50 protein-coding genes and 1 tRNA gene (1 of these 51 running past the window's edge) are annotated in these 57,671 nt (G+C 43.2%); 21 read left to right on the plus strand and 30 right to left on the minus strand.

What is annotated here, in order from left to right; translation table 11 throughout:
* Positions 1-163 precede the first annotated feature (163 nt).
* The 16 genes from H6A61_RS06850 to H6A61_RS06920 all read right to left on the minus strand — a co-directional run bounded on the left by H6A61_RS06850 (position 164) and on the right by H6A61_RS06920 (position 11,181).
* Positions 164-748: a hypothetical protein gene (locus H6A61_RS06850; RefSeq protein ID WP_013616532.1), complete on the minus strand. Its 585-nt coding sequence runs from the start codon at positions 746-748 to the stop codon at positions 164-166.
* A 70-nt stretch (positions 749-818) separates the two neighbouring features.
* On the minus strand, positions 819-1,250 hold the full coding sequence (locus tag H6A61_RS06855) for a hypothetical protein (RefSeq protein ID WP_204392318.1): 432 nt from the start codon (positions 1,248-1,250) through the stop codon (positions 819-821).
* Between the two features lie 93 nt (positions 1,251-1,343).
* A complete protein-coding gene (locus H6A61_RS06860; protein ID WP_239469133.1) occupies positions 1,344-2,108 on the minus strand; it encodes a hypothetical protein in 765 nt (254 codons plus the stop codon).
* Positions 2,109-2,161: 53 nt separating this feature from the next.
* Entirely contained in the window at positions 2,162-2,818 is a 657-nt protein-coding gene (locus H6A61_RS06865) for a hypothetical protein (RefSeq protein WP_204392320.1), read from the minus strand.
* 76 nt (positions 2,819-2,894) lie between these two features.
* Complete coding sequence (locus H6A61_RS06870; protein ID WP_204392322.1) at positions 2,895-3,614, minus strand: Imm43 family immunity protein; 720 nt, start codon at positions 3,612-3,614, stop codon at positions 2,895-2,897.
* Positions 3,615-4,642: 1,028 nt separating this feature from the next.
* Entirely contained in the window at positions 4,643-5,137 is a 495-nt protein-coding gene (locus H6A61_RS06875; RefSeq protein WP_013619113.1) for a DUF2004 domain-containing protein, read from the minus strand.
* 83 nt (positions 5,138-5,220) lie between these two features.
* On the minus strand, positions 5,221-5,631 hold the full coding sequence (locus H6A61_RS06880; protein ID WP_239469134.1) for a hypothetical protein: 411 nt from the start codon (positions 5,629-5,631) through the stop codon (positions 5,221-5,223).
* A gap of 77 nt (positions 5,632-5,708) precedes the next feature.
* A complete protein-coding gene (locus H6A61_RS06885; protein ID WP_204392326.1) occupies positions 5,709-6,290 on the minus strand; it encodes a DUF4274 domain-containing protein in 582 nt (193 codons plus the stop codon).
* A 46-nt stretch (positions 6,291-6,336) separates the two neighbouring features.
* Entirely contained in the window at positions 6,337-6,804 is a 468-nt protein-coding gene (locus H6A61_RS16180; RefSeq protein WP_346342331.1) for a hypothetical protein, read from the minus strand.
* A 67-nt stretch (positions 6,805-6,871) separates the two neighbouring features.
* Positions 6,872-7,306: a hypothetical protein gene (locus tag H6A61_RS06890; protein WP_005650150.1), complete on the minus strand. Its 435-nt coding sequence runs from the start codon at positions 7,304-7,306 to the stop codon at positions 6,872-6,874.
* Between the two features lie 110 nt (positions 7,307-7,416).
* Entirely contained in the window at positions 7,417-8,523 is a 1,107-nt protein-coding gene (locus tag H6A61_RS06895) for a tyrosine-type recombinase/integrase (RefSeq protein WP_204392328.1), read from the minus strand.
* Positions 8,524-8,619: 96 nt separating this feature from the next.
* The gene (locus tag H6A61_RS06900; RefSeq protein ID WP_055096353.1) at positions 8,620-9,231 is read right to left on the minus strand and encodes a TetR/AcrR family transcriptional regulator; all 612 of its coding nucleotides are present in this window, start codon (positions 9,229-9,231) and stop codon (positions 8,620-8,622) included.
* Between the two features lie 96 nt (positions 9,232-9,327).
* Positions 9,328-9,711: a hypothetical protein gene (locus H6A61_RS06905; protein WP_204392330.1), complete on the minus strand. Its 384-nt coding sequence runs from the start codon at positions 9,709-9,711 to the stop codon at positions 9,328-9,330.
* Between the two features lie 209 nt (positions 9,712-9,920).
* Complete coding sequence (locus H6A61_RS06910; RefSeq protein WP_204392332.1) at positions 9,921-10,109, minus strand: hypothetical protein; 189 nt, start codon at positions 10,107-10,109, stop codon at positions 9,921-9,923.
* 78 nt (positions 10,110-10,187) lie between these two features.
* Positions 10,188-10,739, minus strand: a complete 552-nt coding sequence (locus H6A61_RS06915; protein WP_204392334.1) for a hypothetical protein — start codon at positions 10,737-10,739, stop codon at positions 10,188-10,190.
* A gap of 31 nt (positions 10,740-10,770) precedes the next feature.
* The gene (locus tag H6A61_RS06920) at positions 10,771-11,181 is read right to left on the minus strand and encodes a hypothetical protein (RefSeq protein WP_204392336.1); all 411 of its coding nucleotides are present in this window, start codon (positions 11,179-11,181) and stop codon (positions 10,771-10,773) included.
* Positions 11,182-11,412: 231 nt separating this feature from the next.
* Here H6A61_RS06920 and H6A61_RS06925 point away from each other — a divergent pair, with 231 nt between their 5' ends.
* The 4 genes from H6A61_RS06925 to H6A61_RS06940 all read left to right on the plus strand — a co-directional run bounded on the left by H6A61_RS06925 (position 11,413) and on the right by H6A61_RS06940 (position 21,164).
* Positions 11,413-12,753: a DUF3945 domain-containing protein gene (locus H6A61_RS06925; RefSeq protein WP_204392338.1), complete on the plus strand. Its 1,341-nt coding sequence runs from the start codon at positions 11,413-11,415 to the stop codon at positions 12,751-12,753.
* Between the two features lie 27 nt (positions 12,754-12,780).
* On the plus strand, positions 12,781-14,886 hold the full coding sequence (gene topB / locus H6A61_RS06930) for a type IA DNA topoisomerase (protein ID WP_204392340.1): 2,106 nt from the start codon (positions 12,781-12,783) through the stop codon (positions 14,884-14,886).
* A gap of 121 nt (positions 14,887-15,007) precedes the next feature.
* Positions 15,008-15,472 carry a DUF1896 domain-containing protein gene (locus H6A61_RS06935; RefSeq protein WP_204392342.1) on the plus strand — a complete coding sequence of 155 codons (465 nt, stop codon included), beginning with the start codon at positions 15,008-15,010 and terminating at the stop codon, positions 15,470-15,472.
* The gene (locus H6A61_RS06940) at positions 15,462-21,164 is read left to right on the plus strand and encodes an N-6 DNA methylase (RefSeq protein ID WP_204392344.1); all 5,703 of its coding nucleotides are present in this window, start codon (positions 15,462-15,464) and stop codon (positions 21,162-21,164) included. The genes H6A61_RS06935 and H6A61_RS06940 overlap by 11 nt, the downstream gene beginning before the upstream one ends.
* A 98-nt stretch (positions 21,165-21,262) precedes the next feature.
* Here the strand turns inward: H6A61_RS06940 and H6A61_RS06945 are convergent, their stop codons facing one another.
* From H6A61_RS06945 to H6A61_RS06970, 6 genes are all read right to left on the minus strand, one after another.
* Positions 21,263-21,418, minus strand: a complete 156-nt coding sequence (locus H6A61_RS06945; RefSeq protein ID WP_162841934.1) for a hypothetical protein — start codon at positions 21,416-21,418, stop codon at positions 21,263-21,265.
* A gap of 20 nt (positions 21,419-21,438) precedes the next feature.
* The gene (locus tag H6A61_RS06950) at positions 21,439-22,398 is read right to left on the minus strand and encodes a nucleotidyl transferase AbiEii/AbiGii toxin family protein (RefSeq protein WP_204392345.1); all 960 of its coding nucleotides are present in this window, start codon (positions 22,396-22,398) and stop codon (positions 21,439-21,441) included.
* Complete coding sequence (locus H6A61_RS06955; protein ID WP_072545381.1) at positions 22,395-23,120, minus strand: DUF6088 family protein; 726 nt, start codon at positions 23,118-23,120, stop codon at positions 22,395-22,397. Before H6A61_RS06955 ends, H6A61_RS06950 begins: the two co-directional genes overlap by 4 nt.
* Positions 23,121-23,314: 194 nt before the next feature.
* Positions 23,315-23,728 carry a helix-turn-helix domain-containing protein gene (locus H6A61_RS06960; protein ID WP_072545382.1) on the minus strand — a complete coding sequence of 138 codons (414 nt, stop codon included), beginning with the start codon at positions 23,726-23,728 and terminating at the stop codon, positions 23,315-23,317.
* 19 nt (positions 23,729-23,747) lie between these two features.
* Positions 23,748-25,790: a bifunctional DNA primase/helicase gene (locus H6A61_RS06965; RefSeq protein ID WP_204392347.1), complete on the minus strand. Its 2,043-nt coding sequence runs from the start codon at positions 25,788-25,790 to the stop codon at positions 23,748-23,750.
* Positions 25,783-26,142 carry a helix-turn-helix domain-containing protein gene (locus H6A61_RS06970; protein WP_072545384.1) on the minus strand — a complete coding sequence of 120 codons (360 nt, stop codon included), beginning with the start codon at positions 26,140-26,142 and terminating at the stop codon, positions 25,783-25,785. The genes H6A61_RS06965 and H6A61_RS06970 overlap by 8 nt, the downstream gene beginning before the upstream one ends.
* A 470-nt stretch (positions 26,143-26,612) precedes the next feature.
* Here H6A61_RS06970 and H6A61_RS06975 point away from each other — a divergent pair.
* Together H6A61_RS06975 and H6A61_RS06980 are read left to right on the plus strand one after the other, a co-directional pair.
* Positions 26,613-26,686, plus strand: a tRNA-Asp gene (locus tag H6A61_RS06975).
* A 239-nt stretch (positions 26,687-26,925) separates the two neighbouring features.
* Positions 26,926-28,161 carry a site-specific integrase gene (locus H6A61_RS06980; protein ID WP_204392349.1) on the plus strand — a complete coding sequence of 412 codons (1,236 nt, stop codon included), beginning with the start codon at positions 26,926-26,928 and terminating at the stop codon, positions 28,159-28,161.
* 97 nt (positions 28,162-28,258) lie between these two features.
* On the opposite strand, the gene H6A61_RS06985 is transcribed toward H6A61_RS06980, so the two are convergent.
* On the minus strand, positions 28,259-28,537 hold the full coding sequence (locus H6A61_RS06985; RefSeq protein ID WP_204392351.1) for a helix-turn-helix domain-containing protein: 279 nt from the start codon (positions 28,535-28,537) through the stop codon (positions 28,259-28,261).
* A 260-nt stretch (positions 28,538-28,797) separates the two neighbouring features.
* Between H6A61_RS06985 and H6A61_RS06990 the strand changes: the two genes are divergently transcribed.
* A complete protein-coding gene (locus H6A61_RS06990) occupies positions 28,798-29,994 on the plus strand; it encodes a site-specific integrase (RefSeq protein ID WP_204392353.1) in 1,197 nt (398 codons plus the stop codon).
* A gap of 98 nt (positions 29,995-30,092) precedes the next feature.
* Here H6A61_RS06990 and H6A61_RS06995 read toward each other — a convergent pair whose 3' ends face one another.
* From H6A61_RS06995 to H6A61_RS07005, 3 genes are all read right to left on the minus strand, one after another.
* Positions 30,093-30,329 (minus strand): helix-turn-helix domain-containing protein, encoded by a 237-nt coding sequence (locus tag H6A61_RS06995; RefSeq protein WP_374937699.1) that lies wholly within the window; start codon positions 30,327-30,329, stop codon positions 30,093-30,095.
* A gap of 141 nt (positions 30,330-30,470) precedes the next feature.
* Positions 30,471-31,715 (minus strand): site-specific integrase, encoded by a 1,245-nt coding sequence (locus tag H6A61_RS07000; protein WP_204392357.1) that lies wholly within the window; start codon positions 31,713-31,715, stop codon positions 30,471-30,473.
* A 479-nt stretch (positions 31,716-32,194) separates the two neighbouring features.
* Complete coding sequence (locus H6A61_RS07005) at positions 32,195-32,377, minus strand: hypothetical protein (RefSeq protein ID WP_204392359.1); 183 nt, start codon at positions 32,375-32,377, stop codon at positions 32,195-32,197.
* A 507-nt stretch (positions 32,378-32,884) separates the two neighbouring features.
* Here H6A61_RS07005 and H6A61_RS07010 point away from each other — a divergent pair.
* Genes H6A61_RS07010 through H6A61_RS07035 form a run of 6 tightly spaced genes read left to right on the plus strand, consistent with a single transcriptional unit; the run spans position 32,885 to position 39,799 of the window.
* Positions 32,885-34,186: an AAA family ATPase gene (locus H6A61_RS07010; RefSeq protein WP_204392361.1), complete on the plus strand. Its 1,302-nt coding sequence runs from the start codon at positions 32,885-32,887 to the stop codon at positions 34,184-34,186.
* Complete coding sequence (locus H6A61_RS07015; RefSeq protein WP_204392363.1) at positions 34,186-35,028, plus strand: hypothetical protein; 843 nt, start codon at positions 34,186-34,188, stop codon at positions 35,026-35,028. Before H6A61_RS07010 ends, H6A61_RS07015 begins: the two co-directional genes overlap by 1 nt.
* Positions 35,029-35,031: 3 nt before the next feature.
* Complete coding sequence (locus H6A61_RS07020) at positions 35,032-35,943, plus strand: phosphoribosyltransferase-like protein (RefSeq protein ID WP_204392365.1); 912 nt, start codon at positions 35,032-35,034, stop codon at positions 35,941-35,943.
* A gap of 11 nt (positions 35,944-35,954) precedes the next feature.
* Complete coding sequence (locus H6A61_RS07025; protein ID WP_204392367.1) at positions 35,955-37,817, plus strand: hypothetical protein; 1,863 nt, start codon at positions 35,955-35,957, stop codon at positions 37,815-37,817.
* Position 37,818: 1 nt separating this feature from the next.
* A complete protein-coding gene (locus tag H6A61_RS07030; RefSeq protein WP_204392369.1) occupies positions 37,819-38,751 on the plus strand; it encodes a hypothetical protein in 933 nt (310 codons plus the stop codon).
* Between the two features lies 1 nt (position 38,752).
* Positions 38,753-39,799, plus strand: coding sequence for a class I SAM-dependent methyltransferase (locus H6A61_RS07035; protein ID WP_262897244.1), 1,047 nt, complete (start codon positions 38,753-38,755; stop codon positions 39,797-39,799).
* Between the two features lie 405 nt (positions 39,800-40,204).
* Here H6A61_RS07035 and H6A61_RS07040 read toward each other — a convergent pair whose 3' ends face one another.
* On the minus strand, positions 40,205-41,107 hold the full coding sequence (locus tag H6A61_RS07040) for a helix-turn-helix domain-containing protein (protein WP_204392373.1): 903 nt from the start codon (positions 41,105-41,107) through the stop codon (positions 40,205-40,207).
* A 203-nt stretch (positions 41,108-41,310) separates the two neighbouring features.
* Between H6A61_RS07040 and H6A61_RS16290 the strand changes: the two genes are divergently transcribed.
* From H6A61_RS16290 to H6A61_RS07060, 4 genes are all read left to right on the plus strand, one after another.
* Entirely contained in the window at positions 41,311-41,520 is a 210-nt protein-coding gene (locus tag H6A61_RS16290) for a winged helix-turn-helix domain-containing protein (protein WP_204392375.1), read from the plus strand.
* Between the two features lie 40 nt (positions 41,521-41,560).
* Positions 41,561-42,199 (plus strand): porin family protein, encoded by a 639-nt coding sequence (locus H6A61_RS07050; RefSeq protein ID WP_262897245.1) that lies wholly within the window; start codon positions 41,561-41,563, stop codon positions 42,197-42,199.
* Positions 42,200-42,227: 28 nt separating this feature from the next.
* On the plus strand, positions 42,228-44,786 hold the full coding sequence (gene glgP, locus H6A61_RS07055; RefSeq protein ID WP_204392379.1) for an alpha-glucan family phosphorylase: 2,559 nt from the start codon (positions 42,228-42,230) through the stop codon (positions 44,784-44,786).
* Between the two features lie 142 nt (positions 44,787-44,928).
* On the plus strand, positions 44,929-45,675 hold the full coding sequence (locus H6A61_RS07060; RefSeq protein ID WP_204392381.1) for a NigD-like protein: 747 nt from the start codon (positions 44,929-44,931) through the stop codon (positions 45,673-45,675).
* Here H6A61_RS07060 and mutS read toward each other — a convergent pair.
* A complete protein-coding gene (gene mutS / locus H6A61_RS07065; RefSeq protein ID WP_204392403.1) occupies positions 45,668-48,292 on the minus strand; it encodes a DNA mismatch repair protein MutS in 2,625 nt (874 codons plus the stop codon). The two genes, H6A61_RS07060 and mutS, sit on opposite strands and share 8 nt — an antisense overlap.
* A 100-nt stretch (positions 48,293-48,392) precedes the next feature.
* On the minus strand, positions 48,393-49,205 hold the full coding sequence (locus H6A61_RS07070) for a CPBP family intramembrane glutamic endopeptidase (protein ID WP_204392384.1): 813 nt from the start codon (positions 49,203-49,205) through the stop codon (positions 48,393-48,395).
* A 284-nt stretch (positions 49,206-49,489) separates the two neighbouring features.
* Here H6A61_RS07070 and H6A61_RS07075 point away from each other — a divergent pair, with 284 nt between their 5' ends.
* The 4 genes from H6A61_RS07075 to H6A61_RS07090 all read left to right on the plus strand — a co-directional run bounded on the left by H6A61_RS07075 (position 49,490) and on the right by H6A61_RS07090 (position 55,651).
* Positions 49,490-49,996, plus strand: coding sequence for a flavin reductase family protein (locus H6A61_RS07075; protein ID WP_204392386.1), 507 nt, complete (start codon positions 49,490-49,492; stop codon positions 49,994-49,996).
* 380 nt (positions 49,997-50,376) lie between these two features.
* Entirely contained in the window at positions 50,377-53,490 is a 3,114-nt protein-coding gene (locus tag H6A61_RS07080) for a SusC/RagA family TonB-linked outer membrane protein (RefSeq protein WP_204392387.1), read from the plus strand.
* Between the two features lie 31 nt (positions 53,491-53,521).
* Complete coding sequence (locus H6A61_RS07085; protein ID WP_204392389.1) at positions 53,522-55,057, plus strand: RagB/SusD family nutrient uptake outer membrane protein; 1,536 nt, start codon at positions 53,522-53,524, stop codon at positions 55,055-55,057.
* Positions 55,058-55,216: 159 nt separating this feature from the next.
* Positions 55,217-55,651 (plus strand): DUF2007 domain-containing protein, encoded by a 435-nt coding sequence (locus H6A61_RS07090; protein ID WP_204392391.1) that lies wholly within the window; start codon positions 55,217-55,219, stop codon positions 55,649-55,651.
* A 78-nt stretch (positions 55,652-55,729) separates the two neighbouring features.
* Here H6A61_RS07090 and H6A61_RS07095 read toward each other — a convergent pair whose 3' ends face one another.
* Positions 55,730-57,671: the 3' portion of a glycoside hydrolase family 3 N-terminal domain-containing protein gene (locus H6A61_RS07095; RefSeq protein WP_204392393.1), read on the minus strand. It continues 887 nt past the right edge of the window; the window shows 1,942 of its 2,829 coding nt (coding positions 888-2,829); its start codon lies off the right edge, out of view — the gene reads right to left on this strand; the stop codon is at positions 55,730-55,732.

Consider the following 57,671-nt stretch of genomic DNA (forward strand, 5'->3'; position numbering starts at 1 on the left):
GTTTTATCATTAACTATTCTTTCTTTGAACGAAGTCAATATATAGGAAGAAGAATAGAAAAAGCGAATATGTTCTTTGTTATCTGTCATTGTAAAAATTGCTTATAATGGTTTGCAGCTTGCCGCCGTTAGGTGGCACAGGTGCTTGTTAGGCGATTTTTTAATCACAATTTACCAAACTCATACTTTTTAGGATTATGAATTGAATTAACAAGCAAAGAGGCACTTTGGGCAATACTGCTATTCGGTGATTTTGTCAAATCCTCAAACAATGAAATATGTTGTTGGATTAAATCCATTATACTTATCTGCATAAAATTTCGGTCTATGGATTTGAATGTTTTTATATAATCAGCATCCATTATTCCATCAAAATTTTCGTCAAATAATTTCGACTTAATTTTCTCATATTTCATCAGATTACCTTTAGTTGGTTTATAATTGGTTGAATGATCAACCTGTACATTAAAATTTGCAGCTTCAAAAAGTTCATTTATGTTTTGTAATAATATGGCTTGATTCGATTTGCCTTCCATCAGCAAACAGATATAGAATTTCAATCCCCAAGGGGTAATCCTATATAGCGTTTCCTGACATTCAAGTCTATCTATCACATATTGATAATCCGACACTTCAGCAAGATTGTTGAACATCTTTATAAAGATACCTTTTAAGCCGGTTGAATTAGTTTCATATACCGTAGCAAATCTATTCCACGGAAAATTGTTCATGCACTTTAAGAAATCCATAATATTTATATTTTAATTTTTTGCGCCTAATGGTTTGACAAGGAGCTGCGTTAGCGGCTATCTTGGCTCGTTAGTAGCTTAGTTTACCTTTATCCTCATTGCGATATAAAAGGTTCATCAGCTTATTATAATTTCTCCCGTATAACAATATTTCATCATCATACACTCCATATATATTCTCATTTTCATCTGAGACTAATACCATGTGACCTGTATATATTTCGGCAAATGGAACAATGGAAGTAAGCGATAGCTTTTTCGTTAATACAGGATGCAGATATTTATATGGATAATCCTTTAACACCTTCTCCACTTGGAAATCAACATCTGATTGTGGGAAGGTAATTTTGTATCCATAAAAATAGCATAGGAAGTCTATTAGTTTATCTGTTGGGTAATAATTTGCCCGGAAATATAAATCTAATAGATAATCTGCATCAATTATCGGCTGCCCTTTCCATTGATACCGAATATGCAAATATTGTTTTACTTCTTCTTCCATATTTTGACTTTTATAATCGCACTATTGCTACTAATGGTTTGGTGAGGAACAGCGTTAAGCTGTTGGCTCGACCTTGTTAGTTGCTTACTATATTTACTTAATGATTTCAATGTCTTGAATAGGTACATAACCTATATGGGCATTAAAAATGGAATTTATTCTACACCAGGTATTTACTATTTTACTTATAACAACAGGCATTCCAAAACTAACTGCTATGCCATCTTCCCCTTCGGTAATTTTTTCTCCATCAGGTAAAGAATAAATGTAGGGACTGCATAGTATGGCACTATCTCCAACTTGTGGCGTAAAATTCGTCCTTTTAGCATTCGGGGGGCTCTGTAATATTATATTATACTGAGCTTCCATACATTTCGTAGATAAGAATAGGTATGCTTCAAAACAGTCATTACATTCATTCTCTTCAGGAAAATGCTCTATATGAAAACCCGGAGTGTCAGCATACAACTTTCCGTGAGTTTCATCTCCTCTATTATATACCCCATATATCAATCGCCCATTAGAATCATAATATGCGATACTGTGCAATGCACCCCCGTCAGCCCATCGCTTAAACACTTTCCTGATTTTGTTATCGCTATCGAAATACATAGTAAACAATATATTTGCATTCTTTATCTGACCATCATCTAAGATTTTGTATGAATGGATTTGATCAAATTCCATATATTCATTCTCTATTACTTTTCCTAAACTATCTAAAGGAACAAGGTATGCAATTCTCAAAGTCATTTTGTTTATTGCATCAATCTCTGTTTGAATAGTTTCCTTATAGTTTTGTGCAAAAGTAAAAGGTGAAAGCAAGAATAAAATATAAAGTATAATTACTCTTTTCATATTGCAACTAATGGTTTGGTGAGGAACAGCGTTAAGCTGTTGACTCGACCTTGTTATAAGCTACATTGTTCTGTTATTATATTCTTTATTATTTTAGAATCTGTGCCATTCAGCTTGTAAACGCTGCATAGTTTACTAAGAGCTTGCTGAATATCCACATCCGTTATCCCTAAATTGAACATTATACCTAAAGGTAAAAACCAAGAATCAGGAACTTGCTCATCTTCAATATTTACCATTGGGATATGACTTTCTGCATCATTTTCACAACTCAATACACACCCTCTGTCTTCTTCTTGTAGATTTCCTGTAGCATCTAATTCGGCACAATAGAAACGCTTTTCTTGGCTTTCATCATAATAGCCATAGGCGCAACGATATTCCCATAAATCTATCGAGAAGTAATAGACACCGCATTTTGCCGAAAGTCTTTTACACAATGTTTCGTAAATATATCGCAAACATTTTCCTTCAATGATATAATATCCGTTAATTAATGACGAAATCAATATCTTATCCACTCTCGGTAAAAGGTCATCAAAATAATTGTCTGCATTTTTATAAGTAGTACAAAGTATAGGGTTGTTATCCCACTGCTCATTTTCAGACAAAAGGGTTAGTCCTAATATATCTGCAACATCTTTTCTGACGTATGCAGGTATTAGGAGCCAATCAGCACAGCTAAAATATTCTTGTAATTGTTCGTTCATGATTCGGTGTATTATTGCTTATAATGGTTTGACAAGGAGCTGCGTTTAGCAGCTATCTTGGCTTGTTATCAATATATTAGAACCACTTCTTATCTCTATCCTTCATTTCCTCTAAAGTAGGATATGGATGCGTATCTCTAAATGTATATTCATCTACAAAATCCTTTAATTCAACCATTCTAAAGCCACTGAAACCATTCCCATTGATTAAGTCGGCAACCGAATCTTTTGCGACCAATACATTTTTCATCCAAAAAATATCAGGATATGCCGTTTGTTCTCTAAGTTGGAAATCAAGATACAAATATGAAGTTATAACTTTATTCATTCTCTTAATCCTGTTCGAGTTCTCCAAATCAATGAATAGGTTATATGCCAAATGCTTGAATCTTATAAAGTAATACTTTTTATCGCTTATATGAGCTAATTTTCTGGATAGCGGTGTTACTTCGCATATATCATATTCATCATAACACTTAAACTGTTTCAGAAACTCGAAAAGACAGGAAGATAATATGACCCCTTTGGAATGTGAATAATAATCGGTTTCCAACCTTTTCACATTCGAGCATATCCAATAAAAGTGGGTAGGCAATTTATAATTGTCCGTTAAGGGGACAAGCTTTCCGGCTCTCATGGGTGAATAGTTAAACCAATCGTTGCTATAAACAGGATTGTTATAAGGATTTTTAGATTTTATTTCCTCTGTAAAAGTAGAGTCAATATATGGCGGTGCTATTGGAGTACCATGCCAAGGAGTTAATAAAATTTTGAAATTTGCCATATCTTCTGTCATTGCATTCTCTTTTAATTATTGATAATGGTTAGAAAGGAGCATCGTTAGATGCTATCTTTCGTTGTTACTAACTTTATTATTTATAAGACTAATCGAATTTTTCTGCCGATTTATCAAGCTATAAACAGTTTACGAAATATTAAAATTCCTATGATTGCGATATAAATCGGAATGCAGAATATCATCCAATTAGAAATTAGCTTGTTTCTTGTGCAACCTTGATACTTCTTTTTTAATTCCAGAATTTTCTTTTTCCTGTATCGAACACAGCAATATATGATTAACAGGCATAAAGGAACGAGTAAGAAGCATAAGCTATAAAGCCCCTCTAAGAACCACGCATATTTATGTTGCATGTCATACCATTCCTTAATAGCGAAAAAGGCTATAATGAGTGATATGCCCAAGCTATAACATAAGTGGATGACAGCACTAAGGTATGGTGGGTCGCCATGCTTTTCATACATTCGATATAGTCTATAAAATATATAATCCATATTTGTTAGTAATGGTTTGGTGAGGAACAGCGTTCAGCGGTTCCCTCGACCTCGTTATAAACAATCATAATACGGTAAAAATTTATCTCCCCAAAATGCCAATATAACCATAAAGATATATGGTAATAGCAAAAATAGGATAGCCCAAATGGAGGAACATTTTTCATACGACTTATCCTGCCGGATTTTCAAATATCGCCGTTTGTAGAGATAATAAGCATACAAAACAATAAACTGAATAACAAATATGCCTGATAACCATGCAAAACCTTCTCCAAAACTATCGAAATAAGAGCACGGAGATATTCCTACGATACCCGTGTGTACCAAAAAAATATCAACCTCGTATGAAAACAAAACGAAACTAAGTATCGTTGGAGCATGCTCCGGATATATACTTGTATCCATAAAGCGAGTCATTACCTGGATTTTGTAAAATAAATATCCTAATATCCTATGTATCATCATTGTTTATAATGGGATGCAGCTTGCCGCCGTTATAGGCGGCACAGGTGCATGTTAGTCGCATATTTAACTTTCCCAAGTAATATCTAATATTTTTCCTTTATTGTCTGTATGTACTACGACTATTTCATCGGAATTTTCACTATCAATCATGTAATCCCAAACAGCATAGTGATTATCGCCGGGATAAAAACTAATTCTCTCCACCCTCTGTAGCAACAAGGATAGAAACTGTTCTTCCCTTGTTTTTGTGGAATCAGCATTTGGCAATAAATCATCAACATTATCACCCCATTCGTCAAGATGCCAACGGACATATTCATTCGTTGTGCCACCATCTTCATAATCCTTTAATATGGATTTATCTATTTCTGTCTTGTATTTAAGAAGGTTGGAAAGATAGCCTTCCAGTTCTGCCGACCAATCCTTGGGGTTGCCTTCATAATTGCAGAAGTCCAAATCCAATTCGGCATCCTTGTTACAAATCATTACATGACCTTCAAAATAGTCCTCTTCCTTATTATCTACTTCACCGAAATAAGTAATATTCTTCTTGCTCATATTCTTTTGTTTTTAATTAATTGCGACTAATGGCTTGACAAGGAGCTGCGTTTAGCAGCTAACTTGGCTTGTTAATGATATTTTCACTTTTCCAAAGATTTGAACCATTCTTCAACAAATCTCTCTTGTTCAAGTGTATTTGGAAATTCTTTAATATCAGCATAATCATATATAATGGCAGTGTCTTTTAGCAAAGCGGGCTTTCCCAATGTTAAAAGATATACCTTACTACAGGTTGCCATCATGCCAGATTGATGTGCATTTATCATTGCTCCACAACATTTTAATCCTATCCCTTTATCCAAAAGCATATCACGCAACTTTTGAAATGCGGGAAACTCGTTATCCGCACTTGCTTTATATAGGTGACTGTCTAACGATACTGATATGGTAACCATATCTTCAGTATCTACGATTGTAATAGGCAACTCAAATTCCGTATTTTCTGCCAATCTGATTGCCACAACATTTTCATTTTCAATGTATTCTTCCATAACTTCTTTTGTTTTAATTATCATTAATGGGTCGCAGCTTGCCGCCGTTAGGTGGCACAGGTGCTTGTTATCAACAATTATTCGTCCACTAAGTCAGCCAAACGATCCATTGCAGGTTGCAAATCTTCAGGAATGCCTTCTTCCCAAGAAGGAACATCTAATGCAATGCCCTCCAAAGGCGTGAACATATCTTGAGGAATGGGAACCTTAAATTCTGAAGGATTTAAGCTTGCAGTCCAGTTGTATCCATCTTGATATGAATCATAGTGGGGATTGAAAGCGTAGTGTTGGTTCTTGTAAAAGCCCGCCGTGTAATTCCGTTCAAGTGTTTGTATGATGTCATAATCTTCAAGATACCAACTGTGAGTATTTTCACATTCCTTTCGGTTTACAAACTGTTTGCTGAAATCTGGAGCCATTCGCCAATAAAGTAGCAGACATGTCCCTTTGTCTGTATCGGGTTGCTCGACAATCCATTGGATGACTTTCTTGGGATTATCAAAATTCCAACTTAAAGCCAGCATTTGGCGAATTTCCGGGTCATGTTTCTTCAAGTAATCAATGATGAGTTCTGCACTCAGTTCATCGTAAACGTCTTCATCAATACGTTCATCGCCCCAATCGTAATTTTCGTCTAAAAGTTTGTTTATAAAGTCCATAATTGTAATTTATTAATTTGTTGATAATGGTTAGAAAGGAGCATCGTCAGATGCTATCTTTCGTTGTTACTAACTTATTTATAAATCTCAATCCGGTGAATAAACACCCAATCCACAAAAGAGGATAAATAATGCCGCATAAGACTGCGAGCATATTCAATCCTCGTTCATCTCCCGTGAAGCCGTCTAAGTTGACAGCTTGCAATATGAAGTTTGTAATTTGCCAATCTAATAGACTTTGGTCTATACAGATAAAGGCAAGCAACAAAATGACAGAGCAACATTCCAATCCCAACAATAACATTATCGCTTTAGGATGCATTACATATAGTTTATAGACCTTGTTGATTAGCAATACATCTGTAATAATAAGTAAACCTAAAAAGCAATACTCCATAATGCCATATATCCCTAACAGATGACTAAAACCTAAACCACCACAAAATAATGTTATGGCTATCAGCAAAGCACTGAATGCAGTCAATGATACTATGGATTGGATAGTTTTATTCATTGTACTATTGTTAGTAATGGTTTGGTGAGAAACAACGTTAAGTTGTTTTCTCGACCTTGTTATAAACTTATCTTATTCCTTTCAACTCCTCTTTCATTTTCTCTTTTAGGTAAAAGAACAACAAAACATGCCAACACAAGTCAAAGGAGAATACGGCTTCTTCCTTTCTCCCTAATGCCTGATAGAACTTACATACATTCCGATATGCCATAAAAACAAATACAAGATAGATAGGCACCAGCATACAAAGACTTAATACCAAGACACAGACAGCTATCAGTGAATTTCTACAATAAGCTTTGTATTGTATCAATGCTTCTTCGTAATCGGAATTTTCCCAATAACCGAATGTTTTCAAATCCTCAACGCTCCAGCCTCTTTCTTTCAATAAATTAATAGCATAATCACGAATTTCATCATCATAGCCGTAACGCTTATAATTTTTTACAACATCTATTAGCTTATCATTGTCAAATCTCTTTAGAATATCAGAATCTTCCATAAAAAATTGTTTTATTGTTTATAATTTGTTTATAAATACACCTGTAGGTATAGGATATTTCGATAACCGACACCTGGCAGGTGTGTTTCCTAATCTCTAATAGCCGCACCCTACGAATCATCCAGCGAATCAAGCGGATTTGGGATTTTAGCTTTGTGTGCATTCGATGTATGAAGATATATGGCTGTAGTCTTTATGTCGTTGTGTCCCAACAGTTCCTGTATCGTGTGCAAGTCTGTCCCTTGTTCCAAAAGGTGGGTGGCAAACGAGTGGCGGAGCATGTGTACATGCACCCGGTGTTTGATGCCCGCACGTTGTGCGGCTTCTTTCAGCACTTTCACCAATGCGCTTGCCGAGTACGGTTGTCCGGGCGTTTCGCCCTCAAACAGCCATTTCTTCGGTCGGTATTCACGGAAGTACCGCCGCAGCTCTTCCAGCAGCTTGGGCGAAAGCAGCGAGTAGCGGCATTTCTTGCCCTTGCCCATGATACGCACGGACATCATTTCGCTGTTGATGTCTTTTGGTGTGAGGTTCAGCAATTCACTACGCCGCAATCCGGCTGAATAAACCAAGGAAATCATGCAGTGATGCTTGATGTTAGACAGTTGGTCGAGGATGCGTTTTATCTCGTTCTTGCTCAATACTTCCGGGACGGTCTTGTATTCTTTGGCTCGTGTGATGCCGCCGTAATACTGCCGTTTCCCGCCTTTCACCTGCTCGTAGTAGAACTTGATGGCGTTGATGCGCATATTCTGCTGTGAAACAGAAATTTTCTTTTCGTTTACAAGATAAAGAATGTACCTGTTGATGTCCGCCACTTTCAGGCGGTCGATGTTGCGCCCTTTGTGGTACTCCACGAAGTCGCTGAAATAAGCCCGGTAGGTCTTTATGGTGGATGGGCTGTAGCGTTTCTGTTCCAGCAGTTCCAGATAGCCTTCCGGCAGCGTGTATTCCCTCTTGGGTCTGGGATGCCGCACATATACCCGGCTGTAATCAATATAGGCATGGGGAGAATAGCGGTCGTAGAAATCCGACAGCTTGAAAACAGCAGCCGCCATGCAAGCGGAATCCTTGCCGGTCATTTCCACGCCTGTATCCTGGGCGAGCAGCAGGGGGATTGCCCCGTTTCCTGCATACTCTATCCGGACATAATCCACACCATCCTTTTCTTCCTTGTGAAGAACGATGCTTCCTCTTTGCCTCTGAGCCTTGTCCATGTCGTCGAATTTTGCTTCATGGCTTCAAAGGTAGTGAAAAAACGGTATATTTTGAACAATCGTTCAAAATATGGAAGTTAAAAAGACTAAACGGCGTCAGGCTTTAAGCAGGGAATAGATATAGCGGAAGTTTTTCTCCAGTTCGTCCACGTCCAGACCGTTCAGGAACGCCTGTTCGTAGGACAGTCCGAGAAACATCTGCCGGAACAGGGCTGCTGCTTTCTTCACGTCCGTGTCGCTCCCGATTTCTCCGCTTTCCTTCGCTTTCTGTATGACTTTCTCCCAAAGTTCATAGTCCAGTTGGAAAATCCGCTCGATTTTTTGCTTGATGTCCGGATAGTACATGCGCACTTGCGAGAGAAAATGGAAATAATAGGAATTAAGGCTGCAATCATGCGGGCTGTGGTTATCGCCAATCAGTTCGAGAATCCTTTTCATGGAAGCGGCTACTCCCGCCACGTATTGCCCGATAAATTCCGCCAACGTATCGGCGGGAGCGGCAAACTTGTTGTCCGGCTTGTGTATTTGCAGCACATACTTGTCCACCACAGCCATGAACAAGTCCAGCTTGTGCGGAAAATAATAGACGATGCCCGTCTTGGTCAGTCCGCAGGCTCTGGCAAGCGTGATGATGCTTGCCTTCTCATAATTCATTCGGACAAATACCCCGAATGCCCTGTCAATGATTTCTTCCCGGTTGGTTATCATGCTGATGCGTAGGTTTATGTTTTTTGGTCAGCGAAGATAAGGAAAATCGGCGAGAATCCGATGCGGTAGGGGCAAGTTTCTTGTTTATCGTACCTGTTATAAATTAAAGATTGCCAAAGCCAACAGCCCCACAAAAGGAGTGAGCATAAACAGGTAAGCCCACAGACTTGTGGTATGCTCATAAGTCTTCTTCTGCATAATTCGATAATCTCTACTCTTGTATCGGTAGTAGAAGTATAGGCTGAGCCATATTGCCAAGCCGCCTCCATAAACAACCAAAAGTACGGCCCCCATATCCTTATACGGAGGATAGCCCATAATGATATAATGGTATAGAATCCAGAAATCTACGATATAAAAGAAGATAACTCCTGTCATTACGAAAGGGACATGTACGTTCAGGCTACTCGTGTCTGAATAACGGGTAATCCTCTGAATCTTGTAGTACAAGTATTCCATTATCTGATGAAAGGTTTTCATGCGAAGTATCTGCTTGCGATTACGTATTCCTTTATATTTTCAGTGGTCGTTATCCTAATCCCGCCGCTCCAAAGATACAAAAAGAATCAGAGAAACAGACCGGGCGGTTAGAAAAAGTCGCTGATTATCCATTCCGATTTGCCAAATATCCGCAAATGGACAGATATATTCCATAAATCACAATAGACAACCCCATATAAACGAATGCTCTATGCGGGAATATATCCAGATGATTGCTCCACAGCAGCACGGGCATTATTACCGGGAGGACAATCAGGAGTTTTTTTCGGGTAAGCCGCAGGATGAACATGCCTGCCAGCAAGGTCAAGAACAGGATGACAATGCTGAACCGGAAAAGGATGCCTATCGAAACGTCCATGTGCACAATCGGTTTGCATACATTGATTTGATTGAGGCATACGCAATATGTCGCACAGCAGATTATATTCAATATGACAGGGACAAGTATTTTCATGTTATTCAATACCGTACAGCTTCTTTTTGGCGCAGACAAAAGAATTCCAATCCTGGAAAAGTTCTTTGATGCGGTTCACATATTTGTTGCCTTTCTTGTAGTCCCAATCCCAATGTACCCAAACCGTGTGGTATTTCTGGTTCGTGTCCACCGAATAGTGGTGCGTTTCCATTAGGATATCGTCAATGTGGTTCCTGAAATCTTGGATATTGTCCCAAGTGGAGAACACCGGGTCGTATTCCTCGCCCTCCTTGAAATCCTTCGTCATATACTTTGTTTCTTTGTAATAGGTGCGGGATATGGATTCGTATTTCACCAAAGTGTCCAGCGGCAATGTCTCAATGTCGTATTTCTCCACCATCTTGCGCAATTCGCAGGTGTCGCAGGGTGCATTGCTTACTACAAAGGCTTCGTGTTTCATGCCATCGTTCAGTCTTGTGAGAATCGGATAAAACTCCGTCGGCTTGTCGGGATTGTACCCACAAGCCAGCCATTTCCACATCAGCAGACCGACTGCGAGAATGGTCAGGATAAGTATTGTTCGCTTTTTCATGGGCAACTTGGATTTAGAAAAAAATATCAACTTATTTATCAGTCTTTGATTGTAAGATATACCGTAAGCCCCAACAGTATTCCGTCTTGCTGTGGCTCTGGTAGCAATTATTCTCGTCCAAATAAATATCCAGCTTCCAAAAGTCCAAATCCTCTTTGCGAATGACATCACCGTAGTTATCTATGAAAACAGCCGCCTCGTCATCCTCGTTCCAACTCCAAAGGTAGGGCAACCTGTAGCGGACAGTATGATTTTCGATATACAGTTTCTCCAAATCCCCATCTGCCGTGCAAACTATCTTTCCCAAATACTTGCTTTCTTGTGGGGTATGGAAGATAATGGTCGGATGAAACTCACGATATAGCCACCCCGACAGCACGAGGGCTGCTATAACGGCTATTGTCTTCATCAATCCTTTATGTTGTTTCAATCGGACAGTCATATTTCCTGCGATTTGTAATACTAATGTTCAATTGCGATTCCCAAAGATATGAAAAGAATCGGAAGCACAGACCGGACGGTCGGATATTTTTGCAAAAGAAGCGGGCGGACACTTCACGCCACCCCATAGCCACTTGCCTCCCGTCCGCCGATTTCCCATTGCCCGGCAAGGCAGCCCGTTTACTTTCGTGCCGCAATCAATTTATTGTTTCACGATTTAATTCATTTGTATATGGACAACCTCAAGGACATGAAAGACGAAGTGCTGGTAATGACCAACGCTTCCGACGGTAACAAGCCCCATGTGGTAGAGCGCATCGAACAGGACGGCTCATTGAAGACCCAGCCGCTGGCAAAGGCCAAGCCCGACGGCGATTTCCTGAAAATCGGCCGCAGCGAATCCATCCTCGAAGCCTTCTTCTCCAATTTCAAACGGCAGTTTGACAACCCGTCCGACTTCCGTTTCTACCACATCCCGGCGGAACTGCTTGCTGCCGCCAAGGATATGGCGGACTTGTTCCGCAAGCCGGAAGAGAACGCGGCCATGATTGACGGGTACAGGTTAGACCCGGAACAGCACGTACAGAAACAGGACTTGCGGCAGGCTCCCGCCACCGAAGAACCCGCCCCGCAGCAATCCACGAAGTGGAGCATGGAGCAGGTGGACTGGCAGCAGCTCGCACGCATGGGCATCACGCCCGAATCGTTGGGCGAAATCGGTACGGCACGGTTGCTCAACGGGCATGAATCCGCCGTACTGGACATCAAGACCAGTTTCGAGGGCATCAGCCTCGAAACGCCTGCCTGCATCCGGCTGGTGGAATCGCCCGACGGGAAACCCGTGCTCAACATCGAGTGCTGCAGGCAACGCCCGGAACTGGGCGAATACATGGGCACTGAACTTCCTCAGGAGGTGCAGGACAGCTTGCTCAAAACACACAATGCCGGACGTCCTATCGACATCCGCCAGCCCGATGGCACGGTAGAAACCTGCCTTCTTTCCTTCAACCCCAAGACCAACCGCCTGCACCACCTTCCCATTCAGGATATGAAGCAGGTGCGCGAAATCAACGGGGTCGCGCTGACCGAAGACCAGGGACTACGGCTGATGAACGGCGAGTCCGTACTGGTCGAGGGCATGTGGTCTGAGCGAAGGCAGAAACATTACGACGCACGCCTCCAGTACAACGTCTGCAAGGGCGGCTTCGATTACGACTTCCGGGGGCTGAACCGCAAGGTGGAGCAGGGGCAGAGCCAGAGCGGACAGCGCGAAATCATCATCCCGCAGAAGCTGAAAGGGGTGGAACTGAGCCAGGAACAGAAAGATGCGTTGAAAGCGGGCAAAGCTGCCTATGTCAAGGGCATGTCCGACGGCGTCGGAGGCACGTTCAACGCCTATGTACGCCCCAACTACGAGAAGATGAAGTTCGACTTCTTCCGCTGGAATCCCGACAAGAGCAAGAAGCAGTCGCAAGGTCAGGCAGAAACACAGGCACAAAAGCCTGCACAGGCCGCCACGCAGAACCGCCGTATCCGGAAGTCGGAGAAAAAGGGAGTCGGTGCATCACTCTAATTACTTACCTATAATATATAAGTGTATATGAAGAATGTTATCATCGCAGAAAAGCCGTCGGTGGCGCAAAGCATCGCGGCGATTGTAGGAGCCGAACAGCGGAAGGACGGCTATCTGGAAGGCAACGGCTGTGCCGTAACATGGGCTTTCGGGCATCTGGTCGGGCTGGCCATGCCCGAAGCCTACGGGTTTGCCGGTTTCCGGCAGGAGAACCTGCCCATACTGCCAGCCCAATTCACGCTCATCCCCCGCCAGAAGCGTGAGGGGAAGGAATACAAGGACGACCCCGGCGTAGTGCGCCAGTTGAACATCATCAAAGGACTGTTTGAGGGTGGCGACCGCATCATCGTGGCGACTGATGCCGGACGCGAAGGGGAGCTGATATTCAGATATATCTACCATTATTTAGGCTGCACCAAACCGTTTGTCCGCCTGTGGATAAGCAGCCTGACCGACAAGGCCATCCGCGAAGGGATGGAACGGTTGCTGCCGGGCAGCAATTATGATAATCTCTACCTTTCCGCCAAGGCACGCAGCGAAGCGGACTGGCTCATCGGCATCAACGGCTCGCAGGCGCTCAGCCTTGCCGCCGGGCGGGGCGTGTTCTCGCTCGGACGGGTACAGACACCCACATTGGCCATGATTTGCTCCCGTTATCTGGAGAACAAGTCGTTTGCCCCGAAGAAGTACATGCAGATACGCATCACGGTGGAGAAGGATGGCATTGCGTTCCATGCCACAGCGGAACAGCGTTACGAGAACAAAGCCGCCGCAGACAGTGCGTTGGGCGAAATGAAAGCGTGCGGCACGCTCCGCATAACGGCACTTGCCCGGCGGGAGGTCAAAGAAGAACCTCCGCTGCTCTATGACCTGACCGCCCTTCAGCGGGATGCCAACACCCGGCTGGACTTCTCCGCCGACCGCACGCTCTCCCTTGCGCAAAGCCTGTACGAGAAAAAGGTGCTGAGCTATCCGCGCACCGGCAGCCGGTACATTTCCGAAGACGTGTTCGACGAAATCCCCTCGCGCATCGCCCTCTTGCGGCAACATCCGCGTTTCGGGCAGTATGCCGCGTCGCTTTCCGGAGCACCGCTCAACCGCCGCAGCGTGGACGGAGGGAAAGTGACCGACCACCATGCGCTGATTGTAACCGAAAACCTGCCCTCCGGCCTTTCCAAAGACGAACAGGCTATCTACGACATGGTAGCCGCCCGCCTGCTCGAAGCCTTTTCCGCCCCCTGCATCAAGGAGGTAACGGAAATCCATGCGGCGGTGGGCAGCAGCGAAGCGCAGGCCAAAGGCACGGTGGTCAAGTCCGCCGGATGGCGTGCCGTGCGCGGCGAAAAGGAAGAGGACGACGGCGGGGGTATGGCACTCCCAAATCTGGAACAGGACGAGACGCTCCCGGTAAAGGCACTCGAAGCGGTAGAGCGGCAGACCAAACCCAAGCCGCTGCACACCGAAAGCTCGCTGCTCTCGGCGATGGAGCATTGCGGCCGGGAGATTGACGACGAGCAGCTACGGGCGAGCATCCGCGAGACGGGCATCGGAACCCCTGCCACCCGTGCTGCCGTCATCGAAACGCTGTTCGCACGCGGTTATATCCAGAGGGAGAAGAAAAGCCTCGTGCCCACGGACAAGGGCATGGCGGTCTATGAAACGGTGAAGGACAAGAAGATTGCCAACGTGGAAATGACCGCCGCATGGGAGGACACGCTGGCACGCATCGAATCGGGCGAGGCCGATGCTGCCGCCTTCCGGCGCGACATCGAGGCTTACACCGCGCAGATTGTTACCGAGTTGCTGGAAAGCAAAGTGTCCGTTGCTGCCCCGGAGGGGGAATACCCGTGCCCCAAATGCCGGAACAGCCGGGTGCTGTTCTTCCCCAAGGTCGTCAAATGCGCCGATGTGGACTGTGGCTTTACCCTCTTCCGTAACAAGGGCGGCAAGGAACTGTCGGACAAACAGCTTGCCGAACTCCTGACCAAAGGCAGAACCGGTGTTATCAAAGGCTTCAAAAGCAGGGAGGGCAAGGCTTTCGACGCTTCATTGGTATTGCGTCCCGACTTCTCCGTGGGCTACGAGTTTGCCGACAAGAAACCATCCAAAGGCAAATCTGCCAAGCGGAAATAACCATCCGGATATCAACCCGGACTTGATGCAGGATAAGTCCGTACCTCATGTACCATCAGTCCGGAACTTATCCTGTATGCCAATTACTATTGTTTCGTTTAACTTGTAAAGAAGAAAAATCATGAATCCGAACAAACCGAACATCCCGGCTCCGGCAGTTGAGCCGGACGAACTTTCCTATTACCGCCTTACCCTGTTGTCCTACCTCCGCGAATCGCATCCCGAACGGGCTGCCGACGATGCTTTTATCCGCGCGCGTGCCGACCTTGCCGCCGAAGCGTTCAGCAATGCCGTCAGGTCGGGCATGAATTATGACGAAGCTGTCAGGCAGGCGGACGAGGTGCTGTTCCAGGGTCTGCACTTTTCCCGGCTCGACACGCTCATCACCGTGCTGTGGAACGAGTTCGCCGATGAGGTACCCGCAGGCCGCGCCCGCGAGGTGGCACTCCAGCTCCTGCCCGAATGCGGCAGGGTGTTCAGCGGTTACGACCTGAGCGACGGTTTTGAGTTTACCCCCGACTTCGACCGGCTGTGCGGGGAACTGGCCGGTGTAATCTCAATCTGGCTCGAAGAAAATGGCATATAACAAGAAGGCACATCTTAGGGACAACATCGAGGCCATCCGCCTGATGTTCCGTCTGGAACAGGAGAGGCGTGCCGCCACACCGGAGGAGCAGACGGTATTGGCCGCCTATTCCGGTTTCGGGGGCATCAAGGCGGTGCTGTCCCCTTTCGGCAAGCTCACCGACATCCTCCGCTGGACGCAGAGCGACCGCGAACTCTTTCCCCTTGTGTCGGAACTGCATGGCGTGCTCCGCGAGGGGGCGACGGATGAACGGGAATACAAACGGCTGGTGGACAGTGTGAAGGCATCCACCTTTACCGCGTTCTATACACCGCCGGAAATCATCGGTGCACTGGCATCCTCATTAAGTGAGCATGGCGTGTCGCCGCACCGCTTCCTTGACCCGTCATCGGGCACGGGTAACTTCATTACCGCTTTCCAATCGCATCTTTTCACGGCCACCGCCCAGCCCGAAATGGCGGCATACGAAAAGGATTTGCTGACCGGGCGTATCCTCCGGCAGCTTCAGCCCGGTACGGATGTCCGTGTGCAAGGCTTCGAGGAGCTTCCCCCGCAGGACAACGGGCGGTTCGACGTGGCGGCGAGCAACATCCCCTTCGGCGACATCCGCGTATTTGACCCGTTGATGGACGATGGTACGGCACGGCGTTTCGCGCTCGGTTCCCTGCACAACTATTTCTTCGTCAAGGGGCTGGATGCCGTGCGCGAGGGCGGCATCGTGGCTTTCATCACCTCACAAGGGGTGATGAACTCCGCGATGGGCACGCCCGTGCGCCAGTACCTCATGCAGCGGGCACGGCTTTTGTCCGCCGTTCGCCTGCCCAACAATCTCTTTACCGACTATGCCGGTACGGAGGTGGGCAGCGACCTCATTGTGTTGCAGAAGGACACGGCATCCGGAAGGGAATACACCGGCCTTGAAAAAGCCTTCGTGGAAGTCAGCACGCAGGCCGACGGCACAACCCAGAATGAATACTTCGAGCGTACCGCCGCCATTGTCCATACGCGCGGCCATGTGGGAACCGACCCTTACGGCAAACCGGCACGCGTCTTCCTGCATGACGGGGGCATGGATGCCATCGCCGCAGACCTGAAATGGATGCTGGACAAGAACCTGTCGGAAAACCTCGACCTTGACCTTTATCTCCGCTTCTCGCCGGTGCGCGAGTTGCGCGAACTGGCGGAAGTACGGGCGGAAAGTCTTCAGGAACGCATTGCACAGGTGCGGGCGTTATCCAAGCCGGAACAGCAGCGTGTCACGACGGAAACGCCGGAGGCGGTTGTGGAAGAACCGCCCATTGTCCGCTCTGAACCGGAGAAACCCGTCACGCAGGAGCCACTGATGTCCCTGTATGACCTTTTCGGCTTCACACAGGAGGAACGGCAGGCGTTCAGCACCGGACGGAAGCCCAAGCGGAAGAAGAAGCAGGACACCCCGCAGCTCTCCCTGTTCGACATTGTGGAACCGCTCAGCGGCCAGTCCGTACCCGGCAAAGGGGATGCCATTGCCGCATCGCCCGCAGAAAAGCCGGCCCGGACTGCACAGCCCGAACCGGCAGCCGCACCCCAAGCCCCGTCGGAAGAAGAACTTCGGGAACGGGAGCGCCGCCGGGCGGAGGAAGAGGCCGCACGGCAGGAGCGCATGAAGCCACGCCCCTTCACCGGTGAAAGGCTGGAACATTACCGGAACGGCTCACTGGTGAATATGGACGGACAGATTGGCTACCTCTCCGACATGGATAGAATCCCCGTGTTCCAGCCGCTGGAACTGCCTGCCCGCCAGCAGCAGCGTGCCGCATCCTACATTGAACTTCGCGACACTTACCACCGCCTGTACAACGACGAAGCGGAACACCGGCAGGAGAACGGGGAACTGCGTGCGGGCCTGAACGGGCTGTACGAAGGCTTTGTCCGTCAGTTCGGCAACCTGAACGACAAGAAGAACATCGACCTGTTCCGCATGGATGCCGATAACCGGGAAATCCTCGCCTTGGAGCGTTACACCGACGGCAAGGCGGTCAAGGCCGACATCTTTGACCATCCCGTGTCGTACAACGTGAACGAGATTACCCACACCGACGATGTGCACGAGGCATTGGCGGCCTCGCTCAACAAATATGGCGAGGCAGACATGGAATATATGGAATCGCTCACCGACAAGCCGCAGGCACAATTGCTGGATGAACTGCGCGGCAGGGTGTTCTACAACCCGCTGGCGAAGCGTTTCGAGATTGCCGACCGCTTCATCGCGGGCAATGTCGTGGCAAAGGCGGAGTATATCGGGGAATACTTGCAGACACATCCCGACGATGCCGAATCGCGCGTTTCGCTTGAAGCATTGCGTAAGGCGGCACCGGTACCCATTCCTTTTGAGGAACTGGACTTCAACTTCGGCGAACGCTGGATACCGGCTGCCGTGTACAGCCGCTATGCCTCATGGCTGTTCGACACCGACGTGTCCGTCCGCTACAACGCCAGCGCGGACGAGTACAATATCCGTGCCTCCGAACTCAGCCCGCGTATCTATAACCAGTATGCAGTCCGTTCCGAAACGCGCCTGTTCAACGGCGTGGCCCTCATGCGCCACGCCATCCACAACACCACGCCCAACATCACCAAGACCGTCACGGACAAGGACGGCAAGGACATCAAGGTGCGCGACCCCGAAGCCACGCAACTGGCCAACAGCAAGATTGACGAGATACGTGAAGGCTTCTCCGACTGGCTTATGGAGCAGTCGCCGGAGTTCAAGAAGAAGCTGGAGGACATGTACAACCGCAAGTTCAACTGTTTCGTGCGCCCCAAGTTCGACGGCAGCCACCAGACCTTTCCAGACCTTGACTTGAAAGGGCTGGGCATCAAGGATTTGTATCCATCTCAGAAAGACTGTATCTGGATGCTGAAGATGAACGGCGGCGGCATCGCTGACCATGAGGTGGGTGGCGGCAAGACGCTGATAATGTGCGTCGCCGCCTACGAGATGAAGCGGCTCGGATTGGCGCACAAGCCGCTCATTACCGGCCTGAAGGCGAACATCCACGAGATTGCGCAGACCTTCCGCACCGCCTATCCCCATGCCAAGATACTCTATCCGGGCAAGGAGGACTTCACGCCCGACCGCCGCGTGGAAATCTTCAACCAGATGAAGAACAACGACTGGGATGCCATCATCCTCTCGCACGAGCAGTTCGGCATGATACCGCAGTCGCCCGAAATCCAGCGCGACATCTTGCAGCAGGAACTGGACAGCGTGGAGGAAAACTTGGAAGTCTTGCACCAGTTAGGCAGCGAGGTAACCAATGCCCAACTCAAGGGCGCGGAAAAGCGCAAGATGAACTTGGAAGTCAAGCTCAAGGAGCTGACGCACGAGATAGAAACCCGCAAGGATGATGTGGCGGACTTCAAGCGCATGGGCATCGACCACATCTTTGTCGATGAGAGCCACCGCTTTAAGAACCTCATGTTCACCACGCGCCACGACCGTGTGGCGGGGCTGGGCAACTCGGAGGGCAGCCAGCGTGCGCTCAACATGCTCTTTGCCATCCGCACCATCCAGCAGCGCACCGGCAAGGACTTGGGAGCCACATTCCTGTCGGGTACGACCATCAGCAACTCACTGACCGAGCTGTACCTCCTGTTCAAATACCTGCGCCCCAACGAACTGGAGCGGCAGGGCATCCGCTCCTTCGACGCATGGGCGGCGGTGTTCGCACGCAAGTCCATTGACTATGAGTTTTCCGTGACCAACGAGATTGTGCAGAAGGAACGCTTCCGCTATTTCATCAAGGTGCCCGAACTCGCCTCGTTCTATTCCGAGATTACCGACTTCCGCACGGCGGAGGACATCGGCATCGACCGCCCGAAGAAGAACGAGATACTGCACAACATTGCGCCCACGCCCGACCAGCAGGAGTTCATCGCCAAGCTCATGCAGTTCGCCAAGACCGGCAACGCCACCGTATTGGGCCGTCCGCCGCTGACCGAGAAGGAAGAAAAGGCCAAGATGCTCATCGCCACCGACTATGCCCGCAAGATGTCGCTTGACATGCGGCTCATCGACCCGCTGAAATATGACGACGACCGCGACAACAAGGCGACCCACTGCGCCGACATGATTGCGCAGTATTACAACCGATACGCCGAGCATAAGGGCACGCAGTTCGTGTTCAGCGACTTGGGCACGTACAAGTCCGACCAGTGGAACCCGTACAGCGAAATCAAGCGCAAGCTGGTGGAAGACCACGGCATCCCCGAAGACCAGATACGCTTCATTCAGGAAGCCAAGACCGAGAAGAAGCGCAAGGCGATGATTGAGGCGATGAACGAGGGGCGCATCCGCGTGCTGTTCGGCTCCACCGAGATGCTGGGCACGGGTGTCAATGCGCAGAAAAGATGCGTGGCCATCCATCACTTGGACGCACCGTGGCGCCCAAGCGACCTCCAGCAGCGCGACGGGCGCGGCATCCGCAAGGGCAACGAGGTGGCGAAGCTCTATGCCGATAACAAGGTCGATGTCATCATCTATGCGGTGGAGAAATCATTGGACAGCTACAAGTTCAACCTGCTCCACAACAAGCAGCTTTTCATCACCCAGCTCAAGCAGAACCGCATGGGCAGCCGCACCATCGACGAGGGCAGCATGGACGAGAAGGGGGGCATGAACTACTCCGAGTATGTGGCCATCCTCTCCGGCAACACAGACCTTTTGGACAAGGCGCGTCTGGAGAAGAAGATTGCCGGACTGGAGGGCGAGCGCAAGGCGTTCCAGCGCAGCAAGGGCGATTCGCGCATCCGGTTGGAGACCCTGTTGGCCAACCAAGCCTCCAACAGCGACATCATCGCGAGGGCGCGGCAGGACATGGCCGACTTCGAGAGCCGCGTGCAGTACGACAAGGACGGCAAGAAGCTCAACCCGCTGAAGATTGACGGGGTAACGGGCAGCGACCCCAAAGTCATTGCCGCCCGACTGCACGAGATAGAGGACAAGGAGCGCACGCACGGTCAGCCGGTTCCCATCGGCTCCCTCTACGGCTTTGAAATCGTGGTCAAGACCGACACCACCGTCAAGGAGGGATTGGACTTCTGCGAGAACCGCTTCTTCGTGCGCGGCACGGGCAAGCTCCTGTACAACTACAACAACGGACGCTTGGCAGCCGACCCGCAGACCGCCTGCCGGAATTTCATCAACGCCTTTGACAGCATCCCCCGCCTGATAGAGAAATACACGCGGGACAATGCCGACATCGAGAAGGAAATCCCCGTCCTGAAGCAGGTCGTGGACGAAACATGGAAAAAAGAGGATGAGTTGAAGCAACTCAAGGCCGAGCTTGCCACGCTTGACCGCAAGATATTGCTCTCCTTGAAATCCGTCGATGCGCAGGAGGCCAACACTGAAGGGGTAACGGAAATCCGGCCGGAGCCGCAAGCTCCATCGGTGGCGCAACCCGCTCCCTCAATGCCCGGCGACCCTGCCGTCCCGGCAGCATCCGAACCATACGTCCACCGTATGCCCGACTACATGGCACATGCGGCGGAGCGCAAACCGCCGGTGCTGTCAGCCATGCCCAAGACCATCAGCATCAAGGAGCTGATGAGCGCGGGCAAGGAAAAGGTCGTAATCGGCGGCATCCCCCAACCGGAAGACGGCACGGAGAAGCCGCAGGAAAAACCGAAATGGAGGATGAAGCTGTGAGCGGGGTACACTTAATGAAAAACTTGGCAACTACATATAGTAAGGTGGTTGCCAAGTTTTCTATTTCAAATCTCGCCAATACATTCTTTATATGTTTTTCACCAAAATGTATATTGAGCCTTGAACTTCTCATAAACATTCTTTGCAGCCTCCCTTTCTTCCCTGCTTTCAGGTTTCAAGTGAGCCATCTTCTCTGCAAAGCGTTTAGCGTCCTTACCGGTAACCACCGGCGTTTCTTTAATCGGTCGAGCCATAAATTCCTGTATGTTGTAAATTATATCTTGTTTCCAATTATCGAAATGAAATCATGCAATTTCTTTCCAACTTGATTCGCATCAGGTATCCGGCTATATGCCAGATAATTTAATTCCCGTTCATAATATCCGCCCAATTGCTTCCATAGCTCATTGAATGAACCAAGAAGGGGAGATTCTTTAATGGGTGTATGTTTCCATTTTTCCGGTGAGTCAAACATTTGTCGGTCATGCGCCGCCAGTTCTTGCAGGTCTTTAATGAAATCCTGTTCCACATATTCCATACATTCCCTATCGTCAAGCAGAAAATAGATATCATAGAAATGGCGGATTTTCCCGGTTAATCCTTGCACCGGATTATCCATAAAGGAGAAACGGAGAAGCGAAACGACTTTCTCGCACAAGGTGCGCCGTTTGTCCAGAATGTTCAGTTCAAACGGATGCAGGTCATATTCTTCAATGAAAGAGTCCATACCTGTATTTTCAAGGTAGGAAGTGATAAAGCTCTTTATTTGCCGTCTGACATATGGATAAGGATTGGCAAACGAATTTATTTCCACGACTACACGGTTAGCGACAAAATCAAACAACGGGTCATGGACGCTTGCCGGATATTGGTACAAGGCTTTTCGATAACGGGAACCCTTACTTGTCAGTTCAGGCACAACCTGTTCCTGCAAGCCTTGGGTCATTTCTTTGCAGACCTTGGAAATCAAAGTCTTTATCTGATTTCCGCTCAACTTTTGCGTGAGTACAGCCACATCCACATCTTCCGAGAAGCGGTTAATCAATCCGTACCCTTTTGACAAGGATGTGCCGCCCTTGAACACCGTGTTCTCCATATAAACGCTTCGGGAGAGTTGTTGCAATATCTTGCTTATCCAATAGTCTTTTTCGATATAGACCGGTGCTATATGGTAATATTCGGAAGCCGCGCGTATTGCATCTGCTAACAGTTCAGGTTGTTTTTCCAGTATCATTCAATCCTCCATTTCTTTTTATTAGGCAATGTATCTTCATTTATTCCCAATTTATAGACCGTTACTGGATTCAATGAATCCCATAAAGGTTGCGCTTTCGCCATACCGCAATCGTTCTCGATGATGGTTCCCAACAAGGCGCGTACCATTGGCGGATAGGCCTCGGCCAAGGCAACCATCTTTTCCTTCTCCCTCCTGCCAAGTTCTCCTACCAGAAAAGCTATGCGCCTGTATGATGCCTCTATCGTGGTGTCGGGTATTTCCTTGATGAAGCGGATGGCATCCAATAATTGCAGGAGCGGAATATTGTCTTTGGTTATCGGGTTAGGTTGCAGGACAAAGCAGACGGTGAATATATCCCGTTGTTTCTTATTCCTGCGTTGGTTTGTGCCGATTTGGATGATGTTGGGCACTTGTGTAGTAAGCCCCAACCGATTAAAGACGGAGTAACCGGTCAAATATCCGATGCGCTTCCCGTTCTTTTCCAACAAATCCTTCACCAACTCTTCTTGTCTGGGTTTCAACGTTCCGAACACGCTCTTTTTAGGCTTGTAGAACCGTCCTTTGGATATTTTAGCCAAGTAGCCTTCACCCGCCAGCCGATTCAGCATTTTAATGATGCTTTCGCTCGTTTCGGCAGGCAAATTTAAGTCCCGGTAGGTAAACACGTAATCGGGCTGAAAATCTTCCAATCGTTTCTGTACTTCCCTTGTGATAATCATAATCCCATGTCCTTGGTTGTCGGTGCAAAGATAAGAAATATTCTTGTTTTTACGACACAAAACTGGAATTTTATTAGAAATGGCTCCACCCTGTCCTCCCGACAGAATGAAGCCGGTTGTTTAACTTAAATAGCGGGAACTTCCTGCTTCACAGCGGTAGAGAGTATCCCTGAACGATGAACATCCAAGATGCATTATCCACAATCATCTGAGAGTTCTTTTTCTTCTGTTTCTTTCTCCCCGCCGTTTTCATCCATTTCTTCGGGCATCGGATAAGTTTCCGACAGCTTGTCCTTCCGTGCCTGACGCTTGATTTCGTTCTCGTCAAAGTTGTTGCGGATGAACTCGTGCAGGTCTGATTCCTTGTAATAGGTCTTGTGGTATATTGAATGGAACTTCAACGCCCCGTTGTTCCGGTATCGCTGGAGCGTGCGCTTGCTGATGCGCAGCAGTTGGCACACCTCCTGGTTGTCGTACAGCCGTTCCCCGTTCAGGTAGTTCAGGTGTTTCTGCCGGTTCTCCGCCTTGTCCAGCTTGCGCGATATGCGGTAAAGCTCGCCCATGATGCGCTCCATCCATGCCTCAAATTCAGTCTTGTCCACTAACATGGCCGTTCCTCCTGTGCTTTTATACCTCGCCCAGCATGTAGCTGTTCGGGCTGTCGGGTGATTTCACAATGATTTCCTTTTCCCGCATGAAGCGGATGTAGCTCTTGGCCGTGCGTTCCTTCACCTCGAACGCCGCCTGAAGTTCTTCCGAAAGCTCCATGTAGCCGATGAAGCGTTTCCGGCTGAACAGTTCGCGTGCTACTGCCACGAGTTCCTCCTCCTTGCGCTTGTCCTTTTCCTCCTTCGGTTTCTCGCCCAAGTAGGCGTGCATCGCCTTCTCCTTGTCCCATGCGAACTGCATGAGCGGCACATCCAGCGGGCTGCCGTCCCGTACCTTCAGGGCTTTCACCACCGAAACGGCGGGGTTCGTGTCCTTTTCGATGGAGAGGATGGCGGCAGCCTTGCGTTGCAGCTCGCTGCCCAAGTGTCCGCGCAGCTTCAGCCCGTTGGGGATGAAGTGCAGCACCGTGACGATGCACGTGTTGTAGATGCCCGCCAGCCGGTAGAGTTCCTCCACGACGGCGATGCTCTCCGCCTCGTCGTTGGCGCAGCGTATCAGGTCGGCGATGCCGTCAATGACCACCAGATGGATGCCCCCGTATTGGTAATGGAACTTGTCCATGCTGAGCACAATGGACTTCAGCCGCTCCTTGCGGCTCATCCCCGTCAGGCAGTATGCCTTGAACCACTCCGGCATCGTGTCGCGCCCGCAACGGCGCAGCAGGGTGCTTACGTTCTTGTATAGTTGCACCTCGCTCTGTTCGGTGTCATAGAACAGCACCGCCTTGCCTTTCGGGTTCCCTTCAATGGAAACGCCCAGCGTGTCGATGCCCTCCGCGTTTTCCGGTTTCACAGCACCGGCAATCAGGGCGGCCACATAGTTGCTTTTCCCCGTACCCTCCCCGCCGGTGATGCAGAGCAGGTTCCCTTGTGTTCCCAGCGGCACGCCGTTCACCGATACTATCATTTGTGCCACAGGTGGCGGGTTGTTGAAATCCAACTCGCATGATTTTAATGCTGACATATCTTCCTTGTATAATGAATCCAAATGGTTTAAGAACAATTTCAATAAATCGTCGTGCGTGTGTCCCAACGCAAAATAATCCGTTACATCCTTTTCTTCTTTTGTTCCTGACAGTGGCAGCAAAAGGCGTTTCAATGCAAACGGCTTCAATTCTTCCTGCCGTTTGGCGGAAACTTCCAGACCGGTCTTGTCCATATCATACAGCAGGACAATGTGTTTGAACCGGTAGGAGAGCAGCATCAGCACAGAGGTAGGGATGACCGTCGTTTCCGAATTGAAACAGATGGCATGGAATCCGTTTGCCGCAAGGCTCATCACGTCTTTCTCCCCGCCGGTAATGAACAACAAATCCCCCTTGGCGGGCAGTTGGTCAAGTCCGAAGCAATAACTGTCGCCCAAATCTCCGGCATAAAGGAAACGCATCTCCGAGCGTGGACGGTAGATTTTGATGTATTTGTCGCCCATATACCCATACATCGGTTCCTGTGCCGTTTCAGTCAAGGTATAGGTTTTCCCTTCCTGATTGACGGAACTGAACGAATGCAGGGGGCGCACATTATATTTATTTAATGTATGCTCCGTGATTCCGGATTTGCCCCAAAATATCCGGTCTGTTTCATTGAACGCCCTTGGAACGATATTGTACGGGCGTATTTTCTTTATTACCTGTTCCGGCGTGGGCGGACAAACCACCTGAACGGAGGAAGTGTCCGCACAAGTTTCATAACCGTCCGCCAGCCCCAAATGCAGGTCATGGTCAATGATGCGCATGATTTCAACGAAATCCTTCGCGTTCCTGCAACTCAGCCCCGTCATTGTCCCTACCAACTCGAAGCAGTCCCCGGAATATTCCTCATTGCCGAAATCCTTCATCTTATACACCGAATGCCGCCGGTCATAATATACGTTGCACGATGCCTTCGTATCCTTATATAAAGGATTCAGGAACTTCTTACCGATGCGGAACGGCACGGGCAGGTAGTGTCTGAACACCGAAAGCCCCCTGTCCGTCGCCTGCAAAATATCCTCCTTATTCATTGTCTTCGTCCTTTGTTATATCCAACAACCGGTTCTTCTTGTAAACGTCTATCAGGTGCGGTTCACACGTGATAACCTTTTCCCGTACCTTTTTCTCTATTTCTGAGAGCTTGTACAGGCACTTGCGGCGGAACACCGAATACTCTACCAGTCCGTCGCTCCTTAACCGTTGCAGGGTGCGTGTGCTGATATGGAGCATATCGGCCACTTCTTGACTGTCCAGCCATACATCGTTGTCAAAGTCGCAATCCTGCAACTTGTGTTCATTCTTGGTAATGAACTCAGCGATTTTCGCTATTTGCCCCATCATCTTTTGATAGGCGGCACTTTCCATTACGATAACTTCTGTCATAATCCTAATTATTGAAATGTTTGCCGCAAAGTTCCCGATAAGTCAAAATCCGCATGGTATACTATACGTGTACTACACCATAATTTTTTGTTCCTGCATTTTTTTTGCGGGAAAATGCGAGGTCAATCCGTTTCGGTCAGGAGTAAGGTTAATAGGTTCAAAATTAGTTCAGTGCAAGGTGCAAGCCTATTTATATATATAGGCTCGCACCTTGCACTTGAAAAAAAGGCTGAAAAAAATATTGTCAAGAACTTGCATGTTTCAAAAATGTGTAGTACTTTTGCACTCGCAATCGAAAGGTGACACGGTGGTGTCATAAGCTACGAAAATTGACAAGATGAAATCGTAACCAAGTCGTAACCATTAAATTTTAGGTTACGCATAAGTTACTGATTAAAAAGATATTATAAGCGGCAGGTACGATTACCGTACGCACCGCCAACAAAAAAAATAAACAGTTAGAAATAACTGGTGCGTTAGTTCAGTTGGTTAGAATACATGCCTGTCACGCATGGGGTCACGGGTTCGAGTCCCGTACGCACCGCAAACTTACAAAGCAAAATTAGGAAAAGCTCTGATTAACAACAGAATCAGGGCTTTTTTCGTTTCCGGGCGGAAGCAGAATATAGCGTTTCTACGAAGTTTGTCAGGTGCAAATTCAGGGTCCTTTTTTAGGGACAATAAAAAAGCACCTGAAATGTATAATACTTCATTGATTATCATGTTTTTGCGTAGGATTTTCCTGTTCCTCATTTTCTAATTTTACAACGTAAATAAAGTGGTATGAAACAGGAATCAATGAAAGTTCTGTTCTTTATCCGTAAGAGCAGACTAAAGAAAAACGGTGAGGCACCTATTTTTCTGCGGGTGACAATTAACGGACAATTGGATGAAGTCCGGATTCAACGTTCTGTTCCGTTGAAGTTATGGGATAATGTGAAGGAACGCAGTAAAGGAAAAGACCGGAGTTCAACGGAGCTGAACAGCTATATCGAGGCATTGAAAGTAAGGCTGTACCAGATTCACAAGGAACTTCTCTGTCGGGAAGCACTGATTACCCCAAAGAATCTTCTGATAAAGTTATTCTCTAAAGAGGAACGACATCTGGTTTTGCAGACCATGCGGAAATGTATCGATGACTGGACTTCCCTGATTGGTACGGAGTACCAGCCCTCCACCATTTCACGTTATAACAACTGTTATGAATCGTTGCAGACAGTCATTAAGGATTTCTACAAGAAAGAGGATATTACATTTCATGAACTTAGTGGGGAATTCATCGACCGGTTTGAGATGCATCTGAGAACGGTACGTAAACTTTCCCAGAATACCCTGACCAAGTATATGAGCTGTTTTCGCAAATTTCTCGGACTGGCCAGGGAAAACGGATGGCTGGAACTGGACCCGTTGGCCGGAAAACGCAAGCGTCTGTTCCGTAAGGAAGAGACGTGCCCTACGTTTCTGACCCTGGAAGAATTGAAACGGATTATGGAGAAGGACTTTTCCACGACACGTCTGAACACCGTGAAGGATTTTTTCCTGTTCTGTTGTCTGACCGGCCTGTCGTATATTGATGTGAAGACCTTGTGCCCGGCACATCTTTATAAGGATAATGAGGGGAAACTGTGGATACACAAGGCCCGCGTGAAGATAATCACTCATAAGGAAAGCTGTACTTGCAATGTACCGCTTTTGGAACCTGCTCTTGTCATTCTGGAGAAATACAAGAACTGGAACCCAGAAGATCCTGAAGGTCCCTGTTTCCCGATTCCGTCGAATCAGAAGATGAACGAATTCCTGAAAGAGATTGCCACCCTGTGTCGGGTGAACAAGCGGCTGACCGTCCATTGCAGTAGGCACACGTTCGCGACGACTGTTACCCTTGCCAATGATGTCGCCCTGCAGAATGTGTCGAAGATGCTTGGCCATTCTTCAACCCGCATGACACAGCATTATGCACGTGTACTGGATAACAGTATTATGAAGGACATGCAGGATGTCGCCCGGGTCTTCGGATAAACGGAAAGGCTATACTTCACAACGCACAGTGAGGTATAGCCTTTTACATGAATGAAGAGTTGTTTGCTTGTATGGATTGGCCTCGCTTTTGTCGGGATTATCTTTTCTTCCCTTTTTCAATCAGTCTGATGATATCCTGTCTCCGATAATAGGTTTTCCGGTCAATCTGGGAGAAGGGCAAGGTACCGTTGCTTCTCATGGCTTGCAATGTTCTCTGTGATATGTTCAGTGCCATGCATACTTCCTGATTGTCCATCCAGTCATCCAGACTTTTTGAGGTTTGATTGCCTTTAAGGTTTTCCAGTTTTTCTTTCAGCAGTTGGATGGACATTACCATTTCTCTGAAAGTACCGGCTTCAATGTTTATGATTTCCATAAAGTGTAGTTGTTTGGTTTGAGGCAAAGATAGACGGTATGGGCCGACCGGCCAATATCATGTCATCAGATGGCATCACAAGTCATCAGATGTCTCATGTTGTCTGTTGCAGGAACCGGTCTTTCAAAAATATCCGGTCGTTGAATCCGGAAAGTACAGCCGTGTTCAGGAAAGGCATGTATTATACTTCACTATATTGCGCAATTTTGCATAGTGTTGTATATCAGTGTATTTACTAAGTTTGTACCAAAACAAAACGTATGAAAGGAAACACACTGAATGTAATGTTCTTTATCTTGAAGAACAAGTTGTTGAAGAACGGTGAAGCACCGGTCGTTCTTCGGGTGACAATTAACGGGCAGCGGGATGAAATCCGTATCCAGCGCTCTATATCGGTGGAGTTATGGGACAATGCAAAGATGCGTAGCAAAGGAAAAGACCGAAGTTCGAGGGAACTGAACATGTACCTTGAGACGCTGAGGGACAGAATATATGTCATTCACAGGAATTCCGTGTATGACGGGGAAAAACTGACTCCGAAGAAAATCCTGGATATTCTGTATGCCAGAGAAGGACGGCATCAGGTTCTGAAGGCCATGAAGGAATGCATAGACGGATGGGCGGCTTCTCCCGGGGATTTGCATCCTGCCACGCTGGCACGTTACAACAGATGCTGCGGATTGGTAGAGACCGTCATACGGAATGTTTACAATAAGGAAGATATCGCGTTCTCCGAACTGGACAGGAAGTTCATCACGGCATTTGAAAGGTATTTGAAGGAAACCCGCGGGCTGGCCTGGAATACGGCGGCTAAATATTTGGAGTGTTTCCGTAAAGTTCTCAAGGTGGCCCAGCAGAAGGGGTGGATGGAGGATGGCAGGTGCTTGAAAGAACTGGGACGGCTGTGCGTGAAGGAGGAGACTTCTCCGTCTTTTCTGGGCTGGGATGAACTGAGAACAGTGATGGAAACGGATATGCCGGCCGGACGTCTGGAACGGGTGAAGGATGTGTTCGTCTTCTATGCGCTCACCGGACTTTCCTATCAGGGGATAAGCACCCTTTGTCCGTCGCACTTGTTTAGGGATGACGAAGGAACACTGTGGATTTGCAGGACACGTGCTGAAGTAGCGGAGGTTGGAGACAGCTGTACAAGCCGTGTTCCTCTTCTTAAACCGGCAATGGTCCTGCTGGAGAAATACAGAGGCTGGAATCCGATGAATCCGGAAGGGCCGTGTTTTCCTGTCCCGTCAATCCAGAAAATGAATGAATACCTGAAAGAGGTTTCGGTACTATATCGGATTTCCAAGCGTCTGACCACCCAGATGGCCCGCAATACGTTCGCTGCGACAGTCACCCTGGCCAACCGGATTCCCAAAGAACACGTCAGGGAAATACTCGGCTATTCTTCCGACTATATGTTGCGCCATTATATGCAGGCTCAGGAAAGGAATTCCTGAAAGGCATGAAGCAGACATATACAAAATATGATAAAAAGTGAAAGGCTATACTCCAACGGATGTGGTGGTATAGCCTTTCCCATAAACGGAACCGGATGTCAGAACGCTTCTTTCCGGTTCTTTTCCAGCAGTCGTACGATATCGCTTTCCCGGTATAGGATTTTTCCTCCTATCTGGTAATAAGGCAATATGCCGTAGCGTCTGTAGTCCAGCAGCGTACGCTTGCTCAGCTTGAGTTTTCCGGCCAGTTCCGTATCTGTCAGGTAGTTTTCCCCGTCCAATAAGTGCCGGTTATCCGCCGGCAAATGGTCTATGAGGTCCGATACCCTTTTCATTTCATTGAAGAAATGAAGTACTACTTCCTTGTCTGATCTGGTGATGATTGTTCCCATAAAATGTTCTTTTTGGTTTGAAACAAAGATATCCGCATTCTCATGCCGCTGCAAACCATCGGAACCTGTTGGTATCAGATGTCATCAAATGTCTTCAGATTTCATCGTACCGGATTTCTGTTTCCAGTCCTTCAGCTTGTTCTTTAATACCTTCATGTCCTCCGTGACTTTCCTGTACGTGATTCTTGCATAGGCTTGTGTAACCCTCAAATTGGTATGTCCGAGCATTTTGGAAAGCGTTTCTATCGGAAGTCCGTTTTCCAGACAGACAGTCACGGCGAACGTGTGCCGGGCCACATGAAATGTCACCCTTTTTCTGATATGGCAGATGTCAGCAAGTTCTTTAAGATAGGCATTGCTTTTCTGGTTCGAGATGGTCGGGAACAGGTATTCCGATTCGCCTTTTCCTATGTAAAAACTAGCGATTTTCTTGGCTTGGGGAAGGAGAGGGATGAATGCGGGGTGGTTGGTCTTGGTCCTGTACAGATGGATATACATGCTTTTGTCAGAATCTGAAATGATTTGATCCTTTCTTAACCGACAGATGTCCGAATAGGATATACCCGTGAAACAGCTGAAAATAAATATGTCACGGATGGAAGCCAGTCTGGGAATATCCAGCCGCTTGTTCATTATCCTTATTATTTCCTGCCTGTTCAGGTATTGTTTCTGGCTTTCCACCTTCTTTATTCGGTAGGTCGAGAACGGATTGGTCAGAATAATTCCGCACTGGTATGCCCATAGAATTCCTTTTCTGACCATACTCATCATCTTGGCTGTCGTATTGATTGACAGCCTGCAGTCAGTCCTAAAGAAAAGTTCCAATTCGTGTATCATCTGCCGGTTGAACTGTTCTAGTGGCATATCTTGTCTGCTCATTTTCTTGCAGAACTCTTCAAGCCGCCTGTAGACTAGTTTATGCCTATTGGAATGTGATATGCTGATTTGTCCGGCATGTGCCAGCCTGTCCGCATCTTTCACCTGTTTGTCAAATATCTCCAAAAGGGAAGGCGGGTTGGATCCTGTGGCCATGAAGCGTTGTTTCAGCATGCTTGCTGTAAGATGTTTCCCTTCCAGTTGGGCCTGTTGGTAATGATGCTGCAATGTGGAACTTACTTTGTCCAGGTATGTATTGATGTCGTGTGCTTCTGGATTCATGTCGGAAACACGCCTGTTCTGCTTGTCCCAATGCTCCTGCAGGATGGACGTCTTCAGGCTTACATCTGCGGCCTTGTTGTTGACTATGATTCGAAGCATGATTGTTGACTTGCTGTCTTTTTGAAGCTTTCTACGCTTCAGATAGAAGTAGATGGAAAAACTATGTCTCATAAGAAATAAATATTAATTTGTCCATATCACAAATGGGTGCATAGGACATGGATAAGACATAGATTATGGTATTGAATGGACTTTAATATCTTGATTAATAATAGTTTTGAATAAAACGCTATATAAGAGGGAAATAAAGTAAATGTGTGATTTTCAGATATTTGTTAGGGCCATAGGGAGAGGTTCAAATCCGCTTGGGGACGGAACCCAGAGCCCCAATCTGCCTTGAAGTAATTAGATGGAATGTAATGTGTTTATTGTCAGATGTTTGAATCTATATAGTTCGACATTGCTTACAAAAATAGGTTCAGTTCCTACATAATTTGCTGGTGAACCTTGTAGGATATTAGTATTCAACCGGATCCATCAGGCAGTTGGTTGCAGGGCCTTTGAATAGCCACCTCTTTCTATCTGTATGAAGAATTTGACGTTACGGAGGTAGTGTTCTCCGGCTCGCCGGAACGGACGGGAAAAGCCGGTTATTTCCGTTTCTTTTGGGAGTTCCTACATTCCTCAGTTTTGGCATGTCCGTTCACATAAATACGGGCTTCTTCACGGAATCTTTCACGTTCCGGTGTCCTGAGTTTACCGAACTGGGAATCCATGAGTTTGTCAATGTTTGTTAGACCGTTTCCTTTTAGAATTTCCTTTTTTGTCTTCATGTTTCAAAGATAGATTTCTTTCTGGAAAAGGACAAGTTTTATGGAGCAAAAAAGTAGAGTAAATTAATTGCAATCTGAAAAAATAAAATGGTTGTTATTGTGGATGATTTTGCTGGTAAAGTGGCAATTGAGAAGTTTAATAATGAAATGAAAACTAGATCGCTTGATGGAACGGAGGTGTTTGTTTTGTAGTAGTGCTTATGTAGAAAATACAGAAGTCTTTATAAAAACATAGAATTTTGGTAATAAGCAAGAGACTGTGTGCAGCTTTCGTAAAATGGGATAGGTATTTGAATTTAGAAAATGGCTGTTATCAGAGATTTTGCTTTTAGATATGGAGATAAACTTTATTCGGGACATGCAGGACAAAACAAAGAAGTTAATTAATTTCAGATTTAACGTAAAGATGGTCAATCGTTTTAAGCTAAAACACCTCGTATTTTTGTTCATTTTATATATCCGTCTCGAATAAAATGTGTACTTTTGTAGAAATCTCACATAAGCCGTATGAATGATATTTTTTTTATAAAGTCGGTTCACCTTACCAATTTTCGTAATTATAAGAATATAAGATTGAATTTGGGTCGTATGACTACAATTATTATAGGTAGGAATGGTTCCGGTAAGACGAATATGATTACAGCTATCAAACAATCGTTGAGTTTTATATTCTCCAAGAAGAAAGATGCTCCACAGTTTGATTTTGTAGCTAGTAGCGATCAAAAGGTGAAGAGCTTTCTCTCTACCGATCCTCGCTATAATGATGGCGATTATAAATATCCTGTAGCTGTAGGTGCTGATGTACAGCTTTATGATGACGAAAAGCTATTAAGTTGGGAGTTGCGTAAGATATCTGCGGATAGAGGGATTAATGAGTCATATGTGGCAGCTTGTATGCGATTCTGGACTAAAGTTTTTGATACTAATAAGATACCGGTTTTTTCATTCTTTTCGGATTCATATCCTCATATTCAGTCAACGATAGGAAAGAATATGCAGGATAAATTAGATTCGGGTAATCCTCTACCTCAGAATACAGCTTATTATAAATGGGACGATGAACGTAATTGTACAGAATTGTGGAAGCAGTATTATGTAATGAATTGGAAGAATACCCGTTTTGGTAATGATAAAGGTCAGGAGGAGTATTGTAGCGCGATAGAACAAGCAATGGTGACTTTTTCAGAGCCGATCAGTGGCAATCAGGATAATTTAGAATTTGCGCTTGAAGGGCTTACTGTTGAAGCACGAGGCAAAGAGGATACGCTGGTTGTGAAATTTCGCGATGGAAGAAGGATTCCGTTTGATATGTTGCCTCAGGGGTATAAGCGTATTCTTTCCATTGTTTTTGATATTGCTCATAGAGGATATCTGTTGCAGAAAAATTGTAATCCTTATGCAGTCGTGTTTATAGATGAGGTGGAACTGCATCTTCATCCTTCATTAGCTCAAGAAGTGGTTCAACGTTTCAGACGTTCTTTCTCTAATGCTCAGTTTGTGATTTCCACTCATTCTCCTCTGGTGATTGCTGATTATAAACAGGATGAAGACAATTTGCTATATAGTATTGTTGTATCCGAAGATGGCCCGGAGTACCATAATGTCAAGAATATGTATGGTATGGATTATATTACAGTGTTACAGAGTGTGATGGATACTCCAGAACGTAATTCATATTTACAGAATTTGGCCGGTGCTTATAGATATTGGAAGCAATTAGGCGATAAGAAACGGATACTGCAACTGGAAAGTTCTATTAAGCGTCTGGTTGGTGAGGATAGTGAATTCTATAAATCATTGGTTAAGTAATGGAGTATATTGTAAAAACGAAACATGATGAAGCTCATGCCCTGATAGATGGTTTTCTACAACGTCATAAGGATAGGCATGGAGGGACTTATCAAGGTGATTTGTATGAGTATTTGGGAGCAGACTTTGTTTTCGGTCAGCCTAAGACCCGTGCGGCTTTGATAGGAATTCTGTTGAACGAACAAAGAGGTCGTTGTTGTTATTGCATGAGGAGAATTGATAGGTTAGCTTCGGATGAACGAACTATAGAGCATGTTATTGTGAATCATCCAAAAGATAGTGACGATTATAATCAATATTTAGGGAAGAACTCACAGTTGGATACTGCAGATATTATATCGTCTGCTGATTTCTTAGCAAGACAAATGCCTCCGCCGCCATATCCTCACTCGGTAGCATACGAGAATATGTTGATATCGTGTGCCGGTCATTGTCATTTAGGGGTCGGAACATCGTTTACCTGCAATGGTCGTCGTGGGCATAAGTTTATATATCCTTTACCGCTTATGGCTAATGTGGGTAATGAAGTGAGGTATCAAAAAAATGGTTTTGTCTATTGGATTAATGAGACCGATACTGAAAATCCTACTATCGAATGCTTAGGGCTAAACCATGATGTATTGAAATTGATTAGACGTATGTGGTATAAACTGTCTTCAATGGGACTTGATGCGGTTAACTGTGATAGGCAACAGTTGATATATGAAGTGCTTGGTGATATGTTGGATGAGGGTGTGAGTGATGCCTATTTTCAGACTTTGTTTCTTTTTGCTAAAAACGATTGGTACTGGAGTTTATTATTTCAGTTTGATTACTTTAATGATGTATCAAAATTTATTTAGACTATGAATGATGAAATTAAGGAAATAACAGAACGAATGAAAACCTTTCGTGAGATGCTATTACTGCCAAAACCGAATGGCTTGGATTTTGAAAGTTGGTTGGATAATTTCCAAAAACAAGAAGAGAAGGAGCTTGCTGCTCGTATTTTAAAATATTTTATTTATTTCTCTGATGACTTAATAGATCAAATGCTCCGTACGGTTATAGGGCGTTGTGGTTATTATTTTATGCAAAATGTTCCTGGGTGGAATCATGATAGTTTTAAGAGCGAATGTTGGTATAGTTTTATTCAAGGAGAAAATCCAGACGATGCGACAGATAGTGGTTATATTTTCACTCGTAAACTGAGAGAAGTTCTGAATATTCCTGATAACCGTATTATAAAGTTTGATACACTGTTTAAAAAATTGGAAACTAGTACTCTTCAGAATGTTATTTTAGTAGATGATTTCGTAGGTTCCGGTGCTCAAACAGATAAAGCTTGGAACGAACACAAATTAGGATTAAAAAAGAAGACTTTAAGCGAACTTCAAAGTCGGTTTAATCATCGTATAATTTATGCCCCTCTTGTTGTTAATGATATGGGGCTATTGAGAATTAAGAAATATTGTTCTAATTTACACTTAGAATATATATATCATTTGGGTCTAGAATATAATCTTTTAAATATAGATGGATTATGCTGGGCAGGTGATTATAGTTTGTATGCTAGATTTTTAAATATGATGAATAGAATAGCTAAGGAACAAAAAATTCCTGTGACAGGTGGAGACAGTGTGAATGATATAATGGGCTTTGCTGAACAAGGTCTTGCTTTGGCTTTTCATCATGGTATTCCAGATGCATGTCCTGCATTCTTTTATTGGAATACTGATAATTGGAAACCTTTAAAAAAACGTCCGTATCATAGATAAACTTTGAGATTATGACATCAGATGAAAAATTGGCACAACTCGATGAGTTGTTTGGTAGTTATAAGGCGGAGTGGCTTAATGAAAAAATATTTCACTTCTTTGCCGCTCCAAGTTATTTTACATCTTTAAAGGATAAACGCCCATGTGTGTTGATGGGAGGTCGCGGCACAGGAAAGACAACTGTTTTAAGAGGCTTGTCTTATATGGGGCAGTATGCTTTGAATAATGATGATATTGATAGGTTTGATTTAAATAGTTATATTGGTATTTATTTTAGATGTGATACAAATCATGTTCATGCATTTAGTGGAAAAGGGATTGACAATGGAACATGGATGAAGATTTTTGCACACTATTTCAATCTTATTTTTACATCAGAAATACTTGAATTCATAGATTGGCATAAAAAACTTAAATCTGATGATGAAGTGTTGTCGAAACATGCATGTAGTTTGATCGCTACTTCTTTACATTTGGGTGATGTTTCGGATTATAAGGAATTAATACATGTACTGGAAACGGCTATGTATAAATTTCAGGCAGATATTAATAACATTTCAGATGGTAATATGCCACAACTTTCATTAGCAGGTGATCCTGTTAAAATAGTGACTGAGCAGGCAAGAAAATTAAGACAGTTTAGTGGTAAAATATTTTATTTGCTTATTGATGAATATGAAAATCTTTTGGATTCCCAGCAGCAGATTGTAAATACATTACTTAAACATGTACCTCAATCTTATACGATAAAGATTGGTGTACGTGAGATGGGTTGGAGAGTTAAGCATACGATGAATCCACAGGAAAGCGTTATTGATCCTGCTGACTATGTATTGTTCAATATTGTAGATGAGTTTACTGATGAAACTCCTGATAAGTTTGAATCTTTTGCACGTGATGTATGCCAGTTAAGAATAAAAGATTTGCTTGAAGAGGATGGAGTGGAATTTGATATAGAGCAAGCTTTAGTAAATTTGCCTTACGAAGATGAGGCAATAAAACTTGGAGTAGAACAGACCTGCCAATATAAAAATATTCTTGAGTTTGAAAAGGAGAGTGGGCTTGATTTAGGTGTGTCTTCGCTTTATAAATTCTTTATATCTTATTGGTCTGAGAATCATAACTCAATGCTTAAAGATACAATAGAGGATTATTTTAAAAATAGGAAAAGGTGGAATACTCGTTATGAGAATTATAAGTATAGTCTACTCTTTAAAATACGCACTGGAAGAGGTAGTGGTGGAATTCAGAAGTATTATGCAGGATGGAGTACATTTGTAAAACTTGCTAATGGAAATATCCGTTATCTAATGGAGTTGGTTTACCGTTCTTATTATATTTATTTGCAAGAGGGGGGAGATATCACTAAACCTGTATCTGCCGATGTTCAGACAAAGGCTGCACGTAACGTTGGGTGGAAAAATCTTACAGAGTTGGAAGGTACATGGAGTAATGGTGCTCAATTGACACGTATGGTTCAAACACTTGGTACTATATTTTCAAAGTTGGCTAAAGATGGAGAAAATTCAGCTCCCGAAATAGTGCAATTTGAAATAGAAGGTGAACGTTCTGCACGTACGGAGGAATTACTTCAAGCAGGAATCATGAATTTAGCACTCGTTCGTATGCCAGCCAATAAACAGTCGGGGCGTGGTAGTGTAAAGGAATTTATGTATTCGCTTCATCCTATTTTTGCTCCTTATTTTATATATAGTTTTCGTAGAAAACGTAAGATGGGGTTATCAGATGCAGAATTCTTGCTTTGTGTGGATAACCCTAATAATGCTGTTAGGGACATCTTAAGCAAGAGAAATGTCAAGATAGACAAAGAGGAAACTAATATGTATCAATTATCTTTTGACTTTTGGGATTAGTATGATAAATAAGGACTATTTGTATACAAAAATTTGGAACGATTTAAGTGACGTGGTACTAGAACCGGATTCTCTTTATCTCTATGCCCAAGATCCGGAAGATAGAAGTAGATATTGTTCGTCAAAACTATCTTTAAAGAATGTTAATACTGTATTTGAGGAAATTTCTATCAATGATGATGATCAGATGGTGATTTCTTCAAATCATAATGTTGTACCATTAACTAGTACCGATGCAATAAAAAGATTTTTTTCTTCTTATAAATTTAGAGTGTTATATTTGGAAGTGACGGGTATGTGTTGCAGACTTGTAGCTCCTCTTATGAAGTATGCAATTGAAAATGGAATAGAAATAAGAGTTGTGTATAGTGAGCCAAAGGAGTATTTGTTGTGTGAATTTCAAAAGGAGGGACTTAACAAAGATTTATCAGAATCAATAGCAGGTGTAAATCCTTTACCTGGTTTTATTCGTTTGGTTCCTTTTAAGGAAGAACCTTTATTTGTTACTTTACTTGGTTTTGAAGGAGGCAGATTTTCATATTTAGTTACAAATAAACAACCATCTTATGATAAAATCCTACCTGTTGTAGGAGTACCTGGATATAGGATGCATTATCCTTTTGAAAGTTTTTGGGGTAACCGTAATGCTCTGAAAACGACTAAGGCTTATGAACGTATAATATATGCTGAGGCTAATTCCATTGTTGATAGTTATCTGATATTGGGGAAGATTTCGTATGACAAAAGGAAGCCTAATATGATAGTGGCTCCAATTGGAACTAAGCCTCATGCGATTGGAGCTATCTTGTATGCCATAAAGAATCCGGACAAAGTGGAGTTACTATATGATAATCCTAAGAGAAGTTTACATAGGACGGAAGGTGTGGGTCGTATATTGGTTTGTGATGTAACTAAACTCTATAGAGAAAACTGATATGTCGGAATTGGATTCTTATTATACGCCACCTTCGTTGGCAGATAAATTGGTTAGTTTTATTACTTCATCTGACATCTCTTGTGCTGTGGACTTTTGTGTGGGAGATGGAGATTTGCTAAAGGCTGTAGCTAAACGCTATAGTAATGCTGAATTGTATGGTACTGATATTTCGGATGATGCTCTAAATAAACTTTCAAATGACTGCCCTAATTGGCATTTAGATAAGTGTGACTTTAGAAAAGATGATTCCATTAACAAAGTAACTTTTTTGAAAAAAGGAAAATTTGATTTAATAGTGTTGAATCCTCCCTTTACATGTAAAGGGAGTGTAGTTGAGAATATTACATTTGATGGTAAAGAATATCGTGTTAGTACTGCTATGTTATTCTTGATGCGAGCCTTAAAATATCTTACACCTAATGGCGGTCTATATGCTATACTACCAATAAGTTGTGTATATTCTATTAAAGACAGAAAGGCTTGGAATTATTTAAAAGATTATTATAATGCTTGTATATTAGAGGAATATAATAAGGTTAGTTTTACAAGTAAATGTACACCGAATATAGTATTGGTTTATGTGGGTCACTATACAGTGACTGGAAGTAATGAAAAATCGAGAATTTTCGATTTCTCATCACTTCCAGTCACTTCAATATTAAGAGGAGGCATACGGATGCAGAATCTAAAATATAGTAAATCCCCAAAAGCTATGCCATTGATTCATACAACTAATCTTCAGAAAGGTGGATTAGTGAATTTGAAACGTATTATGACAGGACAAAATCTACTAGTGAGTGGAAGTGGCGTGGTTATTCCACGAGTATGTAATCCAACTCCAAATAAAGTAGCTCTATTGGATGAAGAGACCGTTTATGTACTATCTGATTGTACTATTGTTTTACAAACTCAGACCAGAATTGATGCAGAGAAGTTACGAGATAGTATAATAGAACATTGGTATGATTTTGTGACCGTTTATAAAGGTACTGGTGCTCAATATACTACTTTGGAGAGATTAAAGACTCTTTTTGGCATCAGTTAGAATATTATTACCTATAAATAGCAAAATATGACTAATAGAAAGATAAAATTTTCTTTTCATATCATAATAATTGAAAGATTGTTTCGCTATGATCGGCATTGTCACCTGATATACCTTTGAGTCATAAAGTTTAATAACTTAATAACAGTGATTATAGCTAACAAACAGTAGTGAAAACAATTATAAATTCTATTATGATGTTTTTTCATTTGGATGTTCAATCTAAAATCACTACCTTTACCTCGTTGGAACAAGGCAAATTCCTATCGGAAAAACATAGAACTGAAGCAGGTGCAGAGCTGGGTGCTTTTCTTGGATGATTTGTATAACAATCTGAATATCAGTTTAGATTAAAAACTCCGTTAGTCCCGTACGCACCGCTTAAGTCTCCATTTTTATGGAGACTTATTTTTTTATATCCTTTTGAAATTCACTTGGTGACACCCCACTAAGTCTTTTAAAGAACTTATAAAAAGCTGCTTGGTCTGAAAATGAAAGCATCTCTGCCACTTTCTGAACTGAATTTGACGGATTTCTTAAATAAATCTTAGCTTCTTCCATAATACATTCGTTTATTAACTGACTAGCAGATTTACCATATACTCTTTTTAATTTTACAGACAATGTATTAGGAGATACACACAATTTATCAGCATACCAGCCAACTTCATGCTGTCGGCAACAATTCGTATGCATCAGATAAATGAAATGTGACAAAACATCATTCCAACGATTAACCGGATCGCTTCCAGTATCATTTTTCAATTTCCTGAAAATTATATTCCATATTTCAAAGTGCAATGCAATAAAGGTATTTTTCATTACTCCATGTAGAAAGTAATGCTCTTTCTGGTTTATAGTATTTAATAATATATCAATGAAAGGCAATAAATGTCCCAATTCACAATCATCTAAAGACAAAATAGGTTTCTGACCATATTTATACATGCATCTGGCAAAAACAGAACGCGTATCTTCAGCTATCCTTTGAAAAAGACTTTGCTCCGTAACCAACAGATAACCTTCGAACTCGCTATCGGTATTTAAACATATTTGACGGTAAAAAGCTATAAACTCGATATATGCCGGCGAATGTACCACTATATTTTCTCCTCTTGCTATAAAATTTACCTTACCTTTGGTTACCAACAAGAATGTGTGATGAAGATTTTTTATCATTCCGGATTTAAAAATCCCTTTCCCGTGTAATTTTAATACTGACATATCATCATTGAAAGCCGCTTGATCTACCTTGCCTTCGTCAAAGGCGCTTTCTGATATCCATTCCGAACAAATATACCTTTTCATTATAACATCGTTTTTTACAAAAATAATGATATAAGCCCGTTCACAGTAAGTATTTTCACTGATTTATAATCTTTAAACAAAAAATAAACCAAGTGTCACATTCGGACTAATTATATACATATCAAGACATTTAATAGTTATATATTGGATTTAATTTTGCAATATATCAATAAAGACATATATAAACTTAAAACAATTACGCCATGTTACCTAACAGTAATAATATTAAAATCGCTTGCAAGAAAATATATAAACTTCTTGCAAGTACAAAAAAACTGACTTTCAAGCAATTGCAAAAGCTAAGTGGCCTAAATGATATTAATCTATGTATGGCCATCCTACATTTACTGCGCAATAACAAAATCCTGCAGTTCGTCAATGGAAATGAAGTATGTTACAAGATAACAACTTAAATAACATTATTTATCCAAACCATAATTAATATCAATAAATATGTATAGAAAACATTACATAAAAGATTTCAAACGGTTTATCACATTATACTTATTTTTTATCCTAGGCATAATGACATTAAATGCTCAAGTAAACCCTAATACATACTATCAGTGCGGATGGCAGTTTGATTTTCCTATAAAATCGGACTTTTCCAACAAAATGAACGATTTGGGATTATATGTTGATGCTGGGTATTATTTCACCCACAACATCTCCTTAGGCGGTTTTATAAATGTAAACACACAATATGATGATGTCACACGCAATGTTACCAATGACAATACATCAACATCCGAAAACATTGAAGAAACATTATCATATATCAGCGTACCATTTGGAGCATCCTTAAGATACCGTTTTATCCATGATACATGGTGGCAACCGTATGTATCAGCAAAAGTAGGATTTAATTATGCTGAAGCAAAATCAACTATGCCACTCGATACATATAGCGACAAATCATGGGGATTTTACGTTTCCCCTGAATTGGGAATAAACATATTTCCATTCAAAAAATATTTGCTTGGCATCAATCTGGCGGCATATTATGCATATGCTACAAACAGACATGATGTATCATCCAGACAAGTAAACGGACTAAACAGCATGGGAATACGATTAGGACTAGCATTTTAAAGACATAAATCAACCAAAATATATAATTATGGAATTCAACAGTTACAATGCAAATACTCCAAAATGGAGAGAAATATCTGTAGGTTCATATTTACCGGAAAAACTAAAAAATCTTTCAGAAATAGCCCACAACCTATGGTGGTCATGGCACGACGAAGCGCAGGAATTATTTTCCGTAATTGACACTGAGCTATGGAACCAAACAAGACATAACCCAGTATTGTTATTGGAGAAGACAAGCCACGAACGGCTGGAAGAACTTTCGGAAGATGAAAACTATATTGAAAAAATGAATTCTGTATATGCCTCTTTCAGAAGATATATAGATACTGAAACAAACCATTCAAGACCATCAGTAGCCTATTTCAGTATGGAATATGGACTTGACCAGGCACTTAAGATATATTCCGGAGGATTGGGTATCCTTGCGGGAGATTATTTAAAAGAAGCGTCTGACAGCAATGTTGACCTGTGTGCAGTAGGACTTCTGTACCGTTACGGATATTTTGACCAGACTCTCTCCATGGACGGACAACAGATTGCCGACTATGAAGCACAGAATTTCGGACATCTTCCAATAGAAAAAGTTACAACAGAGGAAGGAAAACAGCTGGTAATTCACGTACCTTATGCAGACAGTTTTACAGTACATGCAAATGTATGGCAAGTCAATGTAGGAAGAATAAAGCTATACCTGCTTGACACAGACAATGAACTCAACAGCGAATACGACCGTCCTATAACACACCACTTGTACGGTGGAGACTTGGAAAACCGTCTAAAACAGGAGATACTGCTTGGTATAGGCGGAATGATGATGCTGGATGAACTCGGAATAAAAAAAGACATTTACCATTGCAATGAAGGACACGCCGCACTGATAAACATTTACAGACTGTGTAAATATATCAAAGAGGGACTGAGTTTTAATGAAGCAATGGAGTTGGTACGTTCTTCATCATTATACACAGTACACACACCCGTCCCTGCAGGACATGATTATTTTGAAGAACAGCTTTTCTATAAATACATGAAAGGCTATACAGACAAATTAGGAATAAGCTGGAAAGAACTTATGGATCTGGGACGACAAAATCCAGGTGACAAAAACGAACGTTTCTGTATGTCGGTCTTTGCCTGCAAAACATGTCAGGAAGTAAATGGTGTGAGCAAGCTTCATCAGGAAGTCTCACAAAAGATGTTTGCACCAATATGGAAAGGATATTTTCCTGAAGAGAACCATGTAGGCTATGTAACCAATGGTGTACATTTTTCTACATGGTGTGCTAAAGAATGGAAAGAACTTTTCAAAGAATACTTTGACGAGAAATTTATATCTAATTTATCTGATGAATCATATTGGAAAAATATTTATAATGTTCCGGACGAAAAAATATGGTTCCTGAGACAACATATGAAAAACAAACTAGCTGATTTTTTAAAGAAAAAATGTACAGAAGACTGGCTTAACAGTCAGGCAAACCCATCATTAGGAATTTCCACATTCAGTAAATTCAGTTCTAATGCGCTAATGATAGGATTTGGACGACGTTTTGCAACATATAAAAGGGCTCATTTGTTGTTTACCGACCTTGACAGATTATCAAAAATAGTAAACGACCCACAAAAACCAGTAGTTTTCATATTTGCTGGAAAAGCTCATCCTAATGATGGTCCCGGTAAAGACCTTATAAAACAAATAGTAGAAATATCCAGACGGCCGGAATTTTTAGGAAAGATATTGTTCGTCGAAAATTATGATATGGAACTGGCACGTAAACTTGTTTCTTGCGTTGATATATGGATGAATACACCTACGCGTCTGGCAGAAGCATCAGGCACATCCGGAGAAAAAGCGTTAATGAACGGAGTATTGAACTTTTCCGTTCTTGACGGCTGGTGGTACGAAGGTTACAAAAAAGAAGCGGGATGGGCAATTCCAGCTGAAAGTGTTTATCAGAACAACGAGTATCAGGACAAACTAGATGCAGAACTGATATACTACACACTGGAAAACGAGATATTGCCACTATATTACGAACGACATGGAAAAGACTTCTCCGAAGGATGGATAAAGTACATTAAAAACTCCATTGCAAACATTGCCCCTCATTATACAATGAAAAGGCAATTAGACGATTATTACGACCGTTTCTACAACAAATTGGAAAAACGTTTCAAAGTTCTTTCCGAAAACAATTATGCGAAAGCTAAATATATAACAACATGGAAAAAGGAAATAGCTTCAAAATGGAACGACATAGAAATAAAATCTATTGACACAGGAAACGGACTAAATGCTACTATAAAAGCCGGTGAAGAATATGATATTACAATTGTCATTGACGAAAAAGGACTTGACGACGCAATAGGTGTAGAATCTGTGATTACGCATATACAGAATGGAAATGAACGCATATATTCGGTAATACCTCTTGAACTTATATCCAGAAACGGAAACTTATACACATTCAAAGGCAAATCATGTATATCTAACGCAGGAAGCTTTAAACAATCCTTCAGAATGTACCCTAAGAATAAACTGCTTCCACACAGACAAGATTTTTGCTACGTACGCTGGTTTTGAGAATATACTTAATACTATAATGCCATGATAAAAAATCATGGCATTATATATAATTAACAAAATAGGATGCATTAAATCAGTAAGTCCATCATTTAACGTATAAACAAACATTCAAAGTTAACACGTTAAAAATTAAATTATTATGAGACTACGTTCAATTTTTAAACATGCATTGGTAGCTTCGGTTGCCATATTCTCACTCCAGTCATGCGACAATGACGATGATTATGACTATTCTCTAATGTTCCCTAACGCGCTGGTTACTGTAAAAACAGATGCCAATGATACTTTCTTCCTTCAGCTTGACAATGAAACAACACTTCTTCCGGTGAATGTTACAAAATCACCTTTCGGCGAAAAAGAAGTTAGAGCTTTGGTTAATTTTGAAGAGACTACAGATCCTTCGGAAGGTTTCAGCAAGGCTGTACACATCAACTGGATAGACAGTATCCTGACTAAACCTATTGCAGCAAACCTGGGCGATGAAGAGAATGACAAAGTTTACGGAAACGACCCGGTAGAGATTATGAACAGCTGGATGACTGTTTCAGAAGATGGCTATCTGACATTACGTTTCAGCACCGCATGGGGCAACACAGGAACAAAACACTTCGTAAACCTGATTTCGACAAACAATCCTGAAAATCCATACGAAGTGGAATTCCGCCACAATGCATACGGCGATACTTACGGACATCCTGCCGACGGACTTGTAGCATTCAAGCTTGACGGAATATTGCCCGACACAGAAGGCGAGACTGTAAAACTTAAACTTATATGGAATTCATATAGCGGCGAAAAGAGCCACGAGTTTGACTACTGCACACGCCAGTCAACTCCGGCAAATCCGGAAATGACAAGCGTGAGAGCAAAGAATTTCATCAATTAAGAATTTTCTTTATTTCATTTAATTTGTTCAAAGCTTCAACAGGGGTGAGATTATTGATATCCAAATTGATAATTTCATCCCTTATTTGGCTTAATACGGGGTCGTCAAGCTGGAAGAAGTTCAGTTGAATACCGTCTGATGTTGACGACGATGAAGCACCTTTCTTTTTCTTTAATTCCGAAGTTATCTCCTTTTCCTTACCAGATATAGATCCCTGACGGTTTTCTTTCTCCAGAAGGGCCAGAATCTCGTCAGCACGCTTAACGATAGACTTAGGCATACCAGCCATCTTAGCCACATGAATACCGAACGAGTGTTCGCTGCCTCCAGGTTCCAGTTTACGAAGGAAAATCACTTTATTATCAACTTCCTTGACAGATACATTATAGTTCTTTATGCGGCTATATGTACGCTCCATTTCGTTCAACTCATGATAGTGGGTTGCAAACAGAGTACGTGCCTTTGCCTTAGGATTTTCGTGTATATGTTCCACAATAGCCCATGCTATTGATATACCGTCGTATGTAGATGTACCTCGTCCAAGCTCATCAAACAGCACCAGACTGCGCTGTGAAAGATTGTTCAGAATATCTGCAGCCTCGTTCATTTCAACCATAAACGTAGATTCTCCCACAGATATATTATCGCTTGCACCCACACGGGTAAATATCTTATCTACAATACCTATATGCGCACTTTCCGCCGGCACAAAACAACCTATCTGAGCCATAAGAGTGATAAGGGCAGTCTGTCTTAGCAAAGCCGATTTACCCGCCATATTAGGACCCGTGATGATTATAATCTGCTGTTTCTCCGTGTCAAGATATACATCATTTGCTATATATTTTTCGTCCAGAGGAAGCTGTTTTTCTATAACAGGATGTCTTCCCTGGCGAATATCCAGTACCTCATCCTCAGATATAACCGGACGGATATACCCGTTAGCCTTCGCAGCCGATGCAAACGAAAGCAGACAGTCAAGAACTGCTATCTGAGTGGCATTTATCTGAATTGCAGGAATAAACTCAGCCAACGACATTACCAACTCGTTATAAATACGTGTCTCCAGCGTAAGAATCTTATCCTCAGCCCCGAGGATTTTCTCTTCGTATTCCTTCAGTTCCTGAGTGATATATCTTTCAGCGTTCACAAGAGTCTGTTTTCTTATCCATTCGGCAGGCACCTTATCTTTATGCGCATTACGCACCTCTATATAATAGCCGAACACATTGTTATATGCTATCTTCAGGCTTGGAATACCTGTAAGCTCGCTTTCTCTCTGCTGAATCTGAAGAAGATAATCTTTTCCGGAATATGATATACGTCTCAGTTCGTCCAGTTCTTCGGACACACCGTCGGCTATCACACCACCCTTATTGACCAAGAGCGGAGGATCATTGTTTATTTCCTTTGCTATTTTATCACGAATAGAAACACACAAGTTGAGCTGTTCACCTATCCTGCGAAGACTCTCGTTATCAGCCTCAAGACAAGCCATCTTGATAGGTTCAATAGCCTGCAAAGCCACTTTCAGCTGCACCACTTCACGTGGAGAAATCCTGCCCACAGCAGCTTTCGACACTATACGTTCCAAATCACCTATTCTGTGAAGGCAGTCCTCAACCTCCTCCTTAAAGTCCGGATGACGGAAAAAATATTCCACCACATCAAGCCTCCTGTTAATAGGCTGCACATCCTTCAGCGGGAATATAATCCAACGTTTCAGCATACGTGCCCCCATCGGGCTTATAGTATGGTCTATCACGTCGAGCAGACTAGTTCCACCATCGTTCATACTTCCCATCAGCTCCAGACTGCGGGCAGTAAACTTATCTATGCGCACATACTTTTCCTCTTCTATGCGCGACAACGATGTGATATGCCCGACATGCTCATGCTGAGTCATTTCAAGATACTGAAGAATAGCTCCCGAAGCTATCACACCATTCTTCAGATGTTCCACTCCGAAACCTTTCAGATTTTTCGTTTCAAAATGCTTGAGCAGTTTCTTCACAGCCGATGTCTCAGTGAAAACCCAGTCGTCAAGTTCGAAAGTAAAGAATTTGGTTCCGAAATTAGCTTCGAACATAGGTTTCTTTCCACGTTCGAAAAGTACCTCCTTAGGAGCAAAATTATTGAGAAGCTTGTCGATATAATCGAGTTTTCCTTCGGCTGTCATAAACTCTCCGGTAGAAATATCCAGAAAAGCCACGCCGCAAGATGTCTTTCCAAAATGAACGGCAGCCAAAAAGTTGTTCTCCTTATAAGAAAGAATATTGTCGCCAATGGCAACACCTGGTGTAACAAGCTCGGTTATACCGCGTTTCACCAGTTTCTTGGTGGTTTTAGGGTCTTCCAGCTGGTCACAGATAGCCACACGTCGTCCTGCTCTAATAAGTTTTGGCAGATATGTATCAAGAGCATGGTGAGGAAATCCCGCCATCTCGATAGTCTTGTTCTGTCCGTTGGCCCTTTTTGTAAGGGTAATGCCCAAAATCTCGGATGCTGCCACCGCATCTTCCGAATACGTCTCATAAAAGTCTCCGCATCTGAAAAGCATGATAGCATCAGGGTGCTTCGCCTTCAGGTCGAAAAACTGCTTCATCATGGGGGTCATTACTACTTCGCTGTCTTTTGCCACGGTAAAATCCTTTCTTTTATATTGTTCGATAATTTTTATTGTCGCACAAAGATACTCCAAAATCCACGAATATCATTTATGCCTGCAAGTTATTTTCTTCGTTCCACTGCACCGGTTCTTTCACCAGTTTCCTTCTGATAATGAAAATACATACTACAGTAAGAATAATTCCTGCCACAGCCAAAGCCAGAGAACCAGTCTCGCCAAGTGATGAAATCATTGTCGCATCAGGATCGCCCGACAAAACATAAAGCAACACCGAACTTCCATTATTAATAAAGTGCATCAGCATTCCAGGGATAAGACTTCCTGTGAGGTAATACATCCATCCAAGAGCCATTCCCACTACGAATGCAAACGGAATCTGAGCCGGATTACCATGTACCACACCGAATATCAGCGAAGACACCACTATACCAAGATAAGGCATTTTCCACTTTCGCATAAGATGTCCCTGTATAGCACCACGGAACAGCAGTTCTTCCACCAACGGAGCCATAACTACAATAGATATTATCCCCAACGGATTGTTCATCATCTGTTCAAACATATCCTTCATATTGTCAGGCAGTCCGGCAAGCTCGCTGAAATAGTTGGTCCACAATCCCATTGCCACGATAAAAACAGCTGATGCAAACAATACAGCCCATCTATTGGAAGTTTTCAATCTGAAAACATCAATAGATACATATTTTCCCAATACAACATGAAGACCTACAGACAACGTGGAAAGAAATTGTGCCCACATAATGACAGACATATATCCACTACCGGACACGTCCGGCATTTCAACAACTCCGTTCTTCAGCATATATACTCCGACAAGCACTGCGAAAAACGCCAGCTGATAGGCAAAATACAGCAATAGTAATTTTATTGTACGTCCCATAAAAGTTCTATTATATTACACCACAAAAATATACAGTTTAACGTAATAAACCAAGTATAATAAGAAGGTCAGAAGAATTAAGTACCACAATATATGTATTTCTTGGTGCTGACCATAGTAAGCAATGCGTCCCACTATCGTAGGCAATGATGCCGACTATAGTCAGCAGTGCTGTCCACAATAGTCGTCACCAAGAAATGAGATTGCAGAAATTTGATGAAAAACATATTTCTCAAATTTCTCTTTTTCCTATTTTTGTAAACTCATATTAATATAAAGAAAGAATGAAAGAAATAAACGTATCTCAGTTGGCAGACAACATGATTGAAGCCATCGGAAAAGAATGGATGCTGGTAACAGCAGGAACAAAAGAGAAATTCAACACAATGACAGCCTCATGGGGTGGCACTGGAGTATTATGGGGAAAAACAGTTGCATTCATATTCATACGTCCCGAAAGATACACATACGAGTTCATAAAAAAATGCGATACCCTTACACTGTCATTCCTTGGCGAAGAAAACAAAGCCATCCATAAAGTGTGCGGTTCTAAGTCCGGACGCGATACAGACAAAATAGCCGAAACCGGACTTAAACCAGTTTTAACAGAAAATGGCAATATCACTTTCGGGCAGGCACGTCTTACACTGGAATGTAGAAAGCTTTATGAAGATGATATTAAACCCGAAAACTTTATCGATAAATCCCTTGACGGAAAATGGTATGGTAACGGACACGGCAACTACCACAAAATGATAATATTGGAGATAGAACATATTTGGAGTAAATAATAATTTGCCCCTTTTATTTTACGCGGCGCATATTCAATCAATAAACGTATAAATAAGTTATAACACGGTTAATATTGATTAAATATGCGTCTTTTTCTGTTAATTCCAATACTTATATTTTGAATTTCCAGGCAATCAAATTATTTTTGGCGAGAATTAAAAAATTTACAAACCTTGAGTAATCATAATGAAGAATTGAAACTATGTAAAATAAATAACTAAAACCTTAATGATAAACATATTCCAGTTTATAAATATTTTTATTATATGTATTAGCAATACTTTTTATTATTAATACTATAAGAAATAATATTAATCCTAATAATAAGCCAAAACAAGAATTTATTTGAAACCATAATTAATAACCTAACTATTTTATTATGAAAGAGAAAACCTTTTTAAAAAGCGTGTGCTGTATGCTGCTCATATTCTTGAGTATACCATTTCTTAGCGCACAAGATTTAACAGTTTCTGGTAGGATTACCGACAAAAGTGGAGAATCCATTATCGGTGCTTCCATACTTGTACAAGGAACTACAAGTGGTACAATCACTGACTTTGATGGTAACTTTACTGTTCCTAATGTAGCCTCAAACGCTGTACTCGTAGTATCATACGTTGGTTACAAAACTCAAAACATCCCAGTAAACGGTAAAACAATTTTCAACATTGTGTTGGAAGAAGATACTGAAACACTTGAAGAAGTGGTTGTTGTAGGTTATGGCGTACAGAGAAAAAGTGACTTGACAGGTTCTGTTGCTTCCGTAAAAGCTTCTGACGCTTTAAAAACTACTCCTTCAGGAAATGTATCAGACGCATTACAAGGTCGTATGGCTGGTGTGTCTGTATTGAGCGGTTCTGGTGACCCGTCTCAGGATAATACAATCCGTGTACGTGGTATCAACTCTATTACAGCCGAAACTGGTCCATTGGTAGTTGTAGATGGTTTTATCGGTGGTTCTCTTCAGAATCTGAACCCTTCTGATATCCAATCAATTGAAGTATTAAAGGATGCATCTGCAACAGCTGTATATGGTTCTCGCGGTGCTAACGGTGTTATCTTGGTAACAACCAAAAATCCTGGTAAGGATAGAGTTTCAGTTAATTTCAACGCTTTTGCAAACATCAAGACTGTAGCAAAATATCCAGACACAATGGATCCTTATGATTATGCAGTCATGGTTAACGAATATGGAAAAGACAAAGGTAAAGGCGATTACTCTTATTTCAACGCAGACAAACTTGCTGACCTGAAAGCAGGTCGCGCAGGATATGATTACAGCCGTGAGATTTTCCGTACAGCAGTGACTCAGAACTACGACCTGTCAGTGAGTGGCGGTAATGAAAAAACCACATTTCTGGCATCTTTCCGTTATCAGAATGACCAAGGTGTATTGAAAGAATCAATGAGCGAGACATATAACTGGCGTCTGAAAGTTGATACAAAAATAAAAAAATGGTTGGATGCAGGTTTGAACTTCTACGGAAACTACCGCAAAAGCTCCACTCCGCGTACAAATCCTTACCGAGGCGTATTCCAAACTGCAATGTATTTTGACAATACAATGTCACCTAAAGACGAGAACGGCGACTACAACAACGTTGACTGGAGCAATAACAAAATGTACAACCCAATGGGACATATTTGGGAACTGGATTCATCCACACAGACCATTAACAACCGCCTGCAAGGATATGTGCAGTTCAATATCATAGATGGACTTACTTTCCGTTCACAGATGGGTGTATTGTTCGATAACCGTCTGAGTACCACATTGGAAAATGAAGACAGCTATCAACAATTTGCCCAATCAAACAGCCGCGCATACGCACGCAGCTACTTTAACCTTGGCTGGCTGAACACCAATACCTTGAACTATGTAAAAGAATTCAATAAAGATCACCGTATTAACGCCACAGCAGTGTTTGAACAGTCATACAACAACGACTACAATCACTTAGGACGCTCTTATTTCCCAGACTATGTTGACATTACTCATGGTTACAACAATCTTGCAATGAGTAAGGATGCATCGTTAAACGAACTACAAAGCGAACGCATTATCAATACATTGATGTCAGGAATGTTACGTCTTAACTATGTTTTCAAAAATCGCTACATGTTGACAGCATCAATCCGCGCCGACGGTTCCTCACGCCTTGAAGACAAATGGGCATACTTCCCGTCAGCGGCCTTGGCATGGGACATCAAGCAAGAAAACTTCTTACAGGACAACAACTTTATCGACCAGTTGAAACTCCGTCTAGGTTACGGTTCAGTTGGTAACCAATCTGTAGAAGCGTACCGTATTTATTCTAAAATGACCACAGCAACATCAGTTGGTCCTAACGGAACTAAACCAACCGTCTATGCTATTGACCGTCCTAATGCTCCGTATCTGCAATGGGAGCGTAATGACCAGTTCAACATCGGTGTAGATTTCGGTATCCTAAACGGACGCCTGCGCATAACTGCCGACTGGTACAACAAGTTGTCAAAGAATATTCTGATGGAAGTAGCCCAACCACCTCATTTGGGTTATAACAAATTGCTACGTAATGCCGGCGAGATAAAGAACACAGGTGTAGAATTCACAATCAGCGCAGATCCGTTCGTAAGCAACGACAGAACAGGATTCAATTGGCACTCAGACTTAACACTATCTCACAACAAAGGAACATATAACAAAATCCCAACTTTCAATCATCGCCAGCAACAGGCTGGAAACTATCAGAACGAATTGTTCCAGATGGTAGAAGGTGAGAAACTTGGTAGTTTCTGGGGATATACATTCGAAGGCTTGTGGACACAGGCCGATGTTGATGCTCCATTCGTTGATGCTAATGGAAAGCAAAACGGAAAAACCAATGGCGAAGTATATAAAGTGGTTGCAGGTAATTCAAAATACACAGATATAAACAAAGATGGTAAATTAAATGCCAACGATCAGGGAATAATAGGTTGCGGACAGCCTACTTTCAACTGGGGATGGAACAATACTTTCACTTATAAGAACTTTGATTTGTCATTCTTCATGGTAGGTTTCCATGGATTCGACATCTATAATGCCACTCACCAGATAGGTTTCAGTACTGTGGGTGGTGGATTGAAAAGTCAACAGGTTGCAGCTATTGCTCCTATGAAAGACTGGTTGAACCGCTGGACTCCTGACAATACAGACACTAACGTTCCACGTTGGGACGGCAAGGGTACTGAAAATACAAACATGTACAGTACACGTTTCGTAGAGAACGGAAGTTTCATAAAAATGAAAAGTATCACATTGGGTTATACAGTTCCTGAAAACGTATGCAAAAACTGGGGTATAACTAACCTACGTGTATATGCTTCAGTACAGAATCCGTTCCACATCACAAGCTACTCCGGTCTTGATCCGGAATCAACATTGGGAGACCCTCTTATCCAAGGTGTTGACTGGGGTAACTATCCTAACAGCCGCAACTACCTTGTCGGTCTGAACTTCGCATTCTAAAATTGTTTAATCTAAAAAATACGAATATAATATGAAAAAACTTACATATCTTGCAACTCTCGCTGGAAGTATGCTCATAGCTACTTCTTGCGTGGATTTGAACCAAGAGCCGCAATCTTTTATCTCGGAGGAAGAATATATCTCCACAATAAACCAAGAATCATTGGAAAGCGCGGTTACAGCCTTATACAATAACTTGTGGCATGACAACTATGGTTTCAACAGTCGTATCCAGCGTATTCAGGTTTGCGCAGACGAAATTACTTATCGTGCGGCCAAGCCGGGTAACGAACTGGCCTATTACGACCAGTTGAGTCCTAACATTGGAGCCAACACTGCTGACTTCGATACATCATGGGAACTGTTTTATTTTACAATTGCAAATGCCAATAAGCTTATCCACTTTGCGAAAGCACCTGCCGATGCAACAGAAGAAGAGGTTGCCAAGTTCAACAGAGCATTGGCTGAAGCCTATTTCTTGCGTGGGTTGAGTTACTTCTATTTAGTACGCATGTACGGAAATGTTCCTATTGTTCCTGAAAACGGAAACGAAACCATAATTAATTGTCCTCTCAGTACACCAGAAGAGGTTTACACTAAAATGATTGTCCCAAGTTTGGAATATGCAGTAACATGGTTGCCTAAAACTCCGCGTTCAGGAAACAGTTCCACTCCTACCAAATGGGCAGCTGAAACATGCCTTGCTGATGTATATATCACCATGGCAGGATGGCCGCTGAAGAAAGAAGAATATTACGCAAAGGCTGCCGAAGCTGCCAAAGACGTGTTGGACAATAACCAATACCATCAACAAGAAGCAAACTACGAAGACTTATGGAAAGAAGCAAACAAAAACAGTAGCGAGTTCATGTTCTGTCTGCATCACAGCCAGGCAAACAAAGTTATGGCAAGTAACTACGGAAAATCTTACTATCCTACTGATTTCTACGATAAAAACAAGGGAAAGGCACCAGGCGGATGGGCAGACTACTACGCACGAAAAGAAGCATTTGAAAAATATCCTAACGACAAGCGTAAGGAGTGGAACTTTATGACAGAATGGTATTCTACTGCAAACAACAATCAACTTACTTCATGGCAGGATAGCCCTGACGGTCTGCCTTGCATCAGTAAATATTATAATTATAACCAAGGTGACCCTGCTGCAAGTGCACAGGCAAACGGTGTGACCAGTATTTATCGTCTGGCTGATGCCAAGTTACTATATGCCGAAGCTTCCACACGTGCTACAGGAAGCGTAAACACTCAGGCTATTGAAGCTGTACGCAGTCTTCAGGACCGTGCAGGTTATGCGGAAAGAGATATTCAGGAAGTTTCCGGCAATGAGACTGCCGATGAATTCTTAGAAATTGTTTCTAACGAACGTAAGTATGAATTCTTTGCCGAAATGCGTCGCTGGTTTGAGTTGGTTCGTACAGAACAGGTAAGTGTAAAACGTGCCGAAACTTGGAATGGTTCTTTCTTCCAAACACAAGGTCACTATTATTTCCCAATACCTTCTGCTCAGATTTTGTTGACAGGTTGGACTAATAACCCAGGTTATTAATTACATTATAATTTCATAGCAATATCCCCTATCAGAATTTATGAAGTCCTGATAGGGGATTTCTATTTTATATAATAATCAACTCCAATTTTGGAATTAATTCTATTTTTACTAAGTTTGTAAATCACTCTCCAACCTCAAAAACATTAATATCATTATATGAGAACCGTAAAACTGATAACATGCAATGAATCATTTCAGGCAAGGCTGATAAAAGGAGCACTTGAAAATGAAGGAATAGCGGTAGCTATACACAATGAGAATACATCAAGTGTACTGCGTGGAATGCCTGTCAGCATCACTGGAATAGATTTGTTCGTCTATGAAGACGATTATGAGAGGGCTATGACTATTCTCGAAAATAACCAAATGATTCCTGAGAGACTGATTTACTGTCCGTATTGCGGTTCAAAAAACATTAAATTCGTATTAAGAAAGAAACACAGATTGCGTGCCATTATTTCAACAGTAATTGCCATGCTTGCTGCAGCTCCTCCGGGAACGGAACACTGGGAATATATCTGTAAAGACTGTGGAAAAGCATTTGACAAACCTGTAGGAAAGAGCAATATTTCCACAGAAAACGATGAATAAGTATATAAAAATAGCTGTTTAAACAATGTTCAAAAACCATTCAAACACTGTTTAAACAGCTATTAATTTTTCCGGTAATTATTCCTTAACTATATTTACTTCAGCCACTCCCACACGGTCGTCATTAAGCAATATTCTAAGGTCGCTGGCTGTTGTTCCCTTAAATGTATAAGTTATCGGCTTGCCATATTCGGTTACAGTTCCGTTATACACAGTGAGGAACTGGCCTCCACCACCTGAGAGCTGTATTTCGAAGGTAGAAGGAAGGTTATTCTCACGCACAAAAGTTATTGACACTTCATCTACCTTAGGATTTCCTTTCAGTGCAAATGTCAGATAGTCACCCTTGTTTCCTTGCCAGTAAGTGGTATTGTCACTATCCAGAACCTTCATCACATCTTCCGGATTTGTACTTGCCGATACAGGCTTTTCAGGCTTCTCTGCCTCCAGACGTGCATTGCGGGTATGATAGTCTTCTACGTTCAACACCGTAGTCTGTCGTATATCCTCTGATGATGATCCTGCTATCACTACAAATTCTCCGGGTTCTACTACCCACTTCATATCTGCATCAAGAAGTTCAAGATGCTTTCTGTCGATAGTAAACTTAACCTCTTTTGTTTCGCCCGGCTGCAAATGAACACGTTCGAAACCGGCAAGATTCTTTTCGTATGTAGTAACGCTGCTCAATACATCGCGTGTATATAGCTGTACCACTTCGTCTCCTGCCATATCTCCTGTATTGGTTACTTTCAACGTTACTGTAGCCGTCTCATTTGGAGTGATAACCTTAGGACTTAACTGTATATCTGAATATTCGAAAGTAGTGTAGCTCAAACCATAACCGAACGGATAAAGGGCACCATTTACGCGCGACATATTTCCGTCAGGACCAGGATTCTTTCCTCCGTCAACCTGCGAAGCAGGCTTGGCAGGGAAGTTAAACGGTATCTGTCCAACAGTCTTTGGGAATGTAACCGTAAGTTTTCCACCGGGATTATAGTCTCCAAACAAAACATCGGCTATTGCTATTCCACCTTTTGAACCAGGATACCATGCTTCAAGAATAGCTGGAACAAACTTGTCAGCCCAGTTGACAGACAGCGGACGGCCGTTTATCAACACAAGAATAACTGGTTTTCCTGTAGCCTGAACAGCCTGAAGCAACTGCAACTGACGGCCAGGAAGCTCAAGACTTGTACGCGACTTGTTTTCTCCGCATGTACGCTGGCCTCCTCCCAAAACAACTACTGCAACGTCAGATTTCAATGCGTTTTCAACAGCTATGTCAATTCCTTTTTTCTCGTCTGACGTAAGAGGATAGTCTATGATTTCACTTTCCGGCCAGTTTGCATCAACAAGGTCGCATCCTTTTGTATAAAGAACTTCGGCCTTTCCTGCAACTTTTTCTTTTATTCCTTCAAGCACTGTGGTAACATCCACTGCCAAAGGGCCATAGTGTGTCAGTGCATAACCTTCTTCATCTGCATTAGGGCCGCACACTGATATTGTCTTTACTTTGTCAATATCCAAAGGAAGAGTTTTATTGTCGTTCTTCAGAAGTACAATACTTTCACGTGATGCCTGAAGAGCAACAGCTTCGTGCTCCGGGTTTTCAACAACCTTATCGGCCTCTGCCAATTGCATCTGATATGGTGAATCGAACAATCCTATAAGGAACTTTACTCTCAATATATCGCGGACTCTGCTGTTGATAGTTTCTTCGCTAATACCACCTTCCTTAACAAGCTCTCTCAACGGTTCCACAAACGATTCCGGAGAACGGAAAGTACATCTCACGTTCAGTCCTGCCTCAATGCTCTGACGCACGGCTTCTTTCATATCTTTTGCAGTACCATGTTTGGTATATAGATATTCGACAGCATCACTGTCGGAAACCACATATCCACGGAATCCCATTTCTCCACGCAGACGCTCCGTGAGCCAATAGTAACTGCCCTGGACAGGAATACCATCATAATCATTATACGAACTCATCACGCCAAGCAGACCGGTTTCC

This window comes from Bacteroides caecigallinarum (assembly GCF_016901995.1).
In the GTDB taxonomy this organism is placed as follows: Bacteria; Bacteroidota; Bacteroidia; order Bacteroidales; family Bacteroidaceae; genus Phocaeicola; species Phocaeicola cellulolyticus.

Bases quoted from the DNA above. Each gene is read 5' to 3' on its own strand.
- H6A61_RS06850 (WP_013616532.1), bottom strand. From the start codon at position 748: ATGGATTTCTTAAAGTGCATGAACAATTTTCCGTGGAATAGATTTGCT.
- H6A61_RS06855 (WP_204392318.1), bottom strand. From the start codon at position 1,250: ATGGAAGAAGAAGTAAAACAATATTTGCATATTCGGTATCAATGGAAA.
- H6A61_RS06860 (WP_239469133.1), bottom strand. From the start codon at position 2,108: ATGAAAAGAGTAATTATACTTTATATTTTATTCTTGCTTTCACCTTTT.
- H6A61_RS06865 (WP_204392320.1), bottom strand. From the start codon at position 2,818: ATGAACGAACAATTACAAGAATATTTTAGCTGTGCTGATTGGCTCCTA.
- H6A61_RS06870 (WP_204392322.1), bottom strand. From the start codon at position 3,614: ATGACAGAAGATATGGCAAATTTCAAAATTTTATTAACTCCTTGGCAT.
- H6A61_RS06875 (WP_013619113.1), bottom strand. From the start codon at position 5,137: ATGAGCAAGAAGAATATTACTTATTTCGGTGAAGTAGATAATAAGGAA.
- H6A61_RS06880 (WP_239469134.1), bottom strand. From the start codon at position 5,631: ATGGAAGAATACATTGAAAATGAAAATGTTGTGGCAATCAGATTGGCA.
- H6A61_RS06885 (WP_204392326.1), bottom strand. From the start codon at position 6,290: ATGGACTTTATAAACAAACTTTTAGACGAAAATTACGATTGGGGCGAT.
- H6A61_RS16180 (WP_346342331.1), bottom strand. From the start codon at position 6,804: ATGAATAAAACTATCCAATCCATAGTATCATTGACTGCATTCAGTGCT.
- H6A61_RS06890 (WP_005650150.1), bottom strand. From the start codon at position 7,306: ATGGAAGATTCTGATATTCTAAAGAGATTTGACAATGATAAGCTAATA.
- H6A61_RS06895 (WP_204392328.1), bottom strand. From the start codon at position 8,523: ATGGACAAGGCTCAGAGGCAAAGAGGAAGCATCGTTCTTCACAAGGAA.
- H6A61_RS06900 (WP_055096353.1), bottom strand. From the start codon at position 9,231: ATGATAACCAACCGGGAAGAAATCATTGACAGGGCATTCGGGGTATTT.
- H6A61_RS06905 (WP_204392330.1), bottom strand. From the start codon at position 9,711: ATGAAAACCTTTCATCAGATAATGGAATACTTGTACTACAAGATTCAG.
- H6A61_RS06910 (WP_204392332.1), bottom strand. From the start codon at position 10,109: ATGCAAACCGATTGTGCACATGGACGTTTCGATAGGCATCCTTTTCCG.
- H6A61_RS06915 (WP_204392334.1), bottom strand. From the start codon at position 10,739: ATGAAAAAGCGAACAATACTTATCCTGACCATTCTCGCAGTCGGTCTG.
- H6A61_RS06920 (WP_204392336.1), bottom strand. From the start codon at position 11,181: ATGACTGTCCGATTGAAACAACATAAAGGATTGATGAAGACAATAGCC.
- H6A61_RS06925 (WP_204392338.1), top strand. From the start codon at position 11,413: ATGGACAACCTCAAGGACATGAAAGACGAAGTGCTGGTAATGACCAAC.
- topB (WP_204392340.1), top strand. From the start codon at position 12,781: ATGAAGAATGTTATCATCGCAGAAAAGCCGTCGGTGGCGCAAAGCATC.
- H6A61_RS06935 (WP_204392342.1), top strand. From the start codon at position 15,008: ATGAATCCGAACAAACCGAACATCCCGGCTCCGGCAGTTGAGCCGGAC.
- H6A61_RS06940 (WP_204392344.1), top strand. From the start codon at position 15,462: ATGGCATATAACAAGAAGGCACATCTTAGGGACAACATCGAGGCCATC.
- H6A61_RS06945 (WP_162841934.1), bottom strand. From the start codon at position 21,418: ATGGCTCGACCGATTAAAGAAACGCCGGTGGTTACCGGTAAGGACGCT.
- H6A61_RS06950 (WP_204392345.1), bottom strand. From the start codon at position 22,398: ATGATACTGGAAAAACAACCTGAACTGTTAGCAGATGCAATACGCGCG.
- H6A61_RS06955 (WP_072545381.1), bottom strand. From the start codon at position 23,120: ATGATTATCACAAGGGAAGTACAGAAACGATTGGAAGATTTTCAGCCC.
- H6A61_RS06960 (WP_072545382.1), bottom strand. From the start codon at position 23,728: ATGTTAGTGGACAAGACTGAATTTGAGGCATGGATGGAGCGCATCATG.
- H6A61_RS06965 (WP_204392347.1), bottom strand. From the start codon at position 25,790: ATGAATAAGGAGGATATTTTGCAGGCGACGGACAGGGGGCTTTCGGTG.
- H6A61_RS06970 (WP_072545384.1), bottom strand. From the start codon at position 26,142: ATGACAGAAGTTATCGTAATGGAAAGTGCCGCCTATCAAAAGATGATG.
- H6A61_RS06980 (WP_204392349.1), top strand. From the start codon at position 26,926: ATGAAACAGGAATCAATGAAAGTTCTGTTCTTTATCCGTAAGAGCAGA.
- H6A61_RS06985 (WP_204392351.1), bottom strand. From the start codon at position 28,537: ATGGAAATCATAAACATTGAAGCCGGTACTTTCAGAGAAATGGTAATG.
- H6A61_RS06990 (WP_204392353.1), top strand. From the start codon at position 28,798: ATGAAAGGAAACACACTGAATGTAATGTTCTTTATCTTGAAGAACAAG.
- H6A61_RS06995 (WP_374937699.1), bottom strand. From the start codon at position 30,329: ATGAAAAGGGTATCGGACCTCATAGACCATTTGCCGGCGGATAACCGG.
- H6A61_RS07000 (WP_204392357.1), bottom strand. From the start codon at position 31,715: ATGAGACATAGTTTTTCCATCTACTTCTATCTGAAGCGTAGAAAGCTT.
- H6A61_RS07005 (WP_204392359.1), bottom strand. From the start codon at position 32,377: ATGAAGACAAAAAAGGAAATTCTAAAAGGAAACGGTCTAACAAACATT.
- H6A61_RS07010 (WP_204392361.1), top strand. From the start codon at position 32,885: ATGAATGATATTTTTTTTATAAAGTCGGTTCACCTTACCAATTTTCGT.
- H6A61_RS07015 (WP_204392363.1), top strand. From the start codon at position 34,186: ATGGAGTATATTGTAAAAACGAAACATGATGAAGCTCATGCCCTGATA.
- H6A61_RS07020 (WP_204392365.1), top strand. From the start codon at position 35,032: ATGAATGATGAAATTAAGGAAATAACAGAACGAATGAAAACCTTTCGT.
- H6A61_RS07025 (WP_204392367.1), top strand. From the start codon at position 35,955: ATGACATCAGATGAAAAATTGGCACAACTCGATGAGTTGTTTGGTAGT.
- H6A61_RS07030 (WP_204392369.1), top strand. From the start codon at position 37,819: ATGATAAATAAGGACTATTTGTATACAAAAATTTGGAACGATTTAAGT.
- H6A61_RS07035 (WP_262897244.1), top strand. From the start codon at position 38,753: ATGTCGGAATTGGATTCTTATTATACGCCACCTTCGTTGGCAGATAAA.
- H6A61_RS07040 (WP_204392373.1), bottom strand. From the start codon at position 41,107: ATGAAAAGGTATATTTGTTCGGAATGGATATCAGAAAGCGCCTTTGAC.
- H6A61_RS16290 (WP_204392375.1), top strand. From the start codon at position 41,311: ATGTTACCTAACAGTAATAATATTAAAATCGCTTGCAAGAAAATATAT.
- H6A61_RS07050 (WP_262897245.1), top strand. From the start codon at position 41,561: ATGTATAGAAAACATTACATAAAAGATTTCAAACGGTTTATCACATTA.
- glgP (WP_204392379.1), top strand. From the start codon at position 42,228: ATGGAATTCAACAGTTACAATGCAAATACTCCAAAATGGAGAGAAATA.
- H6A61_RS07060 (WP_204392381.1), top strand. From the start codon at position 44,929: ATGAGACTACGTTCAATTTTTAAACATGCATTGGTAGCTTCGGTTGCC.
- mutS (WP_204392403.1), bottom strand. From the start codon at position 48,292: ATGACCCCCATGATGAAGCAGTTTTTCGACCTGAAGGCGAAGCACCCT.
- H6A61_RS07070 (WP_204392384.1), bottom strand. From the start codon at position 49,205: ATGGGACGTACAATAAAATTACTATTGCTGTATTTTGCCTATCAGCTG.
- H6A61_RS07075 (WP_204392386.1), top strand. From the start codon at position 49,490: ATGAAAGAAATAAACGTATCTCAGTTGGCAGACAACATGATTGAAGCC.
- H6A61_RS07080 (WP_204392387.1), top strand. From the start codon at position 50,377: ATGAAAGAGAAAACCTTTTTAAAAAGCGTGTGCTGTATGCTGCTCATA.
- H6A61_RS07085 (WP_204392389.1), top strand. From the start codon at position 53,522: ATGAAAAAACTTACATATCTTGCAACTCTCGCTGGAAGTATGCTCATA.
- H6A61_RS07090 (WP_204392391.1), top strand. From the start codon at position 55,217: ATGAGAACCGTAAAACTGATAACATGCAATGAATCATTTCAGGCAAGG.